The following is a 57,408-nucleotide window of genomic DNA, read 5'->3' on the forward strand; positions in this document are numbered from 1 at the left end:
TGTCGCTGGATCCGGCGAAGGCCCCGTCCATCCGGGCGAAGGCGAGCAGGGCGCCGCCGGGGTCGACGACCGCGACGTTCATCGCCGCCCCGATCGAGGCGGCCTGCGACAGCGCGGCGTCGACCGCGGCCCGGGCGCCAGCGAGCGTGAGCGTCGCCGACGTCCGGGTGTGCGCGTGGTGCGCCCCGCTCACGTGAGGACGGTGGTGAAGCGCTCGTTGAGCTCGCGGGAGTGGTAGAAGATCCCCTTGCCGATCTGGTCGACCGTCCACACCGTCGTCGGGCGGTCCGGGAAAGCGAGGTAGCCGCCGGAGAAGACCTCGTTGCGGTTGCCCGACGGGTCGAAGAAGTAGACCGTCTGGCCGCGCGTGATGCCGTGGCGGGTCGGGGTCACGTCGATCGGCACGTCGTCCATCGACATGAGGTCCGCCGCGCGGCCGACGTCGTTCCAGCTGTCGAGGCGGAAGGCGAAGTGGTGCAGCTTGCCCTGCGGGCCGCCGATGACAGCGAGCTGGTGGATCTGGTTGTTCGAGGTCATCCACGTGCCGACGAGGTCGTGGTCCTCGTCGAGGCTGGTCTGGACCCGCTCGGTCGCGTAGAAGCCGAAGACGTCCTTCAGCATCCGCTCCATGAGCTTCGGGTCCTCGGTCGTGATGAGCGAGTGGTCGAGAGCGGGGGCGCCGACGCCGACGAGGTGACGGGGGAAGGCGTCGGGGTTGTGCGTCCCGACCTCGGTGCCGTACGCCGTGGCCTGGTGGTAGACCTCGAAGACGTGCTCGCTCGGGGTGGTGAAGCGGATGCCGTCGCCGATCTCGGGGTTCTCCCCCTCCGCCATCCGCTCGACGGTCAGGCCGAAGGCCTTCGCCTTGGACTCAATGTCGTCGATGTCGGACTCGTGCTCGACCTTCCAGCCGTACTTGACGACGCCGACGCCACCCTCCTCGAGGACGAGGGAGTGGTGGTCCCACTCGTCCCAGCCCTTGTAGAAGGTGCGCTTGGCACCGTCGGCGGCCGTGTCCGAGTGGGTCTCGTACAGGCCGAGCGTGCTCGCGTAGTGTTCCTTGGCCTCGGCCATGTCGGTGACGCGCACGTGCGCATACCCCAGACGCATGATTCCCATGGTTACTCCTTCTCGGTGCCGGCCGCCAGCGCCCGGGCGCGCTCGCGCGCCTTGGCGTTGATCTGGCGGAGGATCGGGTTGACCAGACGCAGCTCGCTCTGGCGCATCTGGATGGTGATGTCCGAGTCCGGGACGGCTCGGCAGCTCAGGCAGGTCCCGTCGGTGCGCTCCTCCGCGCTCACGACGGAGTCGGCGACCGGCCGGTTGTAGGTGAAGTCGCCCTCGAGGACGTCGAGCTTGCAGATGCCGCAGCCCCCCCGCTTGCACCCCACGGTGTAGGCGTACCCGGCCTTGTACAGGCCGGACAGCACCGTCTCGTCCGGCTCGAGGTACACGACCTCGTCCAGCGCGGGGATGGACACGTGGGGCACCGGCGCTCCTTCGCGGTCGGTCGACGGCGGCTCCAGCGCCGCTCTCCCCGTGAGAGTGCCCGGGCGAAGGGGGGAGCCTCCACGCGCGTTCGCGCGTGCGGAACGTCGGGCCAGGACCGCCTCCGTGGGCGGCGACCGGCGGCTCGCCCGGCTCAGCCGTAGGTGTCGCGCGGGCCCCGCATGCCCGGGGCGCGGCGCGGGCCCTTCTTCCACGACGGTGCGCTCGGCCCGACCACCCGCAGCTCGACCACCGTCTCGGGGCCGACCTCCTCGGCGAGCCGGCCGAGGAGGCTCGAGGTGAGCAGCCGCAGCTGGGTGGCCCACGCCGTCGAGTCGGCGCGCACCGTGAGGACGCCGTCCTCGAAGGACACCGGCGCGCTGTGCTCGGCGACCTGCGACCCGACGAGATCCGGCCAGCGCGACATCACCGACCCGGCCGCGACGTCGGTGCGCCACCCGCGGTCGGCGATCATCCGCTCGATCTGGTCGCCGAGCAGCTCTGGGTCGCGCCCGGTGGGGATCGCCGACCCTTCCGGCTCCATCCCCCGACGCACCCGGCGCCGGCGCGGCTTCATGCCCGGGCGCAGCCCGCGGCCCGCGGCGACGGCCCGCGCCCGCGACAGGGCCGTGGCCGCGGCGTCCTCGACCTCGCCGAGCGCCTCGTCCTGCGCGGCACCCTCGTCCTGCGCGGCGTCGTCGTGACCGGCGCCGTCGTGACCGGCGCCGTCGTGACCGGCGCCGAGACCTCCGTGCGCCCCGGCCCCGGGCTCCTCGCTCGACCCGCTCATGCCGGGCTGACCTCCCCCTTCGTCACCGCGAAGCGGGCACCGCTGAGCTCCTCCGGCACGTCGGCCCCCACGGCGGCGGTGATGAGCACCTGCTCGGAGCCGGCGACGAGACCCGCGAGGCGGGTCCGGCGGCCCGAGTCGAGCTCGGCGAAGACGTCGTCGAGGACGAGGACGGGGTCGTCGTCGAGGTCGTGCTGGAGCAGGCGGTAGGCGGCGAGGCGCAGCCCCAGGGCGAAGGACCACGACTCGCCGTGGCTCGCGTACCCCTTCGCCGGCATCTCGCCGAGCGCCAGGGTGATGTCGTCGCGGTGCGGCCCGACGAGGCTCACGCCGCGGTCGAGCTCCTGGTCACGGACCTGGGCCATCCCGTCGAGCAGCTCCTCGCGCAGCCGCTCGACAGGCGGCACGTCCTGCGCGCTCTCGAAGCCCTCGGCGAGCGCCTCGCCGACCGGGCCCGGGATCGAGGAGCGGTAGCGTGCGGTCGCCTCGCTGACGCTGGCGCTCACCTCGCCGTAGGTCTGGGTGAGGTGGGGGACGAGGTCGGTGAGCAGGCGCAGGCGGGCGTAGAGCAGCTGTGCCCCGACGGTGGCCAGCCGGTCGTCCCAGATGTCGAGGGTGCGCATCGCCTCCTCCCGGGCGGCGCCCGGGTCGACGCCCGCGGGCACCCGGGCCCGACGGCCCCGGCCGCGCTTGTCGGCACCGGCCTGCTTGAGCAGGGCGGAGCGCTGGCGCACGACCTTGTCGTAGTCGCCCCGGACCCCCGCCCAGCGCGGCTGGCGCTGGACGAGCAGGTCGTCGAGGAAACGGCGGCGCTGGTCGGGGTCGCCCTTGACGAGGGCGAGGTCCTCGGGGGCGAAGAGCACGGAGCGCACGGTGCCCAGGACGTCCCGGGTCCGGGGGAGCGGCGAGCGCCCGAGCTTGGCCCGGTTGGCCCGGCCCGGGTTGATCTCGAGCTCGACGACCTGCTCACGACCGTCGCGCACCACCGCGGCACGGATGATCGCCCGCTCGGCACCGACCCGCACGAGCGGCTGGTCGGTGCTCACCCGGTGGCTCGAGAGGGTCGCGAGGTACCCGACCGCCTCGACGAGGTTGGTCTTGCCCTGGCCGTTGAGCCCGACGAGGGTCGTGATGCCCGGCTCCAGGGCGAGATCGGCCGCCGCGTAGCTGCGGAAGTCCCCGACCGTGAGGTGCCGGACGTGCACCTCAGCTGGAGCTGCGGGTGGAGCGGGTGCCCGACGTCGGGCCCTTCGAGCCGCCGGTGCTGCCGCTGCCCGAGGAGGGGCCCGCCGAGGCGGCCTTGCGCCCCTTCGCCTGCGCGGTGCCGGCGTCCTTCGTCGGCTTCTCCTTCTTCGCGGCCTTGCGCTGGGTGCTCTTCGCGTCCTTCGGACCGGTCGCGGCCTCGGCGCGCAGCTGCTCGCCCTCGGCGGTCGTCATCACCTGGTGCCCGCCGAACTGGCCGCGCAGCGCGGCGACGGCCTGCATCGTCGGGCTGGAGTCCTGGCGCGAGGCGAAGCGGGCGAAGAGCGAGGCCGAGATGACCGGCATCGGCACGGAGTTGGCGATCGCCTCCTCGACGGTCCACCGGCCCTCACCCGAGTCGGCCGTGTAGTCGGAGACGTCGTCGAGCGTGGGGTTCTCCTCGAGCGCCTTGACCATGAGGTCGAGCAGCCAGGAGCGCACGACGGTGCCACGGCTCCACGCCTTGAAGGCACCGGGCACGTCGGTGACGATGTCCTTCTTCTCGAGCAGCTCGTAGCCCTCGGCGTAGGCGTGCATGAGGCCGTACTCGATGCCGTTGTGGACCATCTTCACGTAGTGGCCGGCGCCGACGGCACCGGCGTGCACGAAGCCCTCGTCGCGCGGGCCCTCGGGGCGCAGCGCGTCGAAGATCGGCATCGCCCGGGTGACGTGCTTCTTCAGCCCGCCGACCATGAGGCCGTAGCCGTTCTCGAGACCCCAGATGCCGCCGGACACCCCGCAGTCGAGGTACCCGACGCCCTGCGCCTTGAGCATCTCGGCGTGCACGGCGTCGTCGCTGAAGCGGGAGTTGCCGCCGTCGATGACGAGGTCGCCCTCGTCGAGGCGCTCGGCGAGGTCGGCGACGACGGAGCGGGTGATCTCACCGGCCGGCACCATGACCCACACGACCCGGGGCGCCTCGAGCTGGTCGATCATGTCCTGGACGCTCGTGCTGTCCGAGATGGACTGGTCGCGGTCGTACCCGACGACCTCGTGACCGGCGCGGCGGATGCGCTCGCGCATGTTGCCGCCCATCTTGCCCAGGCCGATGAGTCCCAGCTGCATGAGGTGCTCCTTGGTGTGTCGACGTTCGGGTCGGGGGTGCGGGGTGCCCCGCCCGCGCGCGGCGGGCCGGGCGAAGGGGGGTCAGCCGGCGAGTCGCACGGGCTGCAGGACGTAGCGGTAGGTCGTGTCGAGCTCGCCGTCCTGGCTCGTCTGACCGGTGATCATCGCGGCCTTGAGCGCGCCGGTGAAGGACATCCGGGTCCACTCGGTGCCGAGCACCCCGAGCCCGTCGAGGAGGTAGCCGGGGTTGAAGGCCACGGCGATGTCCGGGCCGGTGACGCTCGCCTCGAGCGCCTCGGAGGCCTGGGCGTCCTCGCCGGTGCCGGCCTCGATGGCCAGCTGGCCCTCGGAGAAGCGCAGGCGCACCGGGGTCGTTCGCTCCGCGACGAGGGCGACGCGCTTGACCGCCTCGATGAGATCCGCGGTCGCGATGACGGCCTCGGTCTCGCTGCTCGTCGGGAAGATCTTGGCGACCTTCGGGTACTCGCCGTCGAGCAGACGGGAGGTCGTGCGGCGCTGCCCGGCCTCGAAGCCGACGAGCCCGTCACCGCCTGCCGCGCTGCCGAGGGCGACGTCGATCGTGCCGACGGCGCCGAGCGAGCGGGCGGTCTCGGAGAGGGTCCGTGCCGGGATGAGGGCGACGTGGCTGGCGTCGGAGGTCCTCGGCGACCACGTGATCTCGCGCATCGCGAGGCGGTAGCGGTCGGTGGCGAGCAGGGTCATCCGGTCGCGGTCGACCTCGACGCGCACGCCGGTGAGGATCGGGAGCGAGTCGCCGCGGTCGGCGGCGATGGAGACCTGGGCGACGGCCTGGGTGAAGACGCTGCCGTCGATCGAGCCCGAGCCCTCGGGCGCGGTGGGCAGCGTGGGGTACTCGTCGGCCGGCATCTGCAGGAGGGCGAAGCGGGAGCTGCCGCACGTCACCTGGACCTTCGTGCCCTCGGTGGAGACGTCGACGGGTCGGCCCGGGAGGTTGCGGGAGATGTCGGCGAGCAGACGGCCGAGCACGAGCACGGTGCCGGACTCCTCGACGTCGGCGGCGACGGTGATCCGGGCGGAGACCTCGTAGTCGAAGGCCGAGAGGGTGACCGTCCCCCCTTCGTCGGCGGAGACGAGGACACCGGCGAGGACGGGGACCGGCGGGCGGGCCGGCAGACCACGAGCAACCCAGGTGACCGCCTCGGCGAGGACGTCACGCTCGACGCGGAACTTCACGAGTACCTACCCATTTCCCGCGCGGAGCCTCCGCGCGTGTGCGATGACAAGTGTGTCACCCGTCTCGGCTCGCATGATCACCGCACGGGAGCCCAACCCTAGATCCACAGCAGGCCGGTCCGCCATGCGTGGGGACGGGAGATGAGGTGGAGAGGACTCATCGTTGTCATAGGTCGTGTGGACAGTGGGGACAACCCGCGGCGAGTGGCCTGCAGCCCGCTCGTGGGGCGGATCTGCGTCCGCGGTGGGGTGTGGACGACCTGTCGACGCAGCTGTGCACGACCGGGTGGGGGGTGTGGACGGCGCAGGGGCGTCCTCATGCGCTCCCGGTCCGTCCACAGCTGTCCACAGGCTCGTCCGCAGGGATGTGCACCGATCTCGTGGCGTCCGGGGCCCTCGACGGTGGCGACGGCTGTCCACAGGTGTGTGGACACGTGCGGTTCATGGCGCGGTTGTGGACGGGACCGGGCGTGTTGCGTGCGTCTGCACCGCGATCGCTGGGTGCACAGAGTTGTCCACAGCCTGTGGATCTGTGGACAACTTGGGGGACAACGTGCCTCGACCCGGTCGCCGGCGGTGGGGACGGCGCAGGAGGGGCACTCTTCACACAGGTGTGGACAACTGCTGTGGACAGGGTCGCCAGGACGGCCGCGACCCGTCGTCGGGTCTCGCGGCGGCGCCGGCACGGCGGTCTAGCTGTTCGCCTGCTGCTTGATGCGGTTGGTTAGCTCGGTGACCTGGTTGTAGATCGCGCGCCGCTCGGCCATGAGCTCGCCGATCTTGCGGTTCGCGTGCATGACGGTCGTGTGGTCGCGCCCGCCGAAGAGCTTGCCGATCTGGGGCAGCGAGGCATCGGTCAGCTCGCGGCACAGGTACATGGCGATCTGCCGGGCGGTCACGAGCACGCGGCTGCGCGAGGCGCCCTGGAGGTCCTCGATCGTCAGGCCGAAGTAGGCCGCGGTCTGGGCCATGATCGTCGCCGCGTCGATCTCGTTGGGTGCCTCGTGGGGGATGAGGTCCTTGAGCACGATCTGGGCCAGACCGAGGTCGACCGGCTGCCGGTTGAGGCTGGCGAAGGCGGTGACGCGGATGAGCGCGCCCTCGAGCTCGCGGATGTTCGTCGAGATCCGGCTCGCGATGAACTCGAGGACCTCGTCGGGCACCGACAGGCGCTCCTGGATGGCCTTCTTGCGCAGGATCGCGATCCGCGTCTCGAGGTCGGGCGGCTGGACGTCGGTGAGCAGCCCCCACTCGAAGCGGCTGCGCATGCGCTCCTCGAAGCCCTGGAGCAGCTTGGGCTTGACGTCGCTGGTGATGACGACCTGCTTGTTGGCGTTGTGCAGCGTGTTGAAGGTGTGGAAGAACTCCTCCTGCGTCTGCATCTTCCCCGACAAGAACTGGATGTCGTCGATGAGCAGCACGTCGACGTCGCGGTAGCGGGCCTGGAAGGCGGCCGCCTTGTCGTCGCGGATGCTGTTGATGAAGTCGTTGGTGAACTCCTCGGAGTTCACGTAGCGCACCTTGACGTGCGGGTAGAGGTTGCGCGCGTAGTGACCGATCGCGTGGAGCAGGTGGGTCTTGCCCAGACCGGACTCGCCGTAGATGAAGAGGGGGTTGTACGCCTTGGCCGGCGCCTCGGCGACCGCGACCGCGGCCGCGTGGGCGAAGCGGTTGCTCGAGCCGATGACGAAGGTGTCGAAGAGGTACTTCGGGTTGAGCCGGGTCAGCTCGACGCTCTCGGGCTGGGTCGCCCCGCGCCCGGCCCGTCCCGCGCTGGCGGCCGCCGTCTCGCGTGTCGTCATCGGGTCGCCGACCGGCAGCGGGTCCTGCGTGGCCAGACCCTGGCGAAGGGGGAGGACGTCCGCCTCGTCGCGCGGCGACCCGTCGGCAGAGGACTCGGGCAGGTGGTCCTCGCCGTCCTGGTGCAGGTCCGGGTCGACGGTCACCGCGATCCGCACCTCCTGCCCCAGCTGGGCCGACAGGGCCTGGGTCAGCTGCATCCGCAGGCGCTGCTCGACGAACTCCTTGCTGAAGTCGTCGGGCACGGCGATGAGGGCGGTGCTGTCGAGGAGACCGACGAGCTGGGCGTGGGTGAGGAAGGCGCGGCGGCCCACGGGCACGCCGTCGGCGTCGAGGGAGTCGAGGGTGGAGCGCCAGACCTGTGCGAAGTCCATGTCGGCGTCAGCCACGCTCTACCACCTCGGTCGGTCCGGCCGGTCTCGCCGCGGGGGCGACGGACATGTCGTCGTCATCCTCGCGTCCACGGCAGACCGGTGTCCACACGCTTGTCCACAGGCTGTGGGTACCGAGGGGGATGAGGGCCGACGCTAACAACTCGACGTCCCCCCGGCAAGCCGGTCGGCACAACTGCGAGATGTCGTCGGCGTGTCGCGGGTGCGGCCGAAGCCGGTGCTGGCACCCTGGGGTGTTTGTCGCTCCCGCGCGTGCTCCCTCGCGTGGTTTGACCGGGTCGAGCGGGCTGCCGTAACCTGGCAGACGGCCTGATCGGCCGCTTTCGCATGCCCATGATCGCGCGTCCCTCGCGGACGAGCCACGTGGGCCTCCGATCGCGGCTGATCCACGAACCCCACCCGGACGTGCCCGATCGTCCGACGACACATGGAGTACCGCGATGAGCAAGCGCACCTTCCAGCCGAACAACCGTCGCCGCGCCAAGACGCACGGCTTCCGTCTGCGCATGCGCACCCGCGCCGGCCGCGCCATCCTGGCCAACCGCCGCGCCAAGGGGCGCGCCAAGCTCTCCGCCTGAGCAGACCCTCCCGTGTTGCCCGCGCAGCACCGGCTGACGGAGCGCGGGGAGTTCACGGCGACGGTCCGTGGCTCCGGCGCTCGACGCCAGGGCTCGCGGCTGCTCGTGGTCCACGCCCGTCACACCGACGCGCGGTCGGCACTGCCACCGCGCGTCGGTGTCGTCGTGTCCAAGGCCGTGGGCAACGCGGTCGTGCGCAACCGGGTCAAGCGTCGGCTGCGCGCCCAGGTGGCGCCCCTCCTGCCGGCCGTGCCGAGCGGGACCGACCTCGTGCTGCGGGCCAACCCCGCCTCCGCGAGCGCCACCTCCGCGCAGATCGGCCGCACCCTCGGCTCGGCCCTGGCCTCCTTGGGCCTGACCGAGCCCTCGCCCGCGGAGCCCACGCCATGAGCGGGAGCCGGGCTGCGGCCCCCTTCGTCCTGCTCGTCCGGGGCTACCAGCGCTACCTCTCCCCGCTCCTGCCGGCCCGGTGCCGGTACTACCCGACGTGCTCGGCGTACGCCGTCACCGCGCTGCGCCGCTTCGGGCCGGTGCGTGGTGGGTACCTCGCGGCGCACCGGATCGGACGCTGCCACCCGTGGTCGCACGGAGGTGTCGACTTCGTGCCCGACACGTGGGCCCAGCGCGGCTCGCCCGAGCTGACCCGGCCGCGGCTGGGTGACGACACCCCGGCCCTCAGCGAGGCCGATCTCCAGACCTCCCGGCGCCGCCTCGGCGCACCCCGACAGCGAAGGATCACCTCCCCGTGAGCTTCAGCGACATCATGTATCCCTTCGAGTGGCTGGTCGCCTGGATCATCGTCCTGTGGCACAAGCTGCTCGTCGTCATCGGTCTGCCGAGCGACAACGGCTGGACGTGGACGCTGTCCATCGTCGGTCTCGTGCTCGTCATGCGTGCGGCGCTCATCCCGCTCTTCGTCAAGCAGATCCACGCCTCGCGCAAGATGCAGCTCATCCAGCCCGAGATGCAGAAGATCCAGAAGAAGTACAAGGGCAAGAAGGACCCTGAGTCCCAGCAGAAGATGCAGCAGGAGATGATGTCTCTCTACCGGGAGACAGGCACCAACCCGCTCGCGTCATGCTTGCCGATCCTCGTGCAGTCGCCCTTCTTCTTCGGCCTCTTCCGCGTCCTCAACGGCCTCGACGAGATCGCCAGCGGCGAGCGTCAGCCCATCGGACCGCTGACCAAGGCCCTGGCTGCCGAGGCCGAGAAGTCGACGATCTTCGGGGCCCAGCTCTCCGACATCTTCCTGGGCGCGAACACACTCAACGTCCAGATCGTCACCGTCGTGCTCATCATCCTCATGTCGGCGACGACCTTCACCACCCAGCACCAGCTGATGCGCAAGAACATGCCGACCGCTGCGCTCGAGGGCCCCTTCGCCCAGCAGCAGAAGATCATGCTCTACCTCTTCCCGATCATCTTCGCCGTCTCCGGCATCAACTTCCCGATCGGTGTGCTCATCTACTGGTTCACGACGAACCTGTGGACGATGCTCCAGCAGTTCTACGTCATCCGCCGCATGCCCGCGCCGGGCTCGGCCGCGGAGAAGGCGATGCACGAGCGTCGGCGCAAGGCCGGCAAGCCGCTCGACACCCCGGAGGAGGAGCGCGAGCGCGAGCACGACGCCGAGATGGCCGAGGAGCTCCGTGAGAAGGGCGTCATCTCCGGGCAGCGGGTGCAGCCCAAGAGCAAGAAGCGCTCGAAGAAGGACGGGACGAAGAAGAAGCCCGGCCCGCCCCCTGGCTCGTCGTCGACGGCGACCGCCACGAAGAACCCACGAAACGACAGCTGATCCCCCTTCGTCCCCCGGGCGCTGCGCCCGACTTGCCTGCGACAGGAGCACCACCCATGACCGAGACCACGACCCCCGAGACGACGACCGAGGCGACGCCCGAGGAGGCCTCGAGCCAGGCGCCCGCGGGCACGCGTCAGTCCGCACTGGTGCGCGAAGGGGAGGTCGCCGCCGACTTCCTCGAGACGCTGCTCGACATCTGCGACCTCGACGGCGACATCGACCTCGACATCGACGGCGACCGGGCCGCGGTGGCCATCGTCGACTCCGAGGACGGCCGCGTGCCTCGTCGCCTCATCGGCAGCGACGGCAAGGTCCTCGACTCGCTCCAGGAGCTGACGCGCCTCGCCGTGCAGTCGGCCACCGGTGAGCGCAGCCGCCTCATGCTCGACATCGCCGGTCACCGCGCCGGCCGTCGCGCCGAGCTCGTCGAGATCGCCCGCGACGCGGTGCGCCGCTCGCGCGAGTCCGGCGAGGAGATCTCGCTCGAGCCGATGTCGGCCTTCGAGCGCAAGGTCGTCCACGACGAGGTCCTCGCCTCCGGCCTGTCCTCGGAGTCCTCGGGCACCGAGCCGCGGCGCTACGTCGTCGTCATCCCCGAGGCCGGCACCCAGGCCGAGGCCGACGACGAGCAGGACGCGTCGGCCGACGCCGACGCCTGAGCTGCTCGTGGACCACGCCCCTGAGGCCACGGAAGGCGCTCACCGGTTCTTCGCTGAGCGCCTTCCGCGCGCCACGGCCTTCGCCGACATCCTCGCCGACACCGGGGTGAGCCACGGGCTCATCGGTCCGCGCGAGGTGCCGATCCTGTGGGAGCGGCACATCCTCAACTGCGCGGTGATCGAGGACGCCTTCCCCAGCGGGGCCCGGGTCGTCGACGTCGGCAGCGGTGCTGGTCTGCCCGGCGTCGCGATGGCGATCGCCCGTCCCGATCTCGAGATCCATCTCGTCGAGCCGATGATGCGGCGCACCGAGTGGCTCGACGGTGTCGTCAGCGATCTAGCTCTGGAGAACGTCACGGTCCACCGTGCGCGGGCCGAGGAGATGCACGGGGTGCTCAGCGCCCCCTTCGTCACCGCGCGCGCGGTGGCCCGGCTCGACAAGCTGGCCCGCTGGTGCTTCCCGCTGCTCGACGATGGCGGGCAGCTCGTCGCGATGAAGGGCCGCACCGCGCAGGAGGAGCTCGACGCCGTGACGCCGACCCTGCGCAAGCTCGGCATGACCGCCGCCGCGGTGAGTGAGCACGGCGCCGCGGTGCTCCTCGAGGCCACAATGACGGTCGACTGCACCGTCACCCCCCGCAAGCCCGGGACGAAGCGCCCCCGCCGCCGCTGACCCCCCACCGCACCCCACGGCCCGTGTTTCACGTGAAACACGGGCCGTCCTGCGTCTCAGGGTGGGTGGGGGCTGGTGGTGGTTGAGGTGCGCGGAAGAAGTCCGTGGTGGTTGAGGTGCGACGAAGGAGCCTCGAAACCACCCGACCCAGTCGCGACGGCTTACGGTCGTCACGGTCTCGCCCGTGATCCTTGCGATGGTGCCTGACGTCAGCCCGAAGATGGCGATGGTCGAGGTGCACCGAAGGGTCTCGAAGTCACGGCTCGAAGGGCCGGCCCGGTGGTCTCGAGGCCTGGGCGCGAGGCGCCCTTCGCACCTCGACCAGCAACGGTGTTGGTGGTCGAGGTGCGACGAAGGAGGCTCGAAACCACACCCTGCGCGTGATGGCGGGTGGGGCGCGAAGAGCAACCCGGTGGTGGTTGAGGTGCGACGAAGGAGCCTCGAAACCACCCGGGACGGTCGCGATGGGCTCACGGTCGACGTGCTGAGCTCCGAAGCCGCGACGGATGGTCAACACGACGCCTGTGGTCCGGTGGTCTCGAGGCTAGGGCGCGGGGCGCCCTTCGCACCTCGACCAGCAACGGTGCTGGTGGTCGAGGTGCGGGCCGAGAGACCTCGAAGTCCCCGACCGAACGGCCCAGCCGGTGGTCTCGAGGCTCGGGCGCGGGCGCGGGCGCGGGCGCGGGGCGCCCTTCGCACTTCGACCGGCACCGGCTTGGTGATCGAAGTTCGGGGGTGGCGTGCTCTGCGCGGTGCCAACGAGGAGATCGAGGCCTCGGGAGGCACCAGGAGCGCTGGCACGCGGATGTTTCACGTGAAACGAGCTGCGCCTACCCCACCAGTCGGGAGCGCGCCGTGCGAGCTGGGGTCGCACGCGAAGGCGGCATGCTTCACGTGAAACACACGCACACCGGCCTGCCCCACGACCCCATCTACCCGCTTTGGCGTGTCGTCGCCCGGTGACGTTGAATGGGACGGCTTCATCGAGGAACGGAGAGAGCGTGCACGACGCCGCACCCACTGATCGACCCACCGGTCGTCAGGTCGTCCCAGGGATGGGGTGGCCCGCACTGCCGGCCCCCTCGGAGTCCGAGCCCATCGGCTGGCAAGGCGAGCGGGTGACTCCGCGAACGCCGGACACCTCGGCTGCGCCGAGCGACGCCGCACCCGAGCAGACCGCCGCGAGTACCGTTTCACGTGAAACGTCGACCTCGAGGGACGACGCGGCCGTCGGTGACACGACGCAGGGTGCCTCGGGCGACGACGCAGCAGAGGACGAGTCACCAGTCCTCGCCGCGGTCAACGCCGACAAACGCGCTCGCGCCCGCCTGGCGTCGAAGACCTTCCCCACGCCGGACCGCACCCGCGTCATCACCGTCTCGAACCAGAAGGGCGGGGTCGGCAAGACGACGACCGCCGTCAACCTCGCCGCCGCCCTCGCGCAGAACGGCCTGACGGTCCTGCTCGTCGACACCGACCCGCAGGGCAACGCGAGCACGGCGCTCAACATCGACCACCACGCCGAGGTCCCGAGCATCTACGACGTGCTCATCGAGGGCACGCCGATGGCCGACGTCATGCAGCCCTGCCCCGACGTCGACGGTCTGTGGTGCGTGCCCGCGACGATCGACCTCGCGGGGGCCGAGATCGAGCTCGTCTCCCTCGTGGCCCGTGAGTCGCGGATGCGCGGCGCCCTCGACCAGCTCGCCCGCACCCGGGCCGAGCGGGGTGAGCGACGCATCGACTACGTCGTCGTCGACTGCCCGCCGAGCCTCGGCCTGCTGACGGTCAACGCCTTCGTCGCCGCGCAGGAGGTGCTCATCCCCATCCAGTGCGAGTACTACGCGCTCGAAGGCCTCTCGCAGCTGCTCAAGAACATCGACCTCATCCAGACGCATCTCAACCCCGAGCTGCACGTCTCGACGATCCTGCTGACGATGTACGACGGGCGCACGAACCTCTCGCGCCAGGTCGCCGAGGAGGTCCGCACCCACTTCCCCGACGAGGTGATCGGGGCGACCATCCCGCGCTCCGTCCGGGTCTCCGAGGCACCGAGCTTCGGCCAGACGGTCATCACGTACGACCCCCAGAGCTCTGGGGCCCTGGCCTACCTCGAGGCCGCAGCTGAGATCGCCGACCGCGGGGTCGGCACCGACGGACAGGACGGCCAGGAATGAGCGAGAAGCGACGCGGACTCGGACGTGGGCTCGGCGCCCTCATCCCCGACGCCAGCACGGCGCGCAGCCGGCCGGTGGACGTCTTCTTCGCCGAGCGGGACGCGAGTCCCGCCGCAGGTGCACCCACGGACGGCTCGAGCGCCCCGAACACCGCTGCAGGCATGCTCGCCGCCGCGCAGAAGGCCCCGACGGGCGAGCCCACCGCCGCGCACGACGCCCCGCACCACGTGGAGCACCCCGAGCCCACCCCGGCGCAGGACGGTCTCGCGCCCGTCCCCGGTGCCCACTACGCCGAGATCCCCGTCGACGCCATCCGGCCCAACCCGCGTCAGCCGCGCACCGTCTTCGACGAGGACGACATGGCTGAGCTCGTGCACTCGATCCGCGAGATCGGTGTTCTGCAGCCGGTCGTCGTGCGTCCCCTCGCCGAGGGTGCCGACGCGCAGGACGGCGTGCGCTTCGAGCTCATCATGGGCGAGCGTCGCTGGCGGGCCACCCGCGCCGCGGACCGCGAGAGCATCCCCGCGATCGTCAAGGCCACCGAGGACGACGACCTCCTGCGCGACGCGCTGCTGGAGAACCTCCACCGCTCCGAGCTCAACGCGCTCGAGGAGGCGGCCGCCTACCAGCAGCTGCTCGACGACTTCGGCTGCACCCAGGACGAGCTGGCCATCCGCATCGGCCGCTCCCGCCCGCAGATCAGCAACACCCTGCGCCTGCTGCGCCTGCCCCCGCTCGTCGCCCGCCGCGTGGCCGCCGGTGTGCTCTCGGCCGGGCACGCCCGCGCTCTGCTCTCCCTGCCCGACGGCGCGAGCATGGAGCGCCTGGCGCAGCGCATCGTCGCCGAGGGCCTGTCCGTGCGCACGGTCGAGGAGATCGTCGCGCTCGGCATGGAGCCCGAGCGCGAGGCGCGCCGCTCCTCCCCGCGCCTGCCCGCCCCCGAGCTCGACGACCTCGGCGCCGCGGTGAGCGACCACCTCGACACCCGCGCGAAGATCTCGATGGGCGCCAAGAAGGGCCGGATGACCATCGAGTTCGCCTCGATGGACGACCTCACCCGCATCCTCGAGCGAATCGGCATGGACAGCACGCACATCGTCTGACGACGCGAGATCCGTTGCAGCGCAACGGTTTCCGGCATGACGAAGGGGGACCCACCAGTCGGTGGGTCCCCCTTCGCCAGGTGGTCCTGAGGTCAGCCGATGAAGGGCTCGAGCTCCTTGATGAGCTTCGGCTTCGGCATCGCGCCGACGAGCGTCTTGACGATCTCGCCGTTCTTGTAGACGTGCATCGTGGGGATCGAGGTGATCCCGTAGCGCGAGGTGATCTCGGGGTTCTCGTCGGTGTTGAGCTTGACGATCGACAGCTTGCCGTCGTACTGCCCGGCGAGCTCCTCGAGCACCGGCGCGACCGCGCGGCACGGGCCGCACCAGGGCGCCCAGAAGTCGACGAGGACGGGGGTCTCGCTGCCCAGGACGTCCTGCTCGAACGTCGCGTCGGTGGTGGGCTTGGTGCCAGCCATGGTGATCCTTCCGGTCGGGGTGTGCGTCGGGGTGACGAAGGGGGAGGGAGTCGAGGATGTCAGCGGACGCCGACAGTGCCCTCGACCGGGTCCTCCTGAGAGATGAGCGACTGGTCGGCGGCCGGTGCCCCGGCCTCCTCGCGCTCGGCGAGCCACCGCTCGGCGTCCAGAGCCGCGGAGCAGCCGGACCCGGCGGCCGTGATGGCCTGGCGGTAGGTGTGGTCGACGAGGTCGCCGCAGGCGAAGACCCCGTCGAGGTTCGTGCGGGTCGAGCGGCCCTCGGCGAGGACGTAGCCCTCGGCGTCGAGGGCGACCTTCGCCGCGTCGGTGGTCTGCGTGAGCAGCTCGTTGCGGGGGTCGTGACCGATGGCGACGAAGAGGCCGGTGACCTCGAGGTCGCGCTCCGCACCGGTCCGGGTGTCGCGAAGGGTGATCGAGGAGACCTTGTCCTGGCCGTGGATCGCCGAGACCTCGGAGTTCCACGCGAAACGGATCTTGTCGTTGCCCAGGGCGCGGTCGGCCATGATCTTGCTCGCGCGCAGCTCCTCGCGGCGGTGGACGATCGTCACCGAGCGGGCGAACTTCGTGAGGAAGGTGGCCTCCTCGATCGCGGAGTCGCCACCACCGACGACCGCGATGTCCTGGTCGCGGAAGAAGAAGCCGTCGCACGTGGCGCACCAGCTGACGCCGTGGCCGGACAGGCGCTTCTCGTCGGGCAGACCGAGCTCGCGGTAGGCCGAGCCCATCGCGAGGATCACCGCGTGGGCGCGGTGCTCGGTGCCCTCGGAGTCGGTGACGACCTTGACGTCGCCGTCGAGACGCACGGAGGCGACGTCGTCGGTGACGATCTCGGTCCCGAAGCGCTCGGCCTGGCCGCGCATCGACATCATGAGGTCGGGGCCCATGATCCCGTCGGTGAAGCCGGGGAAGTTCTCGACCTCGGTGGTGTTCATCAGCGCGCCACCAGCCGTGACCGCACCCTCGAAGAGCAGGGGTGCGAGGTTGGCTCGGGCGGCGTACACGGCCGCGGTGTAGCCGGCCGGACCGGACCCGATGATGATGACGTTACGGACGTCGGCAGTCACAGATGTAGTCCTCGGATGGTGGGTGCAGGGGTAGATCTTGGGGTCTGTCGTGCTCAACACCCATCGTAGGCGAGCGATTCCCGACCGCCCGCCAGCATGTCCAGGGGGAGCTCAGCGCACCGGCACGCTCGTGTCGTAGATCGGCTCGCAGCCCGCGGCGACGGCCCAGGCGCGGGTGCCGTCGTCACCGACCGCGACGAGGAGGAAGCCGGCCCGCCCGTCGAAGGTCCCGACGTCGGCCTGGACGGGGTGCACCTCGCCCGCCCCGATCTGACGCAGGCAGTCGCGCGCCCCGCGCTCGGTCGTCAGCGGGCCGAGCATCGGCGAGCTCGACGAGTAGGCCACGGCACCACGGTGCTTCCGCGTCCACACGGACGTCGTCCGGGCGGCGCCGTCCTCGAGCGTCGCCTCGGTGTAGCGCCGCTCGGTCATCGTCAGCACGAAGGGGGACGAGCTCTGGAAGGGGGAGCGACCGGAGTTCCCCGAGAAGGCCTTGGTCGAGCTCTCCGCGGACTGCGAGGGCGCGTCCTCGACCCCTTCGTCCCCGTCCGTCAGACCACCGTCCTCGGAGCGGGTCGACGCGGGGCCCGACTCGTCGCCGGCGCTCCCGCCCGCGCCGGAGCCTGCCGAGCTGTCCGCTCCGCCGCGCAGCGTCGTGCTCGCGACGTACCCGGTGCCGGTGACGAGGACCACGGCGGCCGCAGCCCCGAGGAGCCACGACCCGGCCCGACGCCGGTGGGTCGCGAGCGGCGTGACGGTGGCGCCGGCACGTCGTCGTCGGCGCTCCTCGTGCAGCGAGGCCTCGATGCGGGCGACGAGCTCGGGCGGCATCGCCGGGTGCTCGTCACCGGACGGCAGGTCGGCGAGCAGGGCGCGGACGTGCTCGTCGTCGCGCTCCTCGTCGGGGCGCTGCGGGTCCTGCGTCATGCCTCACCTCCTGCGCTCGCTGCGGGGCCCGTGCGGCCCGGGGGCGCGATGCCCCCTTCGTCATCTGACGTGCGGGCACCGTCTGGGGTTCCCGCACGCAGGACGGCGGCCAGGGCGGCGCGGCCACGACTGCCCCGCGACTTCACCGTGCCCTCGGCGACACCGAGCATGCGCGCGGCCTCGGCGACCGGCACGCCGTGCATGTCGACGAGCACGAGGACGAGGCGCTGCGGCTCGGGCAGCGCGGCGAGGGCGTCCTGGACGAGCAGCCGGGTGTCGACCTGCGCGGTCCCGTCGGGACGCGAGGGCAGGCGCGTCGACGCCCGCTCGTCGAGCTCGTCGAGGGAGTCCGTCGGCCGGGCTCGGCGCAGACGGTCCAGGCACGCGTTGACGACGACGCGGTGCAGCCAGGTCGTCACCGCTGCGTCGCCGCGGTATCCCTCCGCGCGGCGGAAGGCGGCGAGGAAGCCGTCCTGTACGGCGTCGGCCGCCAGCTCGGGGTCGCGGCACACCGAGAGGGCGACGCCCCACATGCGGTCCCGGTGACGGGCGAAGAGCTCGCCGAAGGCGTCCGGGTCACCGGCGACGTGCCGCCGCACGAGCTCGCGGTCGTCGATCTCGTCCAGCGCCCCCCGCACGTCGGCCTAGCGCAGGACGACCTCGGCCAGCGACGCACGGTGCCGGCCGTCGTCGCTCTGGACCGTCGTCGTGAACCAGATCGTCACGTACTGCCCGCGGGCTGCGGAGCGGCCGGTGATCGTCACCGAGCCGTTCTTGCCCTCGCTGCGACCCAGCTCCGTGCCGGCGATGCCCGCCTCGTCGCCGACGAAGACCTGGACGGTCGTCGCCTGCGGCAGCTGGAGGGTCGCGCTGCGGACCTGGCGGGCCTGGCCGAGATCGAGGACAATGCCGACCCCGCCCTTGTTGCCGAAGTTCGGGGACTCGTAGCCCTCCGTGGTCCACGAGGTCGACAGGTCGTCGTCGTAGACGCGCTGAGCCTCGGAGTTGTGCTCCGCGCCGTCGCCGTTCGGGTCGTAGCCGATGGCACCGATGACCGGGATGGGCTCGCTGGTGCGGGCGCCGTTGCCACCGCCCGAGGGGCGTGAGGTGCTCGAGGACTGCGTGGGGCGCACCGGGTCGGCGCCCTGGGCGTCCGAGCCGAAGATCGCGCTGAGGTCGGTGTTGTCGCCGATCTTCGAGACCCCGACCGCGCCGACGACGAGGGCGACGACGACGAAGAGGGCCATGATCGCGACGACGACCCGCGACTGCTCACGGCTCGGCGGCTCGCTCGCGTCGGCGGGCAGCAGCGGCGCCGGGGGCTCGAGGTCGTCCTGGCTGCCCGCGCTGCCCAGGCTCACGCGGTCGCGGCTCTCCGAGCTGCGGATCGCCTCGCGCTGGGCACGTCGGTCGGCGGCAGCCTCCCCGGCGCGCTCGCGGGTGCGCTGGGCGGCCCGTCCGACGCGCTCGCCGAGGATCTTCCCACCGCCGGCGAGAGCGCCGGCGACCGAGACGGCGGCGGCACCCGCCGCAGCACCGCGGCCGGTCCGGGCGGTGCCGGGCTCGTCGGAGCCCTCCGCCGAGACCACCTGGGTGGGCTCGTCCGAGGGAGCCGTGGCGCCGCGCGAGATCGCCTGCGTGGGCTCGTCGTCGTCGGAGTCGACGGCGGTGCTCCGGTGCTCCTGGGCGGCGGCACCGGCGGCCGGGGTGACCCCGATGACCTGCGTGTCGTCCGGCCCGGGGGCATCGGCGAAGGGGGCGTCGGCCCCGTCGTCCGCCGCGGCCTCGTCGAGGGGCTGGGCCGCGCCGTCGTCGACGGGCGTGCGCGACCACGGGGAGACCGAGGCGGCGTAGTCGCCGGGCGAGGAGGGGCCGGCGTCGTCGGCGAGGGTCTCGCGGCAGATCGTGTCGAGGTCGCTCGGCACGCCGACCGCGAGGTGCGACGGGGGCAGCACGCCGGTGGCGTCGCGCGGCGCCGGCGGCAGCGATGTGGAGGTCTGGAGCGGCCAGCTGCCGGTGAGCCCGGCGTAGGCCAGGGCGACGACACCGGCGCCGTCGAGCGCCGCGGCCTCGTCGCCCTCCTCGTCGACGCCCGCCAGGGCCGCGTCGACCGCGAGGCCGCGCACGCGCACGGACCCGTCCGGGCCGACGAAGACGCTGTCGGGGCTGATCGCGAGGTGGTGCAGCCCACGGCTGCGCGCGGCCTCGAGCACGAGGGCGACCTCACCGGTGATCCGGCGGACCTCCTCGGCGGGCAGCCCGTGCGTCGCGAGCTCGGCGAGCGAGCGGTCGTCGCCGCGGAAGGACTCGGTGACCCAGGCGCGCTCGTCGTCGTGGTCGACGTCGAGGATGCGCGTGAGACCGGGGTGACCGACCCCGCTGGCGCGTCGGGCCGCGTCGAGGGCGGCGTCGGTGTGCGGGTCGTCGAGCGGCAGGACGAGGAGCACGACGTCGCGCTCGAGGTCGCTGTCGCGGGCCACCCACCGCTGCCCCGACGAGGGGTCGCCGGTGACGGGCTCCTGGGCACGGCGAGCGATCGCGTACCTGCCGAGCGTGGTACCCGGGTGCACTTCGTGCACGTCAGGGCCCCTTCCGTGTCGAGGTCGTTGCCGCGCCATCCTAGGCGGTCCGGCCGGGCCCTCCTGCTACGCGCGCCGCAGTCGGCGGGTCACCGGCTGGAGCACCGCCGTGACCTCGGTGACGCGCAGCCGGGCCGCGACGAGGAGGGCGACGACGAGCAGGACGACACCGCACACGCCGGTGACGAGGACGGCGGAGAGCCAGCCCTCGTCGAGGACGCGGGTCATGCCGAGGAGGAGGGCACCGGCGACGAGGGTCGCGAGGAGGGTGGAGAGCAGGAGCCGCACGTTCTGCTGGACGACCGAGGCCAGCCCGAGGGAGCCCAGACGGCGGCGCAGCAGGGCGAAGCCGAGGATCGCGCCGACGAGGTTGCCGACGGTCTGCCCGACGCCGACCCAGGTCGCCGTGTGCTCGAAGCCGCTGGCCGCCCCGACGAGGGTGAAGGCGACGGAGATGACGGTGACGACGAGCTGGAGGACGAAGGGGGTGCGCCCGTCCTCGTAGGCGTAGCAGGCGCGCTGGACGAGGTAGAACCAGCCGTAGGGGACGAGCCCGAGGCACATCGCGACGAGGACGCCGGTGGCGGCGCGGGCGTCGGCGGCGGGGGTTGAGAAGAGCAGCGCCTGCAGCGCCCACGGGGCGAGCAGGACCATCGCGGCGGTCCCGGGGAAGAGGACGACGGCGGGCATCCGCATGCCCTGGCGCAGGTCGGCGGCCACGGCCTCGGTGTCGCCGTCCTGGGCGTTGCCGCTCAGCCGCGTGAAGATCGCCGTGACGAGCGAGACGGTGATGATCGAGTGCGGCAGCATGAAGATGAGGAAGGCGAAGCCGTACGAGGTGAGCCCGGCGGCGGGGGCACCGGCGCGCTCCGCGTCGAAGGCCGCCCCGGTGAGGACCGGGGTGGTGACGAGGAGGAAGGCGACCTGACCGACGGCCACGGCGCCGAAGGCCCAGGTGGCCATCTTCGAGGCGCTGCCCAGGCCGTAGCCACGGAAGCCCCACACCGGGCGGTAGCGGAAGCCGATCCGGCGCAGGGCGGGGATGAGCACGAGCGCCTGGACGACGATCGACAGCGTCGCCGAGCCGGCGAGGACCCAGATCATCGTGCTGTCCCACAGCCCGACGTCCTGGACGTCCTGGCGCCCGGAGAGCATGAACCAGCCCAGCCCGGCGATCGCGACGACGTTGGCGAGCGCGGGGGCCCACATGAAGGCCCCGAAGCGGTTGTTGGCCGTGAGCACCTGGCCGAGCAGGGTGTAGAGGCCGTAGAAGAACATCTGCGGCAGGCAGATGAGGGCGAAGGCGACGGCCAGGCCCCGGGCGTCGTCTCCCCAGTCCTTGCTGACGACGAGCCAGACGAGGGCCGGGGCGGCCAGGGTGAGCAGGACCGTCGCCGCGCCCATGATCGTCATCGCGAGGGTGAGCAGCCGGTTGACGTACTCGTCGCCGTCCGCCCGGCGGCTGGCCTTGACGATCTGCGGCACGATGACGGCGTTGAGCACGCCGCCGGCGAGCAGCAGGTGGAAGTTGTTGGGCAGCGTGTTCGCGGCGTTCCACGCGTCGGCGGCCAGACCGACCGCGCCGACGACGCCGATCGTCATCGTCTGGCGCAGCAGCCCCAGGACCCGGCTGACGAGCGTCCCGGAGGCCATGAGAGCGCTGGACCGCGCGACGGACGGTGCTGCCGCGGGGGTCTGGGCGCGCTCGGTCATGAGTCCTCGGGGTCTGCGGGTGCTGCGGGGGTGGGCCGACGACGCACGGTACGCCAGGTGCCGAAGGCGACGGAAGCGAGCGCCACGAGAGCGACGCCCCAGTAGATCCAGCCCCCGGTGGGGCTCACCCGGACGCGCAGCTCGGCGGGCTCGGCGAGCGCACGCCCCTTCGGGTCGGTCACCTCGACCTCGATCGGGACCCGACCGGGCGCCAGGGCGCTCGCCTGGACCGTCACCGTGCGCCGCGACTGCGGGCCGACGGTGATGGGCTCGGGGTCGCCGTCGATGCGCAGGATCGGCGAACCCGGGTCGAGCCGGACCTGGAGGTCGTGCAGCTCGACGTCGCTCGTGTTGCGCACCGTGATCTGCAGCCGCCCGGTGTCGGCGAAGAAGTTCACCTCGCCCGAGGCGACCTCGAGCTGGCGCCCTGTCGCGGTGACGTCCCGGTGCAGCCGCGAGGCGAGGACGCGGAAGTGCCACTGCGACGAGCGCCAGCGCGCCGAGGTCAGCTGCACCTGCGACGCGGCGACGGCACGCTGCCACTGCGGGCCGTCGGCGCGCACGGTCGCCACCGAGCGCCGGGTGGCGATGTCGGCCACGACCCGCCGCGCGCGGGCGTCGGTGAGGACCGGCTCCGGCGGGTCCTCGAGCGTGTCGGGGATGTCGATCTCCTGCTCGGGCGACTCCGGCGCCGTCGCGCGGGGGCTCGCGAGCGTCCCGCGCGCCGTCCACGGGATGTCGGCGACGGCCTCGCGCATCGCCCGGTAGGCCTGCGGGTCCGGGCGGGCCGAGCGCGGGGGCACGACGAGCAGTGTGCGTGAGGTGCCCGGCAGGTCCCCGAGCACCGAGGCGGAGTCGGCGACGAGGCGCTGGGTGGCCAGGACCGCGTCGTCGTCCTCGCGCAGCGAGCCCACGACCGCCGAGAGCTCGGGGTCGCTGACGAGCAGCGGCGTGCCGCCCCGGCTGGTCTGGAAGGCGTCGGGGGTGAAGGCGGTGTCCGTGAGCGCCGTGCGGGGCACGAGGACCGTGGGCTGGCTGCCGTAGACCCGCTCGAGCGCGGCCGAGCGGTCGCCCGCGATCAGGTCGTCGGCGGGCCAGGCGATGTCGCTGCGCGCCCCGAGCGCCTCGGCGGCCTCCTGACCCCCGGTGACGCGGGGTCGCACGAGGGTGCGAGCAGCATCGGACTCCGCGGCGGCGGCGACGTCGGCGTCGGCCTCGGGCAGCACGGCCGTGCGGTCGGGGTCGAGCTCGGCGGCGAGGTCGCGCGCGAGGTCCTCGCGGACCTCGAGCTCGCCGCGGGACAGGCCGGTGTCGTCGTCGGGCACGGCGTCGGGCAGCAGGAGGGGGTCGAGGAGCCACAGGTCACCGGGGCGCGGGGCGCTCGAGGCGATCTGGGCGAGGTCGGATCCCGGCCCGGCGGCGGCCTGCCAGGCCCGCGTGCGCGAGTCGCCCGGCGCCGCCCACAGCTGGTTGGAGGAGGGGAGCGTCACGGGCACGCCCCACAGCATCTTCAGCGGCTCGTACTCCTTGGCCCGGTGGATCCCGAGGAAGGTGTGCACCTGGTCCTGCCCGGACTGGACGCTGATCGGCGCGGCACCCCAGGACCGGCCGGGCAGCAGGTCCGCCCCGTCGACCTCCAGCTCGAAGGTCGTGCTCTGGCCCGGGACGAGCCGGCTCGTCGCGATCTCGCGGTCGAGCGCCGACCCGGTGACCCGGGCGTCCCCCTTCGCCCAGTCGTCGATGCCCTCGCGGGTCATCTCCGCCTCGCCGAGGAGGACGGAGACCGCGGGGTTCTCCAGGGTCGTCGACCCGTCGTTGGTGAGCCGCCCGCGGATCGTCGCCGACCCGCTGCTCGCACCCGTCGCGTCGACGACCGGGGTGATCGAGGTGAGGGTGAGGCTGCTGGAGGCGTCGGACGCGGAGGCGCGGGCGGGCAGGGCAGGGGCGAGCAGGCCGGCGAGGGCTGCGGCGACGCACGCGCCCCGCAGCGACCTCAGGCGTCGCCCGCGAGCCGCTGCCACGCCTCCCTCGCGATGCGCCGCTCGTTGGGGAAGGTGAGGTGCCGGTGCGCGTCGCGCAGGAGCAGCCAGGCGACGTCGACGGCCTCGTGGTCGGGGTCGTTGTCGATCGTCAGGTAGCCGCCGATGGCCTCGAGCAGGTAGTGGTGGACGAACTTGTGGATCCGGCGGTCGCTCGTGGCGAACCAGTAGTCGATCGTCCCGAGCTCGACGAGGACCCGCGCCTCGATGCCGGTCTCCTCGGCGACCTCACGGGCCGCGGTCTCGACGAGGGTCTCCTCGCCCTCGATGTGGCCCTTCGGCAGGCACCACTCGAGGCGGCCGGCGCGGTTGCGCCGCGCGATGACGGCGATCCTGGCCTGGCCCTCGTGGACGTCGACGACGACCCCGCCGGCGCTGCGCTCCTCGACCGCGGGCAGGCGCCGCGGGGATCGAGGGGCGTGGGCCGGGTGTGCCATGTGGTCACTGTAGCCAGAGGGTCCTGGGAGGGCCCTGGGGCGACGACGGGGTCAGATCCCCTGCTCGCGTCCAGCCCACGTCCAGGCTTCGCCGACATACTGGGGCTCCCCCGGGGAGACGCCCCGCTCACGAGGAGACCAGCCGCACCCGATGGAGACCGACAGTCCCCGTTCCTGTGCCCCTGACCACCGCGCTCGACCCGGGTCCGCCCGTGTCGTGACCTCCCAGCGGGCGGTGATGCGCTGATGTGGGCCCTCTCCCTGCTCCTCGGCGTCCTCGTCGTGCTGGCGATCACCGCCGCCACCGGCTGGTTCGTCGCCCAGGAGTTCGCCTACATGTCGGTGGACCGCTCCCGGCTCAAGGCCCGTGCCCAGGCCGGTGACGCCGCGGCCGAGCGTGCCCTCGCAGTCACCCGGCGCACGTCCTTCATGCTCTCGGGCGCCCAGCTCGGCATCACCGTCACCGCGCTGCTCGTCGGCTACGTCGCCGAGCCCCTCATCGGGCAGTCGCTCGGCGAGGCCCTCGGCGGGGTCGGCGTGCCCACCGCGGTCGGGGTCGGCGTCGGCACCGTGCTCGCCCTGCTGCTGTCGACCTTCGTGCAGATGATCTTCGGCGAGCTCTTCCCGAAGAACCTCGCGATCGCCCGCCCCGAGATGCTCGCGGTGCGCCTCGCGACGTCGACGACGCTGTACCTGCGCCTCTTCGGCTGGCTCATCACCATCTTCGACAAGGCGTCCAACGCCCTGCTCCGCGCCGCCGGCATGGAGCCGGTCCACGACGTCGAGCACGCGGCGACGCCGCGCGACCTCGAGCACATCGTCGCCGACTCCCGCGAGAGCGGGGACCTGCCGGCCGAGCTGTCGGTGCTCCTCGACCGGGTCCTCGACTTCCCCGACGACGACGTCGAGCACGCGATGATCCCGCGGTCCCGCGTCGACGTCGTGCGTCCCGACGACGCGGTCGACACCCTCTGGGGCCTCATGGCCGCCGGTCACTCGCGCTACCCGGTGCTCGACGAGCACGACGAGGTCGTCGGCGTCGTGCACCTCCAGGACGTCCTCGGCGCGGGCCGCGGGGGTGGCGGCACCGCCGCCGACCTCATGCGCGACGCCGTGCGGGTGCCCACGCTCATGCGTCTGCCCGACGCCCTGCGCACGATGGCCCAGGAGCGCGCGCAGCTGCTCTGCGTCCTCGACGAGTACGGCGGCTTCGCCGGGGTCGTCACGGCCGAGGACCTCGCCGAGGAGATCGTCGGCGAGATCGAGGACGAGCACGACCCCGAGCCGCCGACGACGCCGGAGGGCGAGCCCGGCAGCTGGACTGTGCCCGGCGACCTCCACGTCGACGAGGTCGAGCGGCTCGTCGAGCGCGATCTCGCGCAGAGCGAGGCCGAGACCGTCGGCGGTCTGCTCATCGAGGCCCACGGCTCCCTGCCGGAGGTGGGCACGACGGTCGCCGTCGCCCTCCCGCCGGACCCCGTCGCGGCCCTCGAGGACGACGAGCCGGGCCTGGAGCACATCCGGCTCGAGGTGCTCGAGGTCGAGCGGCACGTGCCGTCGGTCGTGCGGGTCAGCCTCGAGCAGGGGCCACCCCCCGAGCCCGATCCCGATCACGACACCGATGACCACGCCAGCCCGACGCAGGAGGACCCCCGATGAGCCCGCTCGTCGTCGTCGCCGTCACCGTCCTGCTCATCGTCCTCAGCGCCTTCTTCGTCGCCGCGGAGTTCGCCCTCCTCGCCGTCAAGCGGCACCGCCTGCAGGACAACGCCGGCTCGAGCCGGTCCGCCCGCGCCGCGCTGCGCAGCTTCGACGAGCTCACCGTGCTCCTCGCCGGCTGCCAGCTCGGCATCACCGCCGCGGCCCTGGGCCTGGGTGCGGTGACCAAGCCCGCGCTCGACTACGCGCTGACGCCGGTCTTCGAGTCGTGGGGCCTGCCGGCCTGGCTGGCCGGCACCCTCGGCTTCGTCCTCGCCCTGCTCGTCGTCACCTTCCTCCACCTCGTCATCGGCGAGATGGCGCCGAAGTCGTGGGCGATCGCGCACCCCGAGACCGCGGCCACCGCGCTCGCGCTGCCGATGCGCGGCTTCATGTTCGTCACCCGTCCGCTGCTCGTCGCCCTCAACGAGGCGGCCAACTGGTGCCTGCGCCGGGTCGGCGTCGAGCCGCAGGACAGCCCCCACAGCGGCCAGAGCGCGGCCGACCTGCGTCAGCTCGTCGAGCACTCCGCGGGCGCCGGCACCCTCGACGAGGACCGCTCGCGCCAGCTGACCTCGGCGCTCGAGCTCGAGACGCTCACCGTCGGCGACCTCGTGCGCGAGGGCGCCCGGGCGACGGCCGTGACGACCGAGCAGGACGTCGCCGCCGTGCGCGCCGCGACCGTGACGTCGGGCCACCTGCGGGTGCTCGTGCGCTCCGGCGGCCGGGTCGTCGGCGTCGTCCACGTTCGCGACACCATGCTCGAGCCGGACGACCGACCGGCAGGCGAGGTCATGCGCCCCGTCCTGCACCTCGACGCGGGCACCGCTCTGCACGAGGCGCTGACGACGATGCGCGACACGCGCTCGCACCTCGCGGTCGTCGAGCGCGACGGCGTGCCGGTCGGGGTCGTCACCCTCACCGACATCGTCCAACGCCTCTTCCCCGTCGAGCGCGCCGCCTGACCGCGGCACCGGGCGAAGGGGGCGTCTCGTCCCCTTCGTCCGCAGCGGACCTCGGCCCCGCGCCCGGGTCCGGGACGTCCGCGCCGCTAGCCTCGGGCGCGTGAGCACCCCGTCGCCGCCCGCTCCCCGGATCCCCGGGCTCGAGCACGTGCGCCGGCTGGGGGCCGGCGGCTTCGCCGACGTGCACCTCTACCGCCAGGAGCTGCCGCGCATGCTCGTCGCGGTCAAGGTGCTGCGCACCGCGGCCGGTGACCTGCGCGAGCAGCTCGTCGCCGAGGCCAACACCATGGCCGAGCTCGCCGAGCACCCCTACATCGTCACGGTGCTGCGCGCCGACGTCACCGACGACGGCCGGCCCTACCTCGTCATGGCCTACTACCCGGGCACCTCGCTGGCGGCCCGGGCCCGTCGCTCGCCGCTGTCCGTCGCCGAGACCCTGCGCGCCGGCGTCCAGCTCGCCTCCGCCGTGGAGACCGCGCACCGCGCCGGGGTGCTCCACCGCGACATCAAGCCGGCCAACGTCCTGCTCACCTCCTACGGCACCCCCGTCCTCGCCGACTTCGGCATCGCCGGGCGCACCGCCGAGGTCGACGACGAGGACGACGTCGGCGTCTCCGTCGCGTGGGCGCCGCCCGAGGTGCTGCGCGGGCGCTCGAACGGCTCCGTCGCCGCCGACGTCTACTCGCTGAGCGCGACCCTGTCCTACCTGCTCACCGGGCGCACCCCCTTCGAGGACCCGGGCGGCGACAACTCCGCCGACGCGCTCCTCGTGCGCACCACCCGGGAGCCGCCGCGCCGTACCGGGCGCGAGGACGTGCCCGAGGCGCTCGAGCGCCTCCTCCAGCACGGCATGGCCAAGGACCCCGCCCACCGCCCCGGCTCCGCCCTCGCCCTCGCGCTGGACCTCCAGCGGGTCGAGGCGCAGCTGCGCCTCCCCCGCACGGAGACCGTGGTCCTCGACCACGACGACGACGGGCTGCACACGGTCACCGGCGACGCGACGAGCGTGCGCTCCGTGCTCGCCGACACCCCGGACATGCCGCCGGTCTCGACCCCGCAGGACCCGAGGTCCACCCCCAACGCCTCGACCCCTGGGCCTTCGCCGTCTCCTCGACCCCGCTGGCCGTGGGTCGCGGCCGCCGCGACCGCCGCCGTGCTCCTCGTCGGGGGAGCGGTCGGTGGCGCGGTCCTCCTGCTGCCCGAGGACGAGCAGAGCACCGCCGGCACGACCTCGGCCACCTCCTCGGGCACGGAGGGGTCGAGCACGCAGGGGTCGAGCACGCAGAGCTCGAGCACCGGGGGGCAGACGGACGCAGCGGTCGACCCCTGCCTCGTCGGGACGTGGGAGACCTCGAGCTACGAGGAGACCGTCCCCCTGCTGGGCACGCTCACCGATCTCGAGCGGACGATGACCTTCGGCACCGACGGGCGTCTCACGACGACCTACGACGACGCCCGGCCGAAGGGGGCCGGCGCGGGCTGGGTCTTCGACGGCACGGTCGTCTACGACGTGACGACCTCCGGCAGCACGATGTCCTTCACGCTGGTGCGTGACGGGCTCACCGTCACGGGTCCGTCCGGCGACCTGCCCCCGGGCACCGGCGACGTGCAGTACACGTGCTCGGGCGACACCTTCACCCAGACCGCGACCGGGCTCGACGCGACCTTCACGCGTCGCTGACCGGCGGTCCGCGCAGGTCGCCCGGCGGCACGCAGGCGCACCGCTCGCGCCGTCGCACCTATCCTTGGTCCCCGTGCCCACCCCGTCGACCCCGCCCCAGATCCCCCGCGAGGTGCTCGAGGACGCCGTCGCCCACCTCGCGCCCGTGCTGCCCCTCCTGCGCGAGCTCGGCGAGCGGTTCAGCGCGAAGGGGTACGACCTCGCCCTCGTCGGCGGTCCCGTCCGCGACGCCTTCCTCGGCCGCGAGAGCCTCGACCTGGACCTCACGACGAGCGCCGGCCCCGAGGTCACCGAGGAGATCCTCGCCGCCTGGGGCGACGCGCACTGGGACATGGGGCGTGACTTCGGCACCATCGGCGCCCGCCGAGGAGAGCACGTCGTCGAGGTGACGACCTACCGCGCCGACGAGTACGACGGCACGACCCGCAAGCCCGTCGTCGCCTTCGGCGACACGCTCGAGGGCGACCTCGTGCGGCGCGACTTCACCGTCAACGCGATGGCTCTGCGCCTGCCCGACCTCGAGCTCGTCGACCCGCACGGCGGTCTCGTCGACCTCGCCGCCTACCGGCTGCGCACCCCGTCGGCTCCCGAGGTCTCCTTCTCCGACGACCCGCTGCGGATGATGCGCGCGGCCCGCTTCGTCGCCCAGCTCGGTCTCGTGCCGGTCCCCGAGGTCGTCACGGCGATGGAGCAGGCCGCGACGACCCTGCAGATCGTCTCGGCCGAGCGGGTGCGCGACGAGCTCGTCAAGCTCCTCCTCGCCCCGGACCCCGTCACCGGGCTCCGGCTGCTCGTCGACACCGGGCTCGCCGAGCAGGTGCTGCCCGAGCTGCCCGCCCTGCAGCTCGAGATCGACGAGCATCACCGCCACAAGGACGTCTACGAGCACTCCCTCACCGTCCTCGAGCAGGCGATCGACCTCGAGACCGGCCCGGACGGCGACGTGCCGGCGCCCGACCTCGTCCTGCGCCTGGCCGCGCTGCTCCACGACATCGGCAAGCCGCCGACCCGGCGCTTCGAGACCGGGGGTGGCGTCTCCTTCCACCACCACGACGTCGTCGGCGCCAAGCTCACGGCGAAGCGGATGCGCGCTCTGCGCTTCGACAAGGACACGACGAAGGCGGTGGCCCGGCTCGTCGAGCTGCACCTGCGCTTCCACGGGTACGGCGACGGCCAGTGGACCGACTCGGCCGTGCGCCGCTACGTCACCGACGCCGGCCCTCTCCTCACCCGGCTGCACCGGCTCACCCGGGCCGACTGCACGACGCGCAACCAGCGCAAGGCCCGCCGCCTCTCGCACGCCTACGACGACCTCGAGGTCCGCATCGAGCGCCTCCTCGAGGCCGAGGAGCTCGGCAAGGTGCGCCCGGAGCTCGACGGCCACGAGATCGGCGAGGTGCTCGGCATCCGCCCGGGACCGGCCCTCGGCCGCGCCTACTCCTACCTGCTCTCCGTGCGCCTCGACGAGGGCCCGATCGGCAAGGAGGCCGCCGCCGACCGGCTGCGGCAGTGGTGGGCCCAGCAGCCCGAGCACGAGGGCTGAGCGACCCGGGGCGAAGGGGGGAGTCCTCCCCATTCCGCAGAGGCTGCGCGCCATCTAGGTTCGACTCCGAGCACCGGCCCCTGGGGTCGGCCGACGCCACAGCCGACGGAGCAGGGGAGAGACGATGAGCGTCCAGCAGGGCATGGACACCGCTCGCATCCGCGAGATCGCCGAACAGCTGCGCAGCCAGCGCGAGAAGATCGAGGGCGTGCGCCAGAGCGGGAGCGCCAGCGCGAAGGTCCTGCGCGACAGCTGGGCCGGCGCCGACCTCTCCGGCTTCACCGAGCGCTGGGACGGGCCGGTCGTCAAGCAGCTCATGGACGCGGCCACCCAGATCGGCGCGGCCGCGGACCTCATGGTCCAGCAGGCCACCGACCAGGATGACACGAGCAGCCTGGGCGGCGGCAGCGGCCCCGGCGCCGGCGGCCCGGGTGGCGGCCCGGGCGGGGGGCCCGGCGGCCAGGGACCCGGGGGCGGCGGCGACGGCTCCCAGCCCGGCGACATGAAGGGCACGTGGTCCCCCTTCGACCGGGACCAGGACTCGCCCTTCATCCGCACGAACAAGGACGAGGACGGCAACCTCCACCACTACGACCCCCTCACCGGCAAGCGCTGGGTCGAGGACGCCGAGGGCCGGTGGACCAACGAGACGGACGGCCGCGGGCACACGTCCTTCACCGAGACCGAGACGACCGACCGGGGCAACGGCTGGGAGAGCGAGCGCGAGTCGACCCGCGGCGAGGGCGGCGGGCGTCGGGAGTACGGCGAGTCCTGGAGCACCGAGCGCGACTTCGACGAGAACGTCGGCTCGCGCGCCAAGGACGTCCTCGACCAGGTGCAGAGCGAGCCCTTCGTCGAGTCGAAGGCCGAGACCGAGGTGAGCGCTGCCGTCCTGCGCGGCGAGGCGGGCGACGAGAGCCTCGGCGCGAGCGGCGAGCTGCTGTCCGCCGAGGCGGGCGCGGACGCCGCGGCCGGCATCGACGCCACCCGGGGCGCGTACGCCGAGGCCAACGCCCACGCCGGTGCCTACCTCGGCAAGGGCGAGGCCCACTTCGCGACCGACAGCGGCACCGCCGGCGAGGTCTCCGCCTACCTCGGCGGCGAGGCCAACGCCGAGGCCCAGGCCCAGATCGGCCCGGGCGGCGCGTCGATCAGCGCCGGCGCCGACGCCTTCGTCGGCGGCAAGGCCGAGGCCGGCATCAGCCAGGACATCGGCGACTACGGCTCGGTCGGGGTCGGCGGGTCCGTCTCGTACGGCATCGGCGCCGAGGCCAACGTCGACGCCGAGGCCTCCTGGGACCGCATCGGCTTCAGCGGCGAGGTCGGGCTGACCCTGGGTCTGGGCGCCTCGCTCGACTTCGACGTCTCGATCTCCCCGAAGGAGATCATCGGCTCGCTCAACCCCTTCGACTGACCCGGTCGCGACCGGCCCCGAGCACCACCTGCCCCGGCACCTGCCAGGGTGGGCACCAGACCACCGCAGCAGCGACGTGAAGGAGCACCTCCGATGCCCACCGTGACCTACCCCAGCGACGTCGTCCCCGGTCCCCCGCGGATCGCCCTGGAGATCCCCGAGGGCTGGGAGCAGGTGTGGACCCCCGAGACCCTCGTCGCGGTCCGCGAGGCCGGGGTGACCGACCACTTCGCGCCCAACGCCGTCGTGCGCTTCTTCCAGCGGGTCGGCACCTTCGGCCCCGACGACATCGAGCGCGAGATGCGCGAGTACGCCGGGCGTCAGCGCGACGGCGAGGTCGGCCCGGTGAAGAGCCAGACCATCAACGGCCGCGAGTGGATCGGCATCGACGTCGCCTTCGTCGACGAGCAGGCGGGCACCATCGCGCAGCTGCACTGGTTCACCGCGCAGCAGCAGAACGACGTCGTCGACGTGCTCCAGGCGACCGCGTCCTTCGCGGCCTCGCGCAAGGAGAGCGACTACCCCGTCCTCGACGCCCTCGTCGACTCGATCCGGGTCAACCCCTGACACCCATCACCCCGAGGGCCCGGACCGGCCACGCGTCGGTCATGATGGCCCCCGACATCACGAGGACCAGGGGAGAGACGAGATGCCGCAGCTGAGCTACCCGAGCGACACCTTCCCGGGGCCGCCGGGGGTGACCCTCGACGTGCCGCAGACGTGGGCGCCGGTGCGCGTCGGCGGCACTCTCATGGCGTGCCGCAAGATCGACAGCGACCACGGCTTCGCGCCGAACGTCGTCGTCCGCGGCTTCCAGCGCACCGCCGACTTCACGATCCGTGCGGCCCTGGCCGAGCTGCGGGCCTTCGTCGCCGAGCGTGGCGAAGGGAGGGTCGACGAGCCCTTCGAGCTCGAGCTGGGGGGCGTGCCCTTCCTCGGGGTCAACGTCTCGTGGACCGACGACGAGATCGGCACCGTCGTGCAGATCCACCTCTTCGCCGGGTCCCGGCGGGGGCGCATCGTCGACATCGTCCAGGCCACGGGCTCGGTCGGCGGCGACGACATGGAGCGCTCCTACGGAGAGGTCCAGGGCATCCTGCAGTCCGTGCGGGTCACGGCGTGAGCCCCTCCGACCTGCCCGGGAGCCGCCTCGTCCTCACCGCCGGGGCGGCGACCGACGTCGGGCGGGTGCGCACGCACAACGAGGACTCCGGGCTGGCCGAGGGCGGGCTCTTCCTCGTCGCCGACGGCATGGGCGGGCACGCGGCGGGCGAGGTGGCCAGCGGCATCGCGGTCGACACGATGCGCGAGCTCGTCGGCCGGCACGACCTCACGGCGGAGGCGGTGGGCGAGCAGATCGGGCTGGCCAACCGCCGCATCCTCGACGAGATGGCGGCCGACCCCGACAAGCAGGGCATGGGCACGACGGTCAGCGGCATCGCTCTCGTCGTCACCGGGGGGACCGACCACTGGGCGGTCTTCAACGTCGGCGACTCCCGTGTCTACCGGCTCATCGACGGCGCGCTCATGGCGATGACCGTCGACCACTCCGAGGTCCGAGAGCTCGTCGACGCCGGTGTCATCACCGCCGAGGAGGCCCGCACCCACCCCAAGCGCAACGTCGTGACCCGCTCGCTCGGCACGACCTACGCGGCCACGCCCGACGTCCGCGTCGTGCCGCCGCACGCCGGCGAGCGCTTCCTCGTGTGCTCCGACGGGCTCACCGGCGAGCTCACCGACGACCAGGTCCGCGACCTCCTCGTGCGCCACGCCGACCCGCAGCGGGCGGCCGAGGCGCTCGTGCGCGCGGCGGTCGAGGCGGGCGGCCGGGACAACGTCACCGTCGTTGTCGTCGATCTGGGCGAAGCCGGGGCAGACTCGTCCCAGACAGTCACCTCGCCCCGGGCGCACGTCGACACGGCGCCCCGGTCGAGCCACGAAGGGAGCTGACATGGAGCTGCGGATCGCGGCCCTGGACGACGTGCCGGGCTGGAGCGTCCTGCGTCGCCCTGAGGTGAGCCTGCTCCTGCGCGGGGCCGACGAGGTCACCGCACGGGTCGCGGCCGCTCTCGACGAGCGCCGCGGCGAGGACGTCGTCGACGTCGTCGTCGACACGCTCACCGCTGACGGCTTCCGCTCCACCCCCGACTTCGCCCTCGCCACCCCCGACGGGCGTCTCGTCGCCCGGGGTGCCGGCGAGGTGCGGCTCGGCGACGACCGGTCGGTCGTCGCCGGCCCCCGCATGCCGTGGCGCGACGAGGACGCCCCCGACGGGGTCGGCGAGGTCACGCTCGCCGTCGTCGGCGTCGAGGCCGCCCCGGCGCTCGAGGCGTCGGGTGCTGACGCGCCGGCGGTCGAGGAGAGCCCTGCTCCCGCGGAGCCCGCTGCCGTCGAGCAGGACGGGCCCGCAGGGTCCCCGGTCGCCGACCAGCTCGCCCCCGTGCCCGGCGCGACCGACGACGGCGCAGACGAGGACAGCGTGCTCGTGCAGGCCCCGGACGAGCCGGTCGCCGACCAGCTCGCGCAGGAGCAGCCCGTCGCCGATGACCAGCCCGTCGAGCCCGTCGCCGGTGACGAGCTCGTCGAGCCCGTCGCCGGTGACGAGCTCGTCGAGCAGGTCGAGCAGGACCATCAGGACCGGCCGGCTCCCGACGGTCCCGTCGAGGAGCCCGCTGACCCCTCGACCGAGGAGCCCTCCGGTCCGCCGGCCGACGTCCCGGCCGCCGCCCCGGAGACCGAGTCGGCCGCCGCACCCCCGCCCCCGCCGTCCGGCTGGGCCATGCCGTCGGTCTTCGGCGCTGCGAGCCCGCCGCCGCCCGCCCCGCCGTCGCCGGTGCCCCCGCAGGACGGCGACGTCGCCCGACCCACCCTCACCGTCGTCCCCGAGCCGGAGCCCGAGCCCGTCTCCGAGCAGCCGGCCGTCACCGAGCCCGCGCACGAGCCGCGACCGCAGACCGGGGACCAGCAGCAGGACGCGGCCCTGGCCGCCGGGTCCGCCCCGACCGACGAGGAGGAGGACGAGCTGCCCTCCTTCGACTTCCTCTTCGGCGCGACGAGCCACCACCGCAGCTCGCTCGTCGCCCGGGCCGAGGAGGAGGACCAGATCGACTCCGGTCCGGTCGCCGCGGCCGGTGGCTACCAGGCCCCCGAGGACGCCGCCCACGCGACGCTCGCGCCCCCGGAGGAGGAGCACGACGAGCCCGATCCCGTCGTCGAGACGCCCGCCGAGCCGGCGCCGCCGGCACCTCCCGCGCCGGTCGGTAGCCCCTTCGACCCGCCGCCGGCCACCCCCGAGGGCACGCCGCCCCCGCCGCCTCCTGCCGGTGAGGACGGCCTGATCTCCGCGGTCCCGTGGGGAGCAGGTGCCGCGCCCGCCGCACCCCAGCCCACCGCACCCGAGCCCACCACGCCGGAGCCGGCCGGGCAGGAGCCGCCCGCGCCCGAGCCGGTGGATCCCGAGCCGTCGGCGCCCGCCGAGCACGAGGCCCCCGCGGCCCAGGCACCCGAGCCGGTCGCCCCGGGAGCGGTCCCGCCGCCCCCGGTCGCCCCCTTCGGCATCGGTCTGCCCAGTGCCATGCCGAGCTTCGGCACCCCCACCGAGTCCGGGCCGCGCCCGCTCGAGCCGGCCCAGGAGCACGACCCCTACGCCGTGCCCGAGTCGACCGGCCCGATGGTCCTCGCCGTGCGCTGCCCGAGCGGCCACGCGAGCGCCCCCCACGCCGTGAGCTGCCGTGTGTGCGGTGCGGCGCTGCCCTCGCAGCAGCCCGAGCCGACGCCCCGCCCGGCCCTGGGTCTGCTGCGGCTGTCGACCGGCGACGTCGTCACCCTCGACCGCGGGGTGCTCATCGGCCGCGCGCCGAAGTCGGCGCCCGAGCTGCCCGCCGCGCAGGCACCGCACCTCGTGCGGGTGCCGAGCCCGGACAACGAGATCTCGCGCAACCACGTCGAGGTCATCCTCGACGGCTGGCACGTGCTCGTGCGCGACCTCGGCTCGACGAACGGCACGACCATCACGCTGCCGCAGGACCACCCCGTGCGGCTGCGCCCCGGCGACCAGCAGAGCATCGAGCCCGGCACGACGATCACCCTCGCCGACCAGGTGAGCGCGGTCTTCGAGGTGACCGGGTGATGCGTCGGTGAGTCAGGCCGTCCCCCCCGTCCTCGACGGGCTGGACTACATCCAGCCGCTGGGCTCCGGCGGCTATGCCGACGTGTACCTGTACGAGCAGCAGATGCCGCGGATGAAGGTCGCGGTCAAGGTGCTCAAGAGCGAGGGCCTCACGGTCGGCATCAAGCAGCAGTTCATCGACGAGGCCAACACGATGGCCCAGCTCGCCGACCACCCCTACATCGTCCAGGTCTTCCGGGCCGGCACGAGCGAGGACGGCCGGCCCTTCCTCGTCATGAAGTACTACCCGCCGCCGAACCTCGCGCAGCGGGCCCGTCGAGAGCGCTTCTCCGTCGAGGAGGTGCTGCGCACCGGCATCCAGCTCGCCTCGGCCGTCGAGACCGCCCACCGCGCCGGCGTCATCCACCGCGACATCAAGCCGGCGAACGTCCTCGTCAGCCAGTACGGCTCGCCGGGCCTGACCGACTTCGGCATCGCCGGCATCGGCGGGGCTCTCGAGGACCTCGACGACGACATCGGCGTCTCCGTGCCGTGGGCGCCCCCCGAGGTGCTCTACGGGCAGAGCAACGGCGACGCGCGCGCCGACGTCTACGCGCTCGCGGCCACCCTGTGGCAGCTGCTCGTCGGGCGGTCCCCCTTCGAGGTGCCGGGCGGCGACAACTCCGCGTACGCCCTCATGCCCCGCATCCGGTCCAACCCGCCGCCCGAGACCGAGCGGGCCGACGTCCCGGCCTCGCTCGAGCGGCTCCTCGCCCAGGCGATGAGCAAGAACCCCCTCGCGCGGCCCGCGACGGCCCTCGAGCTGGCCCGCTCGCTGCAGCACATCGAGCAGCAGGAGCGCTTCTCGCGCACCGCGATCGTCGTCCTCGACGAGGAGGGCCACACGGCGAGCCGACCGGCCGCCCAGGCACCCGACCCGACCCGGCTGCGGCACGCCACCCCCGCTCCGGGCTCCGGGCGCACCCTGCCGCCCCCGCCCCTCGGCCAGCCCGTCATCGGCGGCGAGCTGAGCGGCGGCCGGGGGATCCCCGGCAGCCCGGCCGTCTCCTTCACCACGGGTGCCCAGGGCCCCGCCTCGAGCACCGTCACCGGGCCCCAGCCCGGGTACCAGTCGGGTCCGAGCGGTGCCCGTCCGGACCACGCGTCCGGTCCGTCCCCCTTCGCGCCGGTCGCCTCCGGACCGCGCCCTGCGACGACCGGTGGGTCCGGACCGGGGCAGACCTCCGGTCGGCACGGCAGCGGCGGGCCCGACCGTCGTCTCCTCGTGCCGGCGATCGCCGCCGGTGCCCTCGCCCTGCTGCTCCTCGTCGGGGGCGGCATCTACCTCTCGAGTCGTGGCGGCGACGAGCCCGGGCCCGGGACGACCGAGGCCGGGGGCGAGCTCGCGGGCACGCCCGTCATCGCGTCGATCGCCAACGGCGAGGGCGACAAGGTGACGATCGACATGACGATGGACGGCGCTCAGGAGGGCGACACCTTCCAGGTCAAGGCCGTGCAGACCGAGTCGCAGGACCCCCAGCCCTCGGAGTTCGAGTCCTCCGTCGAGGTGAGCGCCCCGAGCACCGAGGTGGGCAAGGCGACCTTCCCGACGAACGCGTCACCGGGCACCCGGGTCTGCGCGATCGCGCGCGTCGCCCGTGGCGAGCAGACGACGCAGTGGAGCGCGCCCGAGTGCGTGGACGTGGAGTGACGTGACCACCCCGCCCCCCGCGCCGCCGAGCCGTGGCCGCGTCCGTCGCGACGACCAGCCGGCCCCCGCCCCATCTGCCGAGCCCGAGGCCCCGCGCCGCGGGCTCACCGTCGGTCTGCTCCCCTTCGTGCTCGGCGTGCTCGGGCTCGTCCTCGTCAGCCTCGTCGTGCTCCTCGTCTACCTCTCCGGGCGCGACGAGCCCGAGCCCGCGGCGACGTACACCTCGGCCGCGACGGACGTCGACGCGATCACCGGTGCCCCGACGGTGACCCTCACCCCCGCCTCGTCGGGGCACGTGATGACCGTCGAGATCGCGTACGACGGTGCGGCAGAAGACGACCGGTACCGGGTGGTCGTCATGAGCGGCGCGCCGCAGGGCGACCCCGACGCGACGGAGTTCGACCTCTCCCGAGGCGTTACCCTCGCGCCAGGGGTGTCCCAGTACCGGGTGAGCATCGCGTCCGGTGTGCGGCTGTGCGCTCAGGCACGCGTCGTGCGGGGAGCCGCCGAGTCCGCGTGGTCGTCGACGAAGTGCGAGGTGCAGAGGTGAGCGAGCAGGGGCAGCCGGCAGGCGGCGTGAGCGTCGACTTCTGCGGCGAGATCTACCCGGCCGACCCGACGCGGCCGTTGACCATCGGGCGCGAGGGCGACGTCGAGATCGACGACAACCCCTTCTTGCACCGCTCCTTCCTCCAGATCACCCACGAGGGCGGCTTCTGGTGGCTCACCAACGTCGGCTCGACGCTCACGGCGACGGTGGCCGACAAGAAGGGCCTGCTCCAGGCCTGGCTGAGCCCCGGCGCGCGGATCCCGCTCGCCTTCGAGCGCGTCACGGTGTGGTTCACCGCGGGCCCCACGACCTACGACTTCGACGTCGTCGCCGACACCCCGTCCTTCCAGATGGTCGACAACGAGGCCCTCGAGCCCGACGCGACCGGCGAGACGACGGTCGGGCGGGTGTCCTTCACCCCGGACCAGAAGCTCCTCGTCATCGCGCTGTGCGAGGACTTCCTGCGCCGGGACACCGCGGGCACCGGCTCGATCCCCAGCTCGGCCGACGCCGCCCGACGCCTCGGGTGGACCGTGACGAAGTTCAACCGCAAGCTCGACAACGTCTGCTCGAAGCTCGCCGACGCCGGCACCCGGGGGCTGCACGGCGGACCGGGCAAGCTCGCGAGCAACCGCAAGACGCGGCTCGTCGAGCACGCGCTGTCGACGCGTCTGGTGACCGTCCAGGACCTCGCGCTGCTCGACCACCCGACCGAGTGACCTGACCATGCCGCGCACGCGCCGTCGTGGGCTCGCCGTCGTCTCGGGGACCCTCTTCACCCTCGCCGTGGGGGTGAGCGCCGTCTTCGCCGCGCGCAGCACCGGCGAGCCCGTGCACGAGATCGCGCTCGGCGACGGCGGCGTGTGGGTCACCTCGGGCGAGAGCGGCATGTGGGGGCGGGTCGACCGAGGCGCGAACCAGCTCGGCACCGTCGTGCCGGGCGGCGCCTCGCAGGAGACGTCCTCGACCCGGCGCGCCGACGTGCTCCAGGACGGCCGGCTCGTCGTCGGGGTGAGCGCCGACGGAGCGCTCGTGCCTCTCGACGCGGCGACGGGCCAGGCAGGAGAGGGTCGCGGCCAGCTCCCGAAGGCCACCTACAGCAGCGGCGACCGCCTCTACCGCCCGCCGCTCGTCGACCTGCGCGGCCGGACGATCGCGATGGTCGAGCCCGGTACCGGTCGGGTCTGGGCGCAGCGCCTCGACGCCGACGGCGTCGGTGACCTCTCCGCGATGACGACCTCGTCGCCCCCGCTCGCCACCGTCGACCAGGGCGACGCCGCCGTCGCGGTCGACGTCGACGGCAACGTCAAGGTCGTCTCGGCGACCACCGGGACGGTGCTCGACATCCCGGCCGAGGGCGACGGCTTCGGCGAGCCGGAGCGGGAGACTCTCGAGCTCGGCGGCAACGGCGTCGACATCACCGCCGTCGGCGACCGGTGGGTCGTCCTCGACCCGACGAACGGCCGGGTGTGGGTCGAGGGGCAGGACGACCCGCAGCACGTCGACGGAGCGCCGAGCGGCGGTGACGGCCCGCCGCTCTACGCCGCGCTCCAGGTGCCGGGGGTCGAGGCCGACTCCGTCGCGGTGACGACCGACCTCAAGACGGTCCTCGTCGGCACCCAGGGCTCGGGCACGAGCCGTCGCGGCATCGACTTCGGCGAGAGCACCCAGGCGGTGTCGATCCGCAGCCACTTCGTCGCCCGCCCGGTCGTCAACGGCCCGTGCCTGCTCGGCGTGCGCTCGCAGGGCACCCGGGTGCGCTACCAGGTGGTCTGCAGCGACGAGACCCTCCCCGCCACCGAGGTCGTGCTCCCGGGCAACCTCGCCCGCTCCACCCCGGTCGTCCTGCGGCTCAACCGCGGGCAGGTCCTCGTCAACGACCTCGACACGGGGCGCGTCCTCGACCTCTCGCTCGACCGCGAGCTGCGCATCGACACCTGGCCCACGGCCGATCAGCTGACCACCCTCAAGAGCAGGAGTTCGTGACCATGAGCGTGACCCAGGAGCAGGCCGGCTGGTTCGCCCAGACCTTCGCGCAGATGGTCGGCAACGTCGACCGGGCCGTGCTCGGCAAGCAGCACGTCGTGCGGCTCGCGCTCACCTGCCTGCTCTCCGAGGGCCACCTGCTCCTCGAGGACTACCCGGGCACGGGCAAGACCCAGCTCGCCCGCGCCATCGCGGCCACCGTCCAGGGCAGCAACAGCCGGATCCAGTTCACCCCCGACCTGCTGCCGAGCGACGTCACCGGCGTGACGATCTACGACCAGAGCACGAAGCGCTTCGACTTCCACAAGGGCCCGGTCTTCGCGACGATCGTCCTCGCCGACGAGATCAACCGCGCCTCGCCGAAGACGCAGTCCGCCCTGCTGGAGGTCATGGAGGAGGGCCGGGTCACGGCCGACGGCACGACCCACGAGGTCGGCCGCCCCTTCATGGTCATCGCGACGCAGAACCCCATCGAGCAGGCCGGCACCTACCGCCTGCCCGAGGCCCAGCTCGACCGCTTCCTCATGAAGACGTCGTTGGGCTACCCCGACCACGAGGCCACCGTGGCGGTCCTGGCCGACGCGGCCCGCCGCGACCGCACCGCCGGTCTGCGCCCGGTCCTCGCCGCGCAGGTCGTCTCCGACATGGCCGGGCTGGCCGACCAGGTGCACGTCGACGCGGCGATCCTCGCCTACGTCGCGCGCATCGCCGAGGAGACCCGGCGTCACCGCAACGTGCGGCTCGGGCTGTCGGTGCGCGGGTGCCTGGCCTTCGTGCGCTGCGCGAAGACCTGGGCGGTCAGCCAGGGCCGCACCCACGTCGTCCCGGACGACATCAAGATCATCGCGGAGCCGATCATGGCCCACCGCCTCCTGCTCACCTCCGAGGCGGAGTTCGCCGGCGTCCAGGTCGGCGACGTCGTCGGCCAGGTCCTCGGCGAGGTCGCCCCGCCGACCGAGCGGAGCCGCTGAGCCGATGACGACGCCCCCGTCCGGTCCGAGCCAGCGCGGCTCCGAGCCGTCGCGCGGCCGCGGTCGGGTGCGCCCGCAGCCCGTCGAGGAGGACGCGCCCACCCTTCGCCCGGGGCAGCTCGACCGGTCGGGCGGGCCGGGCCAGGTCCCGCCCGCCCCCGCCCCGGCCCGTCCTGAGCAGCGTGCCGCCCCGACGCCGATGGAGGTGCGTCAGGAGCGGATGGCGGAGGGTCAGCGGCTGCGCGCGACCGGCCAGCGCCGCACGGTCACCCTCCCGGTGCCCGTCCAGGCGGTCCGGAGCACGAAGGGGGGCGCGGCCGCCGCCCTGCGCGCCTCGGCCCGCGGGGGCGAGCGGGTCCGCACGACGTGGTTCGGCGGGCTGCTGTCGTGGGTCTCGCCGCTCGGCTGGTCCGTCCTCGCCCTCGGGACGGCGGAGGTCGTCGTCGGCCTCCTCCTCGCGTGGGTCGAGGTCGTCACCCTCGGGGTCGCCCTGCTCGTCGCCTGCGCCCTGTGCTTCGCGCTCGCCGTCGGGCGCACCCACCCCCGCGTCGAGCTCACCGCCCGTCCCTCACGGGTGCGGGTCGGGGAGCGCGCGGCGGCCGAGGTCGTCCTGCACAACCCCGGGCACCGTCGGATCTTGCCCTCGCGCGTCGAGATCGCCGTCGGCGAGGACGTGCGCACCATCGACCTGCCCGCGCTGCGCCGCGGCGAGCAGGTCCGCCACGAGCTGCCGGTGCCCACCGACCGGCGCGGGGTCGTCGAGGTCGGTCCCGTGCGCACCGTCCAGGAGGACCCGCTGCGCCTCACCAACCGCACCCGCGTCTTCGGCGAGGTCAAGCAGCTCTTCGTCCACCCGAGCACCCGACCGCTGGAGTCGGGCGCCCACGGCCTGCTGCGCGACCTCGAGGGCGAGGTCACCCCCGAGCTGTCGATGGCCGACATCAACTTCCACGCGCTGCGCGAGTACGAGCCCGGCGACGACCGGCGCTACGTCCACTGGCGCAGCTCGGCCAAGCACGACCGGCTCCTCGTGCGGCAGTTCCAGGAGACGCGTCGCGCGCACCTCACCGTCATCGTCGACGTCGACCCCTCCGGGTATCGCGCCGAGGAGGACGTCGAGGCAGCGATGGACATCGCCGCCTCGCTCGTCGTCCAGTCCATCCGCGACGAGCAGGAGGCGACCGTCGTCGCCGGCGACCGGGTCGCCTCGCGGACGACGATCCCGCTCACCCTCGACACCATCGCCCAGGCCGGCGTCGGCCGCGCCGACCTGCTGAGCTCGGCGCGCCGTGCGGCCGCCCTGGCCCCCGACAGCTCGGTCGTCGTCCTCGTCACCGGACCGCGGCGCGCCTTCCTCGAGCTGCAGCAGGTGCTCTTCCAGTTCGACGTCGAGGTGCACCACGTCGCCCTCCTCGTCGACGGCGGGGCGAGCGCCTCCCTTCGCCGGCAGCGCGGCATGACGATCGCCACCGTCGGCGGTCTGGACGAGCTGCACCACGTCCTGTCCGGGCTGAGCACCGCATGAGCGTCGTCGGCGCCCCTCGCGAGGGGATGATCAAGCCCCAGCTCACCGGCGGGCAGCGGGTCCGGGCGACGCTCGGGCGGATGCGCCCCGGCCCGGAGCACCTCGTCGACGCGGGCTTCGCCGTGCTCGTCGTCGCGCTCGTCCTCGTCGGGCTGCGCACCTCGGTCTTCGGCACCCACTCGCTCCTCGCCGGGGTCGTCGGCATGCTGCTCGGGCTCGTCCTCGGGCACGTCCAGGCCACCTACCGGTGGCCGCTCGTCGCCATCAGCGCCCTCACCGTCGTGCTCTACCTGCTCGTCGGGGCTCTCGTCGTCGTCCGCGACGACCTGCGCTTCGGCGTGCTGCCGACCCTGCGCACCTTCACCGACCTCGCCGGCGCGCCGATCCACGGGTGGAAGCGCTGGCTGACCCTCGTGCCACCGGTCGACGCCGGCGGCCAGATGCTCGCCCTCGTCTTCTTCGTCGCCGTCGTGGGGACCCTCGTCGTCTACGCGACCGCCCGCCGTCACCGCTCGGCGCTCCTCGTCGCCGCCCCGGTCCTCGTGCTCCTGTGCGTCGTGCTGCTCATGGGCACGCAGGCGCCGGCGTCCCCGCTCGTCCACGGGGTCGCCCTGCCCGTCGCCCTCCTCGCGTGGTTCGCCCTCCGGGCCCGGCGCGGCCAGGAGCGGCGCGGGCGGCCCGCCCTCTCCCGGCTCGCCCTCGGGGGCGGGATCCTCGCGATCGCCGCCCTCGTCGCCGGTCTGCTCGGCCCGCTGCTCGGGGATGCCGACCCGTCGGAGCGCTCGACGCTGCGCGCCGAGGTCTCACCGGTGCACGACCTCAGCTATCTCACGAGCCCGCTCGGCGAGTTCCGCAGCTACACCGAGCAGTCGCCCACCCGGTTGTGGGACACCGAGCTCTTCCGCGTCGGCGGGGTGCCCGTCGGCGCACCGCTGCGCCTGGCGACGCTCGACTCGTGGGACGGCACGACGTGGGGGGTCACCGGGCTCGACGAGGCCGGGGGCGACCCGCGTCGGGCCTTCCAGCTCTTCGGCCAGCGGGTCGGCGTCTCCGACAGCGCCGGCCGGACCCCGAGCGAGATCACCGTCGAGGTGCCCGAGGAAGGCTACGACGGCCCGTGGGTGCCGACGACCGGCAGCGTCCAGGGCATCACGCTCGACGAGCCGACCGCCGAGCGCGTCGACGGCAAGGCCTGGCTCAACCTCTCGACCGACGCGGTCCTCGTGCCCTCGGGCCTGCAGGCCGGCGACCGCTACACGCTGCGCACCGTGCTCACCGAGTCGCTCGGCGAGGAGCTGCCGCAGAGCCTGCCCGTGGCGCGGGGCTCGCTGCCGATGGGGGCGAGCACCGACTTCGTCGAGCCCCGCCTGCGCGCGTGGGCGGCGGACGAGAGCGACCCGTGGCGACGCTTCGTCGCCGTGGCGACCGCGATGCGCGAGGAGGGCACGTACACCGACGGCCTGCCCGCGATCTCCGCCGAGGGCTCGACCTCGGCCGCCTACCGTCAGCGGGCGGCCGAGGCGCTGCTCGTCCACGGCCCCGGCCACGGCACCGCCCGCCTCACCGACTTCCTCGGGCACGACCCGCTCGCCGGCGACGACGAGCAGTACGCCGCGGCGCTCGCCCTCATGGGCAATCGGCTGGGCATCCCGACCCGCGTCGTCCTCGGCGCCGTGGCCACCCAGGACGGCGTCGTGCGCGGGCGCGACGTCCACGCGTGGGTCGAGGTGCAGCGCGCCGACCGGTCCTGGTACCCCGTCATGCCGCAGACCTTCATGCCCGACCGCGAGACCGCGCCGCCGGAGCAGATGAAGGCCTGGGACGCGCCGGCGTCCGAGCCGCTCCCGCCGCCGCCCCCGCCCCCCGTCGTCCAGAGCGACCCCACGGACTGGTCCTCGCCGCGCACCTGGCCGCTGTGGGCCAAGGCCCTGGCCGTCCTCGTCGTCCTGCCCCTGCTCCTCCTCGCGATCGCCCCCCTCGTCGGGGGCGTGCGCCGCGTCCTGCGCTCGCGCACCGGCGACCCCGACCAGCGCGTCGGCCGGGCCTGGGCCGATCTCGTCGACGAGGCCCGCTCGATGGGTCTCGACGTCCCCCTCCGCGCGACGCGTCCCGAGCAGGCGATGGCCCTCGGCCCGCAGGTCGACGCGATGCCCGTCGCGGTGGCCGCCGACGCCCTCGTCTTCGGGGAGCGACCGGCCGACCCCGCCGCCGTCGGGTCCTGGCTGCGCGACCTGCGCGCCGTGCGCCGTCGGGCCCGTCGCTCGGCCGGTCTCCCGGCCGCCCTCGTCGCCCGCACCGACCCCCGGCGCGTCGTCACCCACGACGTGCCCGCTGACCACGCCCCGCGCCGATCCCGTCGGAAGGCTGACCGGACATGAAGCTCATGCTCACCCTGCGAGGGTCGAACGACAAGGACGTCGACCTCGTCGCCACCGTCGACGGCCGCACGACCGTCGGTGACCTCGCCGAGCACCTCGTCCTGTCCGACCCGGACCGGCAGTCCGGCGGTGACTACTACGCGCGCTCCGACCTCGGCACGCACACCCTCGCCCTCGTCGACGAGAACTACCGCGCGGTCGACCCCGGCACGACGGTCGCCGAGTCCGGTCTGCGCAGCGGCGTCCACGTCGCCGTCACCCGTCGCTCCAGCGGGTACGAGGACAAGGCCGCGCCGCTGGCGACCGCCGTCGTCGTCGGCGGCCCGGACGAAGGGAGGGAGTTCCCTCTCCAGCGCGGCACCTCCCACGTCGGTCGCGGGCGCGACTGCGAGATCCAGGTCAACGACGGGTCGGTGAGCCGGCGGCACGCGAAGCTCCTCGTCGCCGACGTCGTCGAGGTCACCGACCTCGGCTCGAGCAACGGCGTCGTCGTCGACGACGAGCGGATCGACCGCGCGATCCTGCGCGAGGGCGAGGCCTTCACCGTCGGCGACACGACGATCGAGATCCGCCAGGCGCGCGCCGCCGCGGGCGTGACGATGGGTGACAGCGGCACCGTCGCCTTCTCCCGCAGCCCGCGGATCGCGCCGGTCTACCAGGGCCTCGTCTTCGAGGTCCCCGACCTGCCCGAGCGCGGCAAGCCCCAGCGCATGCCGCTGGCGATGATGCTCGTCCCGCTCTTCATGGGTGCGACGCTCTTCGCGGTCACCCGCAGCCCGTACACGATCATGTTCATGCTCATGATGCCGGCGATGATGATGGCCAACGCCTACGAGTCGCGGCGCCGCGTCCGCCTCGACTTCGAGGACGCGATGAACGACTTCCGCGAGGACATCGGCTACCTCGTCGAGGACATCGAGGCCGAGCTCGACCGCGAGCACGACATGCGCAGGCTCGAGCACCCCGCCGTCGCCGAGACCGGTGAGGCCGTGCGCCGGCACCACCCGCTCATGTGGACCCGGCGCCCCGGTGAGCCCGGGTACCTCGAGTACCGCCTCGGTCTCGGCGTGCGTCCCAGCCGCTCCGAGATCAAGTTGCCGAAGATGGGTCGGACCCGCGCGGAGGCCTGGCTCGAGGTCTCGCAGACGATGCAGGGCCTGGGCCACGTCGCCGACGTGCCCGTCACCGCCCACCCGCTCATCGACGGTGCCATCGGCATCTCCGGCCCCCGTGACGAGGCGCTGGCGATGGCCCGCTCGCTCGTCGTGCAGACCGCGGCGCTGCACTCGCCGGCCGAGGTCGTCCTGTGCGCCCTCGCCTCGACGAAGTCCGCCCGCGACTGGGACTGGGTGAAGTGGCTGCCCCACACCGCGTCGCCGCAGAGCCCGATCGACGCGCAGCACACGGCGAGCTCGGGCCCGGGCTGCTCGGCGCTCATGGAGCAGCTCGAGGGCTATGCGAGCCGCACGATCGAGAAGGGCAAGCCGACGGGGGTCAACGTCGTCGTCCTCGTCGAGAACGACGCTCCCGTCGACCGGGCCCGCCTCGTCCAGCTCGCCGAGCGCGGCTGGCGCTCCGGGGTCGTCGTCGTGTGGGTCGCGCCCGTCACCGAGCAGCTGCCGGCGGCGTGCCGCACCTTCGTCGAGGTCGAGACCGGCGGTCGGGCCCGCGTCGGCTACGTCGCGCCCGCCGAGGTCGCCCAGGACGTCACCGCCGACGTGCTCTCCTACGAGCAGGCCGTCGTCGCCGCCCGCCGGCTGGCCCCCGTCACCGACTCCGGCGCGCTGTCCGAGGACGACTCGGACATCCCGCGCTCGGTCTCCTTCCTCGCCCTCGTCGGCACCGAGCTCGCGAGCTCGCAGATGGCCGTCATCGAGCGGTGGAACGAGAACCGCTCGATCCTCACCGGCCGGCACGCCCCAGCCACCCCGAGCCGCAAGCCGGGCTCCCTTCGCGCCGTCCTCGGCCAGAGCGCGCTCGGGACGTACAGCGTCGACCTGCGCACCGACGGGCCCCACGCCCTCGTCGGCGGCACGACCGGTGCCGGCAAGTCTGAGCTGCTCCAGGCCTGGATCCTCGGCATGGCCACCGCCCACAGCCCGCAGCGGGTGACCTTCCTGCTCGTCGACTACAAGGGCGGGTCGGCCTTCCGCGACTGCGTCAACCTGCCGCACACCGTCGGCATGGTCACCGACCTCTCGCCGCACCTCGTGCGGCGCGCGCTCGAGAGCCTGTCGGCCGAGCTGCACTACCGCGAGCACCTGCTCGCGCGCTTCAAGGCCAAGGATCTCGTCGAGCTCGAGCGGCGCGGCGAGGTCGAGGCCCCGCCGAGCCTCATCATCGTCGTCGACGAGTTCGCGGCCCTCGTCCAGGAGGTCCCGGACTTCGTCGACGGCGTCGTCAACATCGCCCAGCGCGGCCGCTCCCTCGGCATCCACCTCATCCTCGCCACCCAGCGCCCCGCGGGCGTCATCCGCGACAACCTGCGCGCGAACACCAACCTGCGCATGGCGCTGCGCATGGCCGACACCGACGACTCGACCGACGTCCTCGGCACGCCCGAGGCGGCGTACTTCGACCCGGGCCTGCCCGGTCGCGCGATGGCGAAGTCCGGCCCGGGGCGGCTCGTCCCCTTCCAGACCGGGTACGCCGGCGGGTGGACGAGCGACACCCCGCCGCCGCCGGACATGCTCGTCGAGACGCTGAGCTTCGGCGCCCCCGTGCGCTGGGAGCTGCCCGCGACGCCGAAGACGCAGGAGGACGACGAGCTCGGCCCCAACGACATCCAGCGCGTCGTCGAGGTCGTCGAGGCGGCCCGGGTCGAGGCCGAGATCCCGGTGCCCCGCAAGCCCTGGCTGCCCGAGCTCGAGCCCGTGTACGACCTCGCGAAGCTGCCGACCGACCGGCGCGACGACGAGCTCGTCATCGGCATCTCCGACAACCCCGCGCTGCAGTCGCAGCCGACGATCTCCTTCCGCCCCGACGCCGAGGGCAACCTCGCCGTCTACGGCGCGTCCGGGTCGGGCAAGAGCGCCTTCCTGCGCACCATCGCCATCGCCGCCGGCTTCACGGTGCGCGGCGGGCCGTGCCACGTCTACGGGCTCGACTTCGGCAACCGCGGGCTGTCGATGCTCGAGACGCTGCCGCACGTCGGCAGCATCATCTCGGGTCAGGACGAGGAGCGCGTCAAGCGCCTCATCAACCACCTGCGCGAGGTCATCGAGGAGCGCGCCGTGCGCTACAGCAAGGCGAACGCCTCGACGATCACCGCCTACCGCCAGCTCACCGGCCGGCACGACGAGCCGCGGATCTTCGTCCTCGTCGACGGTCTGACCTCCTTCCGCAGCGCCTACGAGTCGACCGGTGCGCTCATGAAGTGGCTCGACGCCTTCACCTCGCTGCTCGGCGACGGCCGGCCGGTCGGCGTGCACTTCGTGCTCTCCGTCGACGCGCGCAACGGCCTGCCCGTCTCGATGGGGTCCTCGGTGCAGTCGCGCTTCGTGCTGCGGATGGCGACGGAGGACGACTACTCCTTCCTCGGCGTCCCCGCCGACGTCCTCACCGCCGAGTCCGCTCCGGGGCGCGGCATCTTCAAGAAGCGCGAGGTCCAGGTGGCCGTCCTCGGCGGCACGCAGGACGCCTCGGAGCAGTCGCGGATGGTGCAGGGCTTCGCCGACGCGATGCGCAAGAGCGGCACGGCACCGGCGCCGGAGATCGAGTCGCTGCCGGAGGTCGTGCACGCGGCCGACCTGCCCCGGGTCGTCGACGGCCTGCCCGTCCTCGGCATGGACTCCGAGCAGCTCGCGCCGTGCACCTTCGAGCCGCGCGGCGGCTTCGTCGTCACCGGTCCTCCCGGCAGCGGTCGCACGACGACGCTCGTGCAGCTGCTGCGCTCGATCTGCGCTGCGGACCCGAGCACGGAGATCTACGTCGTCAGCCTGCGGCGCAACAGCGAGCTGCTCCACCTGCCCGAGGTCACCGGCACGGCGACGAAGGAGGAGGAGATCACCGCGCTGTCGGCGACCCTCAAGGAGAAGGCGCTCGCCGAGGGCGGGCCCCACGTCGTGCTCGTCCTCGAGAAGCTCGACGACCTCGCCCAGATGCCGTACCAGAACCCCCTCCAGGAGTGCGTCAAGCCGCTCGTCGACAATGACCACTTCGTCATCGCCGAGGCCGACCCGTCGGCCATGACGACGAGCATGGGTCTGCAGGGCCTGGTCAAGGGGTCGCGCTCGGGCATCGCGCTCGTCCCGGACGGGTCGGAGAGCTCGATGATCTTCAAGACGACTTTCCCGCCGCTGCAGCGCGTCTTCATGCCCGAGGGCCGCGGTGTCCTCGTGCGCCGCGGGCGTGCGCAGATCGTCCAGGTCGCGCTGCCGCAGCGCTGAGCAGACGCCCGGGACAGGGGGAGTGCTCCCCATGGTCCGGGCGCCTACCTCTTAGTAGGTTCGTCGCACACGGACCGCAGGGGCGAGAGCACGGCCGGTCCGGTGCACGAAAGCACATTTCTCGAGCAGGAGGATTCGACATGGCTTGGCTGGGTATGAACCTGGAGACGGTCTCGGGTGAGATCCCGAAGTGGAGCAGCCTCTCTGAGGAGGTGGGCTCGATCATCAACAACACGAACACGCAGGTGCAGGCGGCGAACGAGGCGTGGAACGGCACGGACTCGGATCAGTTCGTGGGTGACTGGAATGACAAGTACCGCCCGGCGCTGGAGCAGATCAAGCAGATGATCGATCAGCTGGTGGATCAGCTGACGCAGGACGTGAACCAGCAGCGGGAGACCTCGGGGGCCTGACCCTTTCGGGTTGGTCGTCGCAGCGGTCTTTTCTGACGAGCTTTCTTTTTCTTCGACACGAGTAGGAGCAGTGCTATGGGTGGGAATCTGACCGAGGGTATGGACACTGATCGGATCCGTGAGGTTGCGGGTCAGCTGCAGACGCAGGCGGGCAAGATCGGTGAGGTGCAGCAGAACGGGACCTCGCAGCAGGGGACGCTGGCGGAGAACTGGTTGGGGTCTGACTCGGAGGCGTTCGGGCAGGCGTGGCAGCAGGCGGCGAAGGCGTTGCAGCAGGCCTCGGATGCGATCACGGCGTACTCGAAGGCTGCGCTGGATCAGGCCACGCAGCAGGACGAGGCGTCCAAGGGTCGCTGAGGTCCTGGTTCGGGACGGCGCGAAGGGGTGGTGGCCAGTGGCCACCACCCCTTCGTCATCCCCCGTCCGCGCCCTCGAAGCGAGTCACAGGGGCCACGAGTTTCTCGGGTCACCCGATAAACCCCCGCTCAGCATGAGTACCGGACTCGTGCGAAGTGGGGGTAAGTCATGCGAAGGGGGAGCGAGCCCCGCCCCGTCGCCGCCTCGAGGGCGCGAAGGGGGAGCGAGGCCTCCTCGTCACGGCCCCGGGGTGCGACGGGGGAGCGAGGGCGAAGGGGTGGTCAGGGCGCGCCTCGCCCTGCCCTAGGCTGGTGTGCCATGGATCACGTCGTCGAGTCTGAGCTGGTCGCCAACGTCATCGCGGTGCACGTCGCGCCCGATCAGGACGTCGCGCAGGGCGACGAGCTCGTGCTGCTCGAGTCGATGAAGATGGAGATCCCCGTGCTCGCCGAGCACGCCGGCCGCGTGCGCTCGGTCAAGGTCGACGTCGGCGACGTCGTCCAGGAGGGCGAGACCCTCGTCGTCCTGTCCGTCGACTGACGGGCCGCACACCGGGCAGCGGTCGTCTGCCCCGTCCTCGCCCACCCTCGCTTACCCGTGAGAACCCCTGTGCCACAACGGGATTCGTCGTACCTCGCCGCGGGGGAGTCCTCCCCATTCTCAACCCGCCTCGTCCTGCCTAGTGTTGTCACCAGTCGGGCGGGGAAGCCGCTCGAGCATCTCGAGCAGGAGGATTCGACATGGCTTGGCTGGGTATGAACCTGGAGACGGTCTCGGGTGAGATCCCGAAGTGGAGCAGCCTCTCTGAGGAGGTGGGCTCGATCATCAACAACACGAACACGCAGGTGCAGGCGGCGAACGAGGCGTGGAACGGCACGGACTCGGATCAGTTCGTGGGTGACTGGAATGACAAGTACCGCCCGGCGCTGGAGCAGATCAAGCAGATGATCGATCAGCTGGTGGATCAGCTGACGCAGGACGTGAACCAGCAGCGGGAGACCTCGGGGGCCTGACCCTTTCGGGTTGGTCGTCGCAGCGGTCTTTTCTGACGAGCTTTCTTTTTCTTCGACACGAGTAGGAGCAGTGCTATGGGTGGGAATCTGACCGAGGGTATGGACACTGATCGGATCCGTGAGGTTGCGGGTCAGCTGCAGACGCAGGCGGGCAAGATCGGTGAGGTGCAGCAGAACGGGACCTCGCAGCAGGGGACGCTGGCGGAGAACTGGTTGGGGTCTGACTCGGAGGCGTTCGGGCAGGCGTGGCAGCAGGCGGCGAAGGCGTTGCAGCAGGCCTCGGATGCGATCACGGCGTACTCGAAGGCTGCGCTGGATCAGGCCACGCAGCAGGACGAGGCGTCCAAGGGTCGCTGAGGTCCTGGTTCGGGACGGCGCGAAGGGGTGGTGGCCAGTGGCCACCACCCCTTCGTCATGCGCGGGGAGCCGGGTCAGAGCGAGGCACCGGTGGTCTCGAGGCTCGGGCGCTGGGCGCCCGTCGCACCTCGACCATCGATGTCACCGCTGCGGTTCAGCGATCAGCGAGGTCGCCGACCACCCTCCTCCGCTGCGGCTCAGCGCTCCTGCCATCTGAGGAGCGCTGAGTCCTCGCTCCTCCGGGCGGGCGGCTCCTTCGTCGCCGACCACCCTCCTCCGCTCGTCTCTCAGCGCTCCTCGGTGCCCGCGATGAAGGCCTCGAGCTTCGCGCGGCCCTCGGTGTCCTCGCGCTGCTCGGGCGGGGACTTCATGAGGTAGGAGCTCGCGGAGAGCAGGGCGCCGCCGATGCCGCGGTCCTTGGCGATCTTCGCCGCACGGATCGCGTCGATGATGATGCCGGCGCTGTTGGGGGAGTCCCACACCTCGAGCTTGTACTCGAGGTTGAGCGGGACGTCGCCGAAGGCGCGACCCTCGAGGCGCACGTAGGCCCACTTGCGGTCGTCGAGCCACGCGACGTAGTCCGACGGGCCGATGTGGACGTTCTTGTCGTCGATCTTGCCGGCGAGCGGGCCCTCGAGGTTGCTCGTCACGGCCTGGGTCTTGGAGACCTTCTTGGACTCCAGGCGCTCGCGCTCGAGCATGTTCTTGAAGTCCATGTTGCCGCCGACGTTGAGCTGGTAGGTGCGGTCGAGGACGACACCACGCTGCTCGAAGAGCTTGGCCATGACGCGGTGCGTGATCGTCGCGCCGACCTGGCTCTTGATGTCGTCGCCGATGACCGGCACGCCCGCGGCCTCGAACTTCGCCGACCACTCCGGGTCGGAGGCGATGAAGACCGGCAGCGCGTTGACGAAGGCGACGCCCGCGTCGATGGCGCACTGCGCGTAGAACTTGTCGGCCTGCTCCGAGCCCACCGGCAGGTAGGAGACGAGCACGTCGACCTCGCGGTCCTTGAGGACCTGGACGACGTCGACGGGCTCGGCCGGCGACTCGTCGATCGTCATCGCGTAGTACTTGCCGATGCCGTCGAGGGTGTGGCCGCGCTGGACCTCGACACCGCTCGTGGGCACGTCGGCGATCTTGATGGTGTTGTTCTCGCTGGCGCCGATCGCCTCGGCGAGGTCCTTGCCGACCTTCTTGTCGTCGACGTCGAAGGCGGCGACGAACTCGACGTCGCTCACGTGGTACTCGCCGAACTGGACGTGCATGAGGCCGGGGACGTGACCGTCCGCGGGCGCGTCCTTGTAGTACTCGACACCCTGGACCAGCGAGCTGGCGCAGTTGCCGACGCCGACGATCGCGACGCGGATGGAACTCATGTGGTGCTCCTCGGTTGTGGTGATGGTGGTCGAAGGGGGACGAGGGTCAGGCCGGTGGACCGGGACGGTGCTCGGCGTCGATGAGCTCGGTGAGCCATCGCACCTCGCGCTCGGTGGAGTCCTCGGCGTGGCGCTGCAGGGCCGCGGTCCACGAGTCCATGCGGTCACGGGAGCGCTGGGCGCTCGAGCGCATCGTGTCGAGGCGCTCCTCGAGGCGGCTGCGCCGGCCCTCGAGGATGCGCAGGCGAGTGTCGCGGTCGGTGCGCGAGAAGAAGGCGACGCGCAGCTCGAAGCCGTCGTCCTCCCACGCGCCCGGGTCGATCCGGGCCGCCTGCCGGGCGAACTCCTCGCGGCCGGCCTCGGTGAGGGCGTAGGTGATCCGGGGGCGCTTGCCCGTCGGCGCCACCTGCGCGTCCTCGACGATGAGCCCGGCCTGCAGCAGGGCCTTGAGGCAGGGGTAGAGCGTGCCGAAGGAGAGCGCCCGGAAGGCCCCGAGCGCGGCGTTGAGCCGACGACGCAGCTCGTAGCCGTGCATCGGGGACTCGTGGAGCAGCCCGAGGACGGCGAAGTCGAGCAGCGCTCGACGTCGCATCCGTCCCCCCTTCGCCTCTGGCACCCGTGGACTGTAACGCAGATATATCGCTTCGATAGGTCGGCGACGTGCGACCGGGGTGTCGCGACACGGCGGCGGGGGCCTCGTCCCCGGGCCGGAGGAGCCTGGCGGGGGAGGATGGAGGAGCAGCAGGGTGAGCGACGCAGCGGGAGAGGACCCGGTCGGCGTCTAGAGGGATGTGACAGCAGTGGCGGTGCGACGCAGGGCGGGGATCTCGACCCCCCGTGCCGCCGTCGTGCCCCTGCGGCCGGCGACGACCGATCGCGTGGTGCCCCAGGAGCGGGCCGAGACCGCGAGCGTCGAGGCCTTCGTCGCCGCCCGGGGCGAGCAGCTCCTGCGCCTGGCCTACCTCGTCACCGGCAGCCACGCCGACGCCGAGGACCTCCTCCAGGACACCCTCGCCGACGTCCACCGCAAGTGGGACCGCGTGCAGGCCAGCGACCACCCCTACGCGTACGTCCGCACGATGCTCAACCACCGCCACATCTCCGGGCGTCGCCGCAAGTGGCACGGCGAGCACCCGACCGACCCGGCCGACGTCGTGGCGCTGGACCGGCGGGCGAGTGACCCGACGAGCGCCGTCGACGAGCACGACGAGCTGTGGCACCTCCTGGCCACCCTGCCCCCGCGCATGCGCACGGTCCTCGTGCTGCGCTACTTCGAGGACCTCGACGACGACGAGATCGCCCGCACGCTCGGCATCGCGGTCTCGAGCGTGCGCGCGAGCGCGAGCCGTGCGCTCGCCGTCCTGCGCACGAAGGGGGTGTCGCGATGACCTGGTCGGACGACGAGCTCGACGCCCTGCTGCGCTCGACCCTCGCCCGGAGGGCCGAGGAGGTCGACTTCGAGCGCGGGCGGTGGGTCGAGGGTCTGCCGGCGGCTCGGCCGACGCGGGCCGAGGTCTGGCGCTCCCGGGCCCTGCTCGCCGGAGCCGGCCTCGCCGGGGCGGCCGCGGCTGCCGTCATCGTCATCGGGGCCCTCGACGCCGCGGGCACCTCGCCCGCCCCTGGTCCCCCGACCCAGGCCATCCCCGCCCCGACCTCGACCCGTGACACCTCGATCACCTCCTCGCCGACGACGGCGCGGGTGCCCTCCGCCTCGCTCACCCTCGACCCGGGCACGCCCACGGGTACCGGTGCGCCGCAGCCTCGCCCGGCGCCCGCCGTCCCCGCGCCGAGCAGCAGCCCGCAGGACCTGACGGCGACCCCGCCCACCTCGTCCCCGCAGACCTCGGGCGGGGGCGAGCCGAGCTCGACCCGCCCGCCGGTCGTCGCCGACCCTCGCACCCCCGACGACCCGCCGGTCTTCCGCACCTCGCCGCCGGTCGACACCCCGCCGACGACGTGGGAGCCGCCACCGCCCACCTCCGACCCCGCGCCGTCCCCTTCGCCGACCTCGACGACCGTCGAGGACCCGGTGACCCCGGTCGTCACCGTCGTCGCGAGCACGGGCGGGTCACCCGTGCTGTGCGGGCCGGTGCACACCTGCCCCGAGCTCCTCGCGACGACCCAGGACCTGCCGACGGGGGTCTACACGCTGCGCTGCACGGGGTGGAGCACGCCGGTGGGGACCCCGCTCGGCGAGCTGACGACCACCCTCGGCCCGGAGCCGACGACGACCGCGACGGGGTGCTACGCGAGCACCGCGATCCCGCAGGTCGAGGTCACCGTCCTCGACGACGAGGGCGTCGTCGTCGCCACGACCGGCCGGGTCGACTGGTAGCGCCCGGTCCACGAGCGGGCTCTTGCTGAGCCCGGTCTCAGGCTCAGCCGTCATACTTGCGATGCCCGGAGTGCCGCTGACGTGCGCCCGAAGACCCTCACCACCCAGGAAGACCAGATGCCGCAGACCCCCCGCTCCCGAGCCGAGGCCCAGGCCACCCGCTCGCGCTCCGGACGGTCCCGCCGTCGCCCCGACGGCCGCCGTCGTCGCCGTGGGGGATGGTTGCGCAAGATCGGCCTGGGGGTCCTCGCCCTCGCACTGCTCGGGGTCGTCGGCATCGGCATCGCCTACGCGATGACCGACGTGCCCAAGCCCAACGAGCGCGCGACCCAGCAGGCCTCGGTCCTGTACTACTCGGACGGCAAGACCGTGCTCGACCGCGTCGCGCAGGTCAACCGCGAGTCGGTGGACATCTCGAAGGTGCCCCGCGACGTCCAGGAGGCCTTCCTCGCGGCGGAGGACCGCTCCTTCTACGAGAACGACGGCATCTCGCCCAAGGGCATCGGCCGCGCCGTGTGGGTCACCCTGCGCGGCGGCGAGCAGCAGGGTGGCTCGACGATCACCCAGCAGTACGTGAAGAACTACTACCTCACGCAGGACCGCACCCTCAGCCGCAAGGCCAAGGAGCTGCTCATCTCCGTCAAGATCGACAACGAGCTGAGCAAGGACCAGATCCTCCAGGACTACCTCAACACCATCTACTTCGGCCGCAACGCCGACGGCATCCAGACCGCCGCCCGGGCCTACTTCGGCAAGGACATCAGCACGCTCGACGTCTCTCAGGGCGCGCTCCTGGCCACCGTCATCCGCGGTCCCTCCCTCTACGACCCGCGCCTGGGAGCCGAGCAGCGCGAGGTGGCCAAGGACCGCTGGGCCTACGTGCTCGACGGGATGCTCGACGAGGGCTGGATCACCCAGGAGGAGCGCGACGACGCGACCTTCCCCTGGACGCGGCCCATCGCGACCGAGCAGGGCGCCAGCGACGACCTCGGCTTCGTCACCGAGGAGGTGCGCGACGAGCTGCGCACCCGCCTCAAGCTCACCGACGCGCAGATCTCCCAGGGCGGCTTCAAGATCGTCACGACGATCGACAAGCGCGCGCAGGACTCGGCGCGACGGGCGGTCGAGGAGAACTACCCCGAGGGCGACCGCGCGAAGAACCTCCACATCGGCCTGGTCTCCATCGCCCCCGGCGACGGCGCCGTGCGCGCGATGTACGGCGGCGAGCGCTTCGGCAAGGGCAGCTACTTCAACGACGCGCTCGACGGCAAGATGCAGGCCGGCTCGACGATGAAGCCCTTCACGATGCTCGCCGCGCTCGACAAGGGCATCCCGCTGTCGACGGTGTACTCGGGCTCGAGCCCCTTCTACAGCGAGGACTTCGCCTACGACGGGCCGGACGCGACGGACATCCAGCGCGCCGGCGGCGTCGTCAACTACGGCAACGCGAGCTACGGCCCGGTCGACATGCGCACCGCGACGCAGAAGTCGATCAACACCTACTACGCGCAGCTCAACCTCGCGGCGACGCCGAAGTCGAGCGCCGCCGCGGCCAAGGCGGCCGGTGTGCAGGGGTACGACGGGGGCAAGAAGATCCCGCTGTCGACCTCTCCGTCGAACGTCTTCGGCACCGACTCGGTCCGCGTCTTCGACATGGCGAACGCGTACGCGACGATCGCGGCGCAGGGCAACCGCGCCCGCCCGTACTTCATCGCCTCGGTCAAGGGCAACGGCGCCTACGAGATCGACTACGAGGTCAAGAAGGACGTCCGCAAGGCCTTCCCCCAGGACGTCAGCCGGGACGCGATCCAGGCGATGAGCCAGGTCGGCGCCCCCGGTGGCACCGGGTACCCGACGGTGGCCAACCTCGGTCGTCCGGTCGCCGGCAAGACGGGCACGACGTCGAACAACTACGCGGCGTGGTTCAACGGCTTCACCCCCGGGCAGCTCGCGACCGCCGTCGGCATCTACAAGGGCGACGGCAGCCTCGTCGAGAAGAACCAGCTCGTGAACATCGGCCAGTACTCCGAGGTCACCGGCGGCACCCTGCCCGCGACCATCTGGACCGACTTCATGATCGGCGCGCTCAAGGGTGAGCCGGTCAAGCAGCTGCCCCCGGCGGGCAACGTCCAGTACCGGCCCCAGCCGGGTGTCACGACCTCGACCCAGCCGCCGGCCCCGACGACGACCCAGCCGCCGGCTCCGACGACGACCCAGCCGCCGAGCACGACCACCTCGTCGAGCACGACGACGCAGAGCAGCACGTCGAGCTCGACCTCGAGCACCTCCTCGAGCACGTCGAGCAGCAGCACGTCGACGTCGACGACGACGTCGCCGCCGTCCACCTCGACGCCGCCGCCGACGACGACGCCACCGACGTCGACCCCGCCGCCGTCGACGCCACCCCCGTCGCCGCCCTCGCTGCCGGTGACCCCGCCGACCGCCGGGGCGTCCACG

General features: G+C 72.7%; 51 protein-coding genes (2 of these 51 cut by a window edge). 33 read left to right on the forward strand and 18 right to left on the reverse strand.

Going from position 1 to position 57,408, the window contains the following annotated elements; genetic code table 11:
• The 8 genes from LIV55_RS06615 to dnaA all read right to left on the reverse strand — a co-directional run.
• Positions 1-193 carry the beginning of a GlcG/HbpS family heme-binding protein gene (locus LIV55_RS06615; RefSeq protein WP_229299695.1) on the reverse strand. Its footprint begins 245 nt before the window's first position, so 193 of the gene's 438 nt are visible here — the first part of the coding sequence; its start codon is at positions 191-193; its stop codon lies beyond the left edge, outside the window.
• Positions 190-1,110 (reverse strand): catechol 2,3-dioxygenase, encoded by a 921-nt coding sequence (locus LIV55_RS06620; protein ID WP_229299696.1) that lies wholly within the window; start codon positions 1,108-1,110, stop codon positions 190-192. Before LIV55_RS06620 ends, LIV55_RS06615 begins: the two co-directional genes overlap by 4 nt.
• A gap of 11 nt (positions 1,111-1,121) precedes the next feature.
• A complete protein-coding gene (locus LIV55_RS06625) occupies positions 1,122-1,490 on the reverse strand; it encodes a 2Fe-2S iron-sulfur cluster-binding protein (RefSeq protein ID WP_229299697.1) in 369 nt (122 codons plus the stop codon).
• Between the two features lie 152 nt (positions 1,491-1,642).
• Complete coding sequence (locus LIV55_RS06630; RefSeq protein WP_229299698.1) at positions 1,643-2,278, reverse strand: DciA family protein; 636 nt, start codon at positions 2,276-2,278, stop codon at positions 1,643-1,645.
• A complete protein-coding gene (gene recF / locus LIV55_RS06635) occupies positions 2,275-3,483 on the reverse strand; it encodes a DNA replication/repair protein RecF (RefSeq protein WP_229299699.1) in 1,209 nt (402 codons plus the stop codon). The genes LIV55_RS06630 and recF overlap by 4 nt, the downstream gene beginning before the upstream one ends.
• Position 3,484: 1 nt before the next feature.
• Positions 3,485-4,585: a phosphogluconate dehydrogenase (NAD(+)-dependent, decarboxylating) gene (gene gnd, locus LIV55_RS06640; RefSeq protein WP_123093623.1), complete on the reverse strand. Its 1,101-nt coding sequence runs from the start codon at positions 4,583-4,585 to the stop codon at positions 3,485-3,487.
• Positions 4,586-4,666: 81 nt separating this feature from the next.
• Entirely contained in the window at positions 4,667-5,800 is a 1,134-nt protein-coding gene (gene dnaN / locus LIV55_RS06645; protein WP_068270893.1) for a DNA polymerase III subunit beta, read from the reverse strand.
• A gap of 692 nt (positions 5,801-6,492) precedes the next feature.
• On the reverse strand, positions 6,493-7,989 hold the full coding sequence (gene dnaA, locus LIV55_RS06650) for a chromosomal replication initiator protein DnaA (protein WP_372456508.1): 1,497 nt from the start codon (positions 7,987-7,989) through the stop codon (positions 6,493-6,495).
• Positions 7,990-8,432: 443 nt separating this feature from the next.
• Between dnaA and rpmH the strand changes: the two genes are divergently transcribed.
• From rpmH to LIV55_RS06690, 8 genes are all read left to right on the forward strand, one after another.
• Entirely contained in the window at positions 8,433-8,570 is a 138-nt protein-coding gene (rpmH, locus tag LIV55_RS06655; protein ID WP_068270888.1) for a 50S ribosomal protein L34, read from the forward strand.
• Between the two features lie 12 nt (positions 8,571-8,582).
• On the forward strand, positions 8,583-8,960 hold the full coding sequence (gene rnpA, locus LIV55_RS06660; protein WP_191564176.1) for a ribonuclease P protein component: 378 nt from the start codon (positions 8,583-8,585) through the stop codon (positions 8,958-8,960).
• Positions 8,957-9,319 (forward strand): membrane protein insertion efficiency factor YidD, encoded by a 363-nt coding sequence (yidD, locus tag LIV55_RS06665; RefSeq protein ID WP_068270882.1) that lies wholly within the window; start codon positions 8,957-8,959, stop codon positions 9,317-9,319. Before rnpA ends, yidD begins: the two co-directional genes overlap by 4 nt.
• Positions 9,316-10,365 (forward strand): membrane protein insertase YidC, encoded by a 1,050-nt coding sequence (gene yidC, locus LIV55_RS06670; protein WP_068270880.1) that lies wholly within the window; start codon positions 9,316-9,318, stop codon positions 10,363-10,365. The genes yidD and yidC overlap by 4 nt, the downstream gene beginning before the upstream one ends.
• Positions 10,366-10,421: 56 nt before the next feature.
• The gene (locus LIV55_RS06675) at positions 10,422-11,027 is read left to right on the forward strand and encodes a Jag family protein (protein ID WP_229299700.1); all 606 of its coding nucleotides are present in this window, start codon (positions 10,422-10,424) and stop codon (positions 11,025-11,027) included.
• A gap of 7 nt (positions 11,028-11,034) precedes the next feature.
• Positions 11,035-11,700: a 16S rRNA (guanine(527)-N(7))-methyltransferase RsmG gene (rsmG, locus tag LIV55_RS06680; protein ID WP_308012879.1), complete on the forward strand. Its 666-nt coding sequence runs from the start codon at positions 11,035-11,037 to the stop codon at positions 11,698-11,700.
• Between the two features lie 1,118 nt (positions 11,701-12,818).
• Positions 12,819-13,877, forward strand: coding sequence for a ParA family protein (locus tag LIV55_RS06685; RefSeq protein ID WP_308012880.1), 1,059 nt, complete (start codon positions 12,819-12,821; stop codon positions 13,875-13,877).
• Complete coding sequence (locus tag LIV55_RS06690; RefSeq protein WP_229299702.1) at positions 13,874-14,980, forward strand: ParB/RepB/Spo0J family partition protein; 1,107 nt, start codon at positions 13,874-13,876, stop codon at positions 14,978-14,980. The genes LIV55_RS06685 and LIV55_RS06690 overlap by 4 nt, the downstream gene beginning before the upstream one ends.
• A 92-nt stretch (positions 14,981-15,072) precedes the next feature.
• Here the strand turns inward: LIV55_RS06690 and trxA are convergent, their stop codons facing one another.
• The 8 genes from trxA to LIV55_RS06730 form a co-directional block, all read right to left on the reverse strand.
• The gene (gene trxA / locus LIV55_RS06695) at positions 15,073-15,399 is read right to left on the reverse strand and encodes a thioredoxin (RefSeq protein ID WP_068270866.1); all 327 of its coding nucleotides are present in this window, start codon (positions 15,397-15,399) and stop codon (positions 15,073-15,075) included.
• 59 nt (positions 15,400-15,458) lie between these two features.
• On the reverse strand, positions 15,459-16,484 hold the full coding sequence (gene trxB / locus LIV55_RS06700) for a thioredoxin-disulfide reductase (protein WP_068270864.1): 1,026 nt from the start codon (positions 16,482-16,484) through the stop codon (positions 15,459-15,461).
• A gap of 111 nt (positions 16,485-16,595) precedes the next feature.
• A complete protein-coding gene (locus LIV55_RS06705) occupies positions 16,596-17,411 on the reverse strand; it encodes an RsmA family anti-sigma factor (protein WP_229299703.1) in 816 nt (271 codons plus the stop codon).
• Positions 17,408-18,049, reverse strand: coding sequence for an RNA polymerase sigma factor SigM (gene sigM / locus LIV55_RS06710; protein WP_123093614.1), 642 nt, complete (start codon positions 18,047-18,049; stop codon positions 17,408-17,410). The genes LIV55_RS06705 and sigM overlap by 4 nt, the downstream gene beginning before the upstream one ends.
• Positions 18,050-18,055: 6 nt before the next feature.
• Positions 18,056-19,891 (reverse strand): protein kinase family protein, encoded by a 1,836-nt coding sequence (locus LIV55_RS06715; RefSeq protein WP_229299704.1) that lies wholly within the window; start codon positions 19,889-19,891, stop codon positions 18,056-18,058.
• A gap of 165 nt (positions 19,892-20,056) precedes the next feature.
• Complete coding sequence (gene murJ, locus LIV55_RS06720) at positions 20,057-21,703, reverse strand: murein biosynthesis integral membrane protein MurJ (protein ID WP_229299705.1); 1,647 nt, start codon at positions 21,701-21,703, stop codon at positions 20,057-20,059.
• Positions 21,700-23,724, reverse strand: a complete 2,025-nt coding sequence (locus LIV55_RS06725) for a DUF6049 family protein (protein WP_229299706.1) — start codon at positions 23,722-23,724, stop codon at positions 21,700-21,702. Before LIV55_RS06725 ends, murJ begins: the two co-directional genes overlap by 4 nt.
• The gene (locus tag LIV55_RS06730) at positions 23,697-24,179 is read right to left on the reverse strand and encodes an NUDIX hydrolase (RefSeq protein ID WP_068270844.1); all 483 of its coding nucleotides are present in this window, start codon (positions 24,177-24,179) and stop codon (positions 23,697-23,699) included. The genes LIV55_RS06725 and LIV55_RS06730 overlap by 28 nt, the downstream gene beginning before the upstream one ends.
• A 246-nt stretch (positions 24,180-24,425) precedes the next feature.
• Between LIV55_RS06730 and LIV55_RS06735 the strand changes: the two genes are divergently transcribed.
• The 22 genes from LIV55_RS06735 (at position 24,426) to LIV55_RS06840 (ending at position 51,237) form a co-directional block, all read left to right on the forward strand.
• On the forward strand, positions 24,426-25,838 hold the full coding sequence (locus LIV55_RS06735) for a hemolysin family protein (RefSeq protein ID WP_229299707.1): 1,413 nt from the start codon (positions 24,426-24,428) through the stop codon (positions 25,836-25,838).
• Entirely contained in the window at positions 25,835-26,842 is a 1,008-nt protein-coding gene (locus LIV55_RS06740) for a CNNM domain-containing protein (protein WP_123093609.1), read from the forward strand. The genes LIV55_RS06735 and LIV55_RS06740 overlap by 4 nt, the downstream gene beginning before the upstream one ends.
• Before the next feature lie 100 nt (positions 26,843-26,942).
• Complete coding sequence (locus LIV55_RS06745; RefSeq protein WP_229299708.1) at positions 26,943-28,523, forward strand: serine/threonine-protein kinase; 1,581 nt, start codon at positions 26,943-26,945, stop codon at positions 28,521-28,523.
• Between the two features lie 100 nt (positions 28,524-28,623).
• Positions 28,624-30,066 carry a CCA tRNA nucleotidyltransferase gene (locus LIV55_RS06750; protein WP_372456518.1) on the forward strand — a complete coding sequence of 481 codons (1,443 nt, stop codon included), beginning with the start codon at positions 28,624-28,626 and terminating at the stop codon, positions 30,064-30,066.
• 124 nt (positions 30,067-30,190) lie between these two features.
• Complete coding sequence (locus LIV55_RS06755; RefSeq protein WP_163562440.1) at positions 30,191-31,480, forward strand: hypothetical protein; 1,290 nt, start codon at positions 30,191-30,193, stop codon at positions 31,478-31,480.
• A 93-nt stretch (positions 31,481-31,573) separates the two neighbouring features.
• On the forward strand, positions 31,574-32,047 hold the full coding sequence (locus LIV55_RS06760; protein WP_123093606.1) for a hypothetical protein: 474 nt from the start codon (positions 31,574-31,576) through the stop codon (positions 32,045-32,047).
• 82 nt (positions 32,048-32,129) lie between these two features.
• Positions 32,130-32,603 (forward strand): hypothetical protein, encoded by a 474-nt coding sequence (locus tag LIV55_RS06765; protein ID WP_068270822.1) that lies wholly within the window; start codon positions 32,130-32,132, stop codon positions 32,601-32,603.
• A complete protein-coding gene (locus LIV55_RS06770; protein ID WP_224767067.1) occupies positions 32,600-33,430 on the forward strand; it encodes a PP2C family protein-serine/threonine phosphatase in 831 nt (276 codons plus the stop codon). The genes LIV55_RS06765 and LIV55_RS06770 overlap by 4 nt, the downstream gene beginning before the upstream one ends.
• A gap of 1 nt (position 33,431) precedes the next feature.
• Entirely contained in the window at positions 33,432-35,609 is a 2,178-nt protein-coding gene (locus tag LIV55_RS06775; RefSeq protein ID WP_229299710.1) for an FHA domain-containing protein, read from the forward strand.
• A gap of 7 nt (positions 35,610-35,616) precedes the next feature.
• The gene (locus LIV55_RS06780; RefSeq protein ID WP_229299711.1) at positions 35,617-37,299 is read left to right on the forward strand and encodes a serine/threonine-protein kinase; all 1,683 of its coding nucleotides are present in this window, start codon (positions 35,617-35,619) and stop codon (positions 37,297-37,299) included.
• 1 nt (position 37,300) lies between these two features.
• Entirely contained in the window at positions 37,301-37,849 is a 549-nt protein-coding gene (locus LIV55_RS06785; protein WP_123093604.1) for a hypothetical protein, read from the forward strand.
• Positions 37,846-38,568 carry an FHA domain-containing protein gene (locus tag LIV55_RS06790; protein ID WP_372456509.1) on the forward strand — a complete coding sequence of 241 codons (723 nt, stop codon included), beginning with the start codon at positions 37,846-37,848 and terminating at the stop codon, positions 38,566-38,568. Before LIV55_RS06785 ends, LIV55_RS06790 begins: the two co-directional genes overlap by 4 nt.
• A 7-nt stretch (positions 38,569-38,575) precedes the next feature.
• Entirely contained in the window at positions 38,576-39,835 is a 1,260-nt protein-coding gene (locus LIV55_RS06795; protein ID WP_229299712.1) for an NHL repeat-containing protein, read from the forward strand.
• Between the two features lie 2 nt (positions 39,836-39,837).
• On the forward strand, positions 39,838-40,806 hold the full coding sequence (locus LIV55_RS06800; RefSeq protein ID WP_068270808.1) for an AAA family ATPase: 969 nt from the start codon (positions 39,838-39,840) through the stop codon (positions 40,804-40,806).
• Between the two features lie 4 nt (positions 40,807-40,810).
• Complete coding sequence (locus LIV55_RS06805; RefSeq protein ID WP_229299713.1) at positions 40,811-42,331, forward strand: DUF58 domain-containing protein; 1,521 nt, start codon at positions 40,811-40,813, stop codon at positions 42,329-42,331.
• Positions 42,328-44,709 carry a transglutaminase TgpA family protein gene (locus LIV55_RS06810; protein WP_229299714.1) on the forward strand — a complete coding sequence of 794 codons (2,382 nt, stop codon included), beginning with the start codon at positions 42,328-42,330 and terminating at the stop codon, positions 44,707-44,709. Before LIV55_RS06805 ends, LIV55_RS06810 begins: the two co-directional genes overlap by 4 nt.
• The gene (locus LIV55_RS06815; RefSeq protein WP_191563094.1) at positions 44,706-49,097 is read left to right on the forward strand and encodes a type VII secretion EssC family protein; all 4,392 of its coding nucleotides are present in this window, start codon (positions 44,706-44,708) and stop codon (positions 49,095-49,097) included. Before LIV55_RS06810 ends, LIV55_RS06815 begins: the two co-directional genes overlap by 4 nt.
• Before the next feature lie 140 nt (positions 49,098-49,237).
• Positions 49,238-49,510 carry a WXG100 family type VII secretion target gene (locus LIV55_RS06820; protein ID WP_068270800.1) on the forward strand — a complete coding sequence of 91 codons (273 nt, stop codon included), beginning with the start codon at positions 49,238-49,240 and terminating at the stop codon, positions 49,508-49,510.
• 99 nt (positions 49,511-49,609) lie between these two features.
• The gene (locus LIV55_RS06825) at positions 49,610-49,867 is read left to right on the forward strand and encodes a WXG100 family type VII secretion target (protein WP_191563096.1); all 258 of its coding nucleotides are present in this window, start codon (positions 49,610-49,612) and stop codon (positions 49,865-49,867) included.
• A gap of 318 nt (positions 49,868-50,185) precedes the next feature.
• Complete coding sequence (locus LIV55_RS06830; RefSeq protein ID WP_123093815.1) at positions 50,186-50,407, forward strand: biotin/lipoyl-binding carrier protein; 222 nt, start codon at positions 50,186-50,188, stop codon at positions 50,405-50,407.
• A 200-nt stretch (positions 50,408-50,607) separates the two neighbouring features.
• A complete protein-coding gene (locus tag LIV55_RS06835) occupies positions 50,608-50,880 on the forward strand; it encodes a WXG100 family type VII secretion target (protein WP_068270800.1) in 273 nt (90 codons plus the stop codon).
• A gap of 99 nt (positions 50,881-50,979) precedes the next feature.
• Complete coding sequence (locus LIV55_RS06840) at positions 50,980-51,237, forward strand: WXG100 family type VII secretion target (RefSeq protein WP_191563096.1); 258 nt, start codon at positions 50,980-50,982, stop codon at positions 51,235-51,237.
• 287 nt (positions 51,238-51,524) lie between these two features.
• Here LIV55_RS06840 and LIV55_RS06845 read toward each other — a convergent pair whose 3' ends face one another.
• Both LIV55_RS06845 and LIV55_RS06850 read right to left on the reverse strand, forming a co-directional pair.
• Positions 51,525-52,616, reverse strand: a complete 1,092-nt coding sequence (locus tag LIV55_RS06845; protein ID WP_068270794.1) for an inositol-3-phosphate synthase — start codon at positions 52,614-52,616, stop codon at positions 51,525-51,527.
• A gap of 46 nt (positions 52,617-52,662) precedes the next feature.
• Positions 52,663-53,208: a PadR family transcriptional regulator gene (locus LIV55_RS06850; RefSeq protein WP_123093502.1), complete on the reverse strand. Its 546-nt coding sequence runs from the start codon at positions 53,206-53,208 to the stop codon at positions 52,663-52,665.
• Positions 53,209-53,422: 214 nt separating this feature from the next.
• Between LIV55_RS06850 and LIV55_RS06855 the strand changes: the two genes are divergently transcribed.
• The 3 genes from LIV55_RS06855 to LIV55_RS06865 form a co-directional block, all read left to right on the forward strand.
• Positions 53,423-54,004, forward strand: a complete 582-nt coding sequence (locus tag LIV55_RS06855; RefSeq protein ID WP_229299715.1) for a SigE family RNA polymerase sigma factor — start codon at positions 53,423-53,425, stop codon at positions 54,002-54,004.
• Positions 54,001-54,951, forward strand: coding sequence for a hypothetical protein (locus tag LIV55_RS06860; RefSeq protein ID WP_229299716.1), 951 nt, complete (start codon positions 54,001-54,003; stop codon positions 54,949-54,951). Before LIV55_RS06855 ends, LIV55_RS06860 begins: the two co-directional genes overlap by 4 nt.
• 117 nt (positions 54,952-55,068) lie before the next feature.
• Positions 55,069-57,408: the 5' portion of a transglycosylase domain-containing protein gene (locus LIV55_RS06865; RefSeq protein ID WP_229299717.1), read on the forward strand. Its footprint extends 21 nt past the window's final position; only the first 2,340 of its 2,361 coding nucleotides appear in the window; its start codon is at positions 55,069-55,071; the stop codon falls past the right edge of the window.

The organism is Janibacter melonis, from assembly GCF_020567375.1.
Lineage (GTDB): Bacteria > Actinomycetota > Actinomycetes > Actinomycetales > Dermatophilaceae > Marihabitans > Marihabitans melonis.

What these genes read in the sequence shown, in the direction of transcription:
- murJ (WP_229299705.1), bottom strand. Translation starts at nt 21,703, where the DNA reads ATGACCGAGCGCGCCCAGACCCCCGCGGCAGCACCGTCCGTCGCGCGG.
- LIV55_RS06760 (WP_123093606.1), top strand. Translation starts at nt 31,574, where the DNA reads ATGCCCACCGTGACCTACCCCAGCGACGTCGTCCCCGGTCCCCCGCGG.
- LIV55_RS06815 (WP_191563094.1), top strand. Translation starts at nt 44,706, where the DNA reads ATGAAGCTCATGCTCACCCTGCGAGGGTCGAACGACAAGGACGTCGAC.
- LIV55_RS06850 (WP_123093502.1), bottom strand. Translation starts at nt 53,208, where the DNA reads ATGCGACGTCGAGCGCTGCTCGACTTCGCCGTCCTCGGGCTGCTCCAC.
- LIV55_RS06705 (WP_229299703.1), bottom strand. Translation starts at nt 17,411, where the DNA reads ATGACGCAGGACCCGCAGCGCCCCGACGAGGAGCGCGACGACGAGCAC.
- LIV55_RS06860 (WP_229299716.1), top strand. Translation starts at nt 54,001, where the DNA reads ATGACCTGGTCGGACGACGAGCTCGACGCCCTGCTGCGCTCGACCCTC.
- LIV55_RS06845 (WP_068270794.1), bottom strand. Translation starts at nt 52,616, where the DNA reads ATGAGTTCCATCCGCGTCGCGATCGTCGGCGTCGGCAACTGCGCCAGC.
- LIV55_RS06735 (WP_229299707.1), top strand. Translation starts at nt 24,426, where the DNA reads ATGTGGGCCCTCTCCCTGCTCCTCGGCGTCCTCGTCGTGCTGGCGATC.
- LIV55_RS06800 (WP_068270808.1), top strand. Translation starts at nt 39,838, where the DNA reads ATGAGCGTGACCCAGGAGCAGGCCGGCTGGTTCGCCCAGACCTTCGCG.
- LIV55_RS06810 (WP_229299714.1), top strand. Translation starts at nt 42,328, where the DNA reads ATGAGCGTCGTCGGCGCCCCTCGCGAGGGGATGATCAAGCCCCAGCTC.
- LIV55_RS06795 (WP_229299712.1), top strand. Translation starts at nt 38,576, where the DNA reads ATGCCGCGCACGCGCCGTCGTGGGCTCGCCGTCGTCTCGGGGACCCTC.
- trxA (WP_068270866.1), bottom strand. Translation starts at nt 15,399, where the DNA reads ATGGCTGGCACCAAGCCCACCACCGACGCGACGTTCGAGCAGGACGTC.
- LIV55_RS06820 (WP_068270800.1), top strand. Translation starts at nt 49,238, where the DNA reads ATGGCTTGGCTGGGTATGAACCTGGAGACGGTCTCGGGTGAGATCCCG.
- LIV55_RS06835 (WP_068270800.1), top strand. Translation starts at nt 50,608, where the DNA reads ATGGCTTGGCTGGGTATGAACCTGGAGACGGTCTCGGGTGAGATCCCG.
- LIV55_RS06630 (WP_229299698.1), bottom strand. Translation starts at nt 2,278, where the DNA reads ATGAGCGGGTCGAGCGAGGAGCCCGGGGCCGGGGCGCACGGAGGTCTC.
- LIV55_RS06675 (WP_229299700.1), top strand. Translation starts at nt 10,422, where the DNA reads ATGACCGAGACCACGACCCCCGAGACGACGACCGAGGCGACGCCCGAG.
- LIV55_RS06775 (WP_229299710.1), top strand. Translation starts at nt 33,432, where the DNA reads ATGGAGCTGCGGATCGCGGCCCTGGACGACGTGCCGGGCTGGAGCGTC.
- gnd (WP_123093623.1), bottom strand. Translation starts at nt 4,585, where the DNA reads ATGCAGCTGGGACTCATCGGCCTGGGCAAGATGGGCGGCAACATGCGC.
- LIV55_RS06825 (WP_191563096.1), top strand. Translation starts at nt 49,610, where the DNA reads ATGGACACTGATCGGATCCGTGAGGTTGCGGGTCAGCTGCAGACGCAG.
- LIV55_RS06690 (WP_229299702.1), top strand. Translation starts at nt 13,874, where the DNA reads ATGAGCGAGAAGCGACGCGGACTCGGACGTGGGCTCGGCGCCCTCATC.
- yidD (WP_068270882.1), top strand. Translation starts at nt 8,957, where the DNA reads ATGAGCGGGAGCCGGGCTGCGGCCCCCTTCGTCCTGCTCGTCCGGGGC.
- LIV55_RS06755 (WP_163562440.1), top strand. Translation starts at nt 30,191, where the DNA reads ATGAGCGTCCAGCAGGGCATGGACACCGCTCGCATCCGCGAGATCGCC.
- LIV55_RS06765 (WP_068270822.1), top strand. Translation starts at nt 32,130, where the DNA reads ATGCCGCAGCTGAGCTACCCGAGCGACACCTTCCCGGGGCCGCCGGGG.
- LIV55_RS06730 (WP_068270844.1), bottom strand. Translation starts at nt 24,179, where the DNA reads ATGGCACACCCGGCCCACGCCCCTCGATCCCCGCGGCGCCTGCCCGCG.
- LIV55_RS06805 (WP_229299713.1), top strand. Translation starts at nt 40,811, where the DNA reads ATGACGACGCCCCCGTCCGGTCCGAGCCAGCGCGGCTCCGAGCCGTCG.
- LIV55_RS06830 (WP_123093815.1), top strand. Translation starts at nt 50,186, where the DNA reads ATGGATCACGTCGTCGAGTCTGAGCTGGTCGCCAACGTCATCGCGGTG.
- rpmH (WP_068270888.1), top strand. Translation starts at nt 8,433, where the DNA reads ATGAGCAAGCGCACCTTCCAGCCGAACAACCGTCGCCGCGCCAAGACG.
- LIV55_RS06840 (WP_191563096.1), top strand. Translation starts at nt 50,980, where the DNA reads ATGGACACTGATCGGATCCGTGAGGTTGCGGGTCAGCTGCAGACGCAG.
- LIV55_RS06620 (WP_229299696.1), bottom strand. Translation starts at nt 1,110, where the DNA reads ATGCGTCTGGGGTATGCGCACGTGCGCGTCACCGACATGGCCGAGGCC.
- LIV55_RS06740 (WP_123093609.1), top strand. Translation starts at nt 25,835, where the DNA reads ATGAGCCCGCTCGTCGTCGTCGCCGTCACCGTCCTGCTCATCGTCCTC.